Origin of the sequence: Nonomuraea harbinensis, from assembly GCF_019396385.1 — a bacterium.
GTDB classification, from domain to species: domain Bacteria; phylum Actinomycetota; class Actinomycetes; order Streptosporangiales; family Streptosporangiaceae; genus Nonomuraea; species Nonomuraea ferruginea.
Genome location: NZ_JAHKRN010000007.1, coordinates 1 through 57,671 on the forward strand (window position 1 = coordinate 1; position 57,671 = coordinate 57,671).

The following is a 57,671-nucleotide window of genomic DNA, read 5'->3' on the forward strand; positions in this document are numbered from 1 at the left end:
GGGGTGGAGAACGCCGCCGAGACCGTCGACTGGCTCGACGGTCTCGGCTTCCGCTTCGCGCCGGAGACGCCGCGCGTCATCTACGGGCACGAGCCGTACACGACCGCGCGCACCTACTACGGCGTGGACGAGGCGGTGTCGATCCTGGAGGTGTACGAGCGGGTGCTCGCCGACGCCACCGCCACCGGCCGCCTGGAGCTGTGGAAGAACGCCCCCGTGATCGAGCTGCTGACGGGCGGCGACGGCCGCGTCACCGGCGTCACCGTCCTGCGCGACGGCCAGGACGTACGGGTGAGCGCCCGCCACGTCGTGCTGGCCACCGGCGGGTTCGCCGCGGAGCCCGAGCTGTTCCTGGAGCTGGAGGGCGCGCCGCTGGTGTCGGCCGCCCATCCGACCTCCACCGGAGACGGCATCCTGCTGGCCAGGGAGCTCGACGCCGGCATCCAGGGCACCGGCTCGTTCCTGCCGAGCTTCGGCGGCCTGCCGCACCCCACCACCCCGGGCAAGGCCAACTGGTCCGACCGGCAGCTGCTCGTCGCCGCCGAGCGCCCGCCCGTCGAGATCTACGTCGACAGGACCGGGCGCCGCTGGGTGGCCGAGGACGAGCCGTCCATCGACACCAAGGAACGCGCGCTCACCCGCATCCCGGACATGACGTTCTGGACCGTGTTCGACGACGCGATGCTGGAGTCGACCCGGTCGGGCCGCCCGCTCGTGGTCGGCTGGACGCCCGAGGACCTGCACGCCCAGGCCGGCGTGCGCGAGGGCGTGCACCGCGCCGCCACGCTGGAGGAGCTGGCCGCACAGACCGGCATCGACGCCGAAGGGCTGGTCGCCACCGCGGCCCGCTACAACGAGGCGGTGGCCGCCGGGTCCGACCCCGACTTCGGCCGCGTCCACCTGCCGCTGCCGCTGGCCGAGGCGCCCTTCTACGCGATCCGCAACCACGCCATCTCGCTGGTGACGTTCGCCGGGCTGGACATCGACGACGGCTTCAGGGTGCGCCGGGCCGACGGCGAGCCCATCACCGGCCTCTACGCCATCGGCGAGGTCATCGGCGCCGCCGCCACCTGCGGGCAGAGCTTCTGCTCCGGCATGCTCGTCACCCCAGCGATCACCTTCGGCCGGCTGCTCGGCCGCCGCCTGGCTCAGTCGTAGAAGCCGAGCCTGCGCAGCTGCTTGGGGTCGCGCTGCCAGTCCTTGGCCACGCTGATGCGCAGATCGAGGTAGACGCGGGTGCCGAGCAGCGCCTCGATCTGCTTGCGGGCGTTGGTGCCGACCTCACGCAGCCGCTCGCCCTTGCGGCCGATGACGATGGCCTTCTGCGACGGCCGCTCGACGAACATGTGGGCGTAGATGTCGAGCAGGTCGTCGCGGTCGGCCCTGGGCAGCATCTCGTCGACGACGACCGCGATCGAGTGGGGCAGCTCGTCGCGCACGCCCTCCAGCGCCGCCTCCCGGATCAGCTCGCCGACCAGCACCTGCTCCGGCTCGTCGGTCAACCGGCCGTCCTCGTACAGCGGCGGCGACTCGGGCAGGTGGCGCACCAGCACGTCGGCCAGCACGTCGAGCTGCTCGCCCGACTGCGCCGACACCGGCACCACGTCGGCGAACTCCTCGATCTCCGACACCGCCACCAGCTGCTTGGCGATCTGCTCCTTGCTCGCCAGGTCGCACTTGGTGACCACGGCGATCACCGGCGTCTTCTTGACCGCCGCGAGCTTGCCCGCGATGAACCGGTCGCCCTTGCCGATCGGCTCGTTGGCCGGCACGCAGAACCCGATCACGTCGACCTCGGTCAGCGTCGACAGGACCAGGCTGTCGAGCCGCTCGCCGAGGAGGGTGCGCGGGCGGTGGAGCCCCGGCGTGTCGACGATGACGAGCTGCGCGTCGGGGCGGTGTACGATGCCCCTGATCACCCGCCTGGTCGTCTGCGGCTTCGACGAGGTGATCGCCACCTTCGTGCCGACCAGGGCGTTCATGAGCGTGGACTTGCCGACGTTCGGCCTCCCCACGAAGCAGGCGAATCCGGCGCGATGGCTGTCTGGCGAGGTCACATAGTGATTCTCGCCCATCAGGAGGCCTGCGCGCGCCACCAGGCGAACACCTCGGGCATCACCAGCGGCGTCCACGACGTCGTCGGCAGCCCGGCCAGCTCGTCCTCCCGGACCCATCTGGCTTCCCTGATCTCGTCGTCGTCGGGGGTGGGGGTGCCCGACACGAGCGCGCACCCGTACACCGCGATCATGTAAGCGCACTCGTGGCCGTTCGGGTAGCGCACCCGGAACTCCGGCCCGCCGTAGACGCCGATCAGGCCGCGCACCCGCACGTCGATCCCGAGCTCCTCGCGCAGCTCGCGACGCACGGCCTCCTGCGGGCGTTCGTCGGGGTCCACGGCGCCGCCGGGCGCCGCCCACAGTCCTCCGTCGCCATGGAGGGCCAGCAGCAGCCGGCCCTCGTCGTCGAACACGCAGCCGCAGACCGACGGCATCATCAGCAGGTCGGGCCCCAGCTTGGCGCGCACCTTCGCGAGGTAGGGCGACATCGGCATGCTCAGCCCCGCAGCGCGCCGTCGGGGCCGGCCACCAGGATGGCCGTCACGCCCAGCTCCGCCGCCACGGCCCGGTCGTCGTCGGACGGCCCGTCGCCGCCGGTGACCAGCGCCACCGCCTCCAGCGAGCGGGCGCCGCTCGAGACCGCCGTCGCCACCGCCACCTGCACGGCGGACAGCCGCAGCGCCGCCAGCGTCACGTCGGTGGCCGCGTACGTGCGGCCGGTCTCGTCGCGCACGGCCGCGCCCTCGGCGGAGCCGTTGCGGGCCCGCGAGGCCCGCGCCAAAGTAATGATCTTGCTGTCTTCAGGATCGAGTGTCACGAGGACAAGGTTAGGGGCTGGCCATCCGCATCACGGCGTCGAGGAGCTGGCGGGTGCGCTGCGGCTCCACCTCGGCCATGCTCGTGTGCACCAGCGAGACCAGCATGTCCCCCGAACGGGCCAGCACCACGTCCAGCGCGTACGGGTAGCCGTTCAGCCGGCCGCGCAGCTCGCCCGACACCGCCTCGTCCCCCACGTCCGCCACCGGCACCAGCGTGGCGGTCAGGTGGGTGCCGCCTTTGGCACGCACCTCCCGGCACGCCCTCAGCGACCCCGCCAGCGCGGCCATGTGCTCGTCGGCCGCACCGGCGTACCTGGCCAGCCCCACCCCGACCTGCTCGCCCAGCTCGTCGCCCTGGTAGCTGGCCGCGGCCTGCGCGGTCAGCCCCCGCTCCGGCGCCCGGCCACCGGCCGCGTCGAGCACGGCCCGGCAGTTGCGGTCGGCCGGCGTGAACGGCGCCCGCCACGCCTGCTCCGAGCGCGGTGAGAAACCGTCGGGCAGCCGTGGCTCCTTGCTGAGGATCTCCTTCATGTGGGCAAGCGCGCGCACGTCGAGCCCCTCTGTGCCTCCGCAGGCCGCAAGAGCGCCGGCCAGGAGCCCACAGACGATGATCCGGGTTCCGCGTTTCATGATTCCCCCCGGTGCCCAGCCTCCCCGAGCAGCGAAAACGGCAATCCACCGGAGTTACCAATAAACGATCAAACGCTAAAAGGGTGCCCTCGCCCGGTTATCCGGACGAGAGCACCCTTTACGCCGAACAACGTCCGACCGGCTAGCTGGCCAGAACGTTGTCGTCCCCCCAGGAGCGCCCTGCCGCATGAACCCCCCTGCGGCCGGGCGCTTCCCCCTCCGGCACCCACCGCACAGGGTGCCGGGAAACAGACTCGCGGACCCCGCTTGCAACCCGCTTGACGACCGCTTGCCGCGAACCGGGCAGAGGTCACTCCTGCTCGGCCGCGGCCGGCACCGCGTCGTCCTGATCGGCCCGGACCCGCCGCACCACCACCGTGCTGATCCGGTTGCGCCGGCCGGCCAGGCTCTCCGCGGTCAGCTCAAGCCCCGCCACCTCAGCCCTCGACCCCGCGATCGGCACCCGCCCCAGCGCGTGCGCGAGCAGGCCGCCGACCGTCTCCACGTCGTCGACCTCGATCTCGGCGTCGAACAGCTCACCCAGCTCGTCGACCGGCATCCGCGCCGTCACCCGCACCCCGCCGTCGGGCATCGGCTCCACCCGCGGCGCCTCCTGGTCGTACTCGTCGGTGATCTCCCCGACGATCTCCTCCAGCACGTCCTCGATCGTGACCAGACCCGCGGTGCCGCCGTACTCGTCGATCACGATGGCCAGATGCGTCTGCCTCGCCTGCATCTCACGCAGCAACTGGTCGATCGGCTTGCTCTCCGGCACGTACGTCGCCGGCCGCATGATCGACTCGACCGTCTCCTTCTCGCCGTCGCCGCCCGACTCGTGCACCCGGCGGGTGATGTCCTTGAGATAGGCGATGCCGATCACGTCGTCCTCGTTCTCGCCCACCACCGGGACCCGCGAGAAACCGCTCCGCAACGCCAGCGACAACGCCTGCCTGAGCGTCTTGCCCCGCTCGATGTAGACCATGTCGGTACGCGGCACCATCACCTCACGCACCAGCGTGTCGCCCAGCTCGAAGACCGAGTGGATCATCTCCCGCTCGTCGGGCTCGATCACCCGGCGCTCCTCGGCCAGGTCGACCAGATCACGCAGCTCGGCCTCCGAGGTGAACGGACCGTCGCGGAACCCCTTGCCCGGCGTCAGCGCGTTGCCCAGCAGGATGAGCAGCTTCGGCAGCGGCCCGAAGATCTTCGTCAGCCCGTACACGATCGGCGCCCCCGCGAGCGCGATGGGCTCGGCGTGCTGACGGCCCAGCGTGCGCGGCATCACGCCCACGATCACGTAGCTCACCAGGATCATCACCGCGGCCGCGGAGAAGTAGGCCCAGCCCTGATCGTCCATCAGATCGATGAACAGCAACGTCGCGATCACCGTCGCGACCAGCTCACAGCTCAGCCGCAGCAGGAGCAGCAGGTTCAGATAGCGCGGCGCGTCCGTGACGATGGCGTGCAGCCGCTGAGCGCCACGCCTGCCGTCGCGCACGGCCTCCTCGGCGCGGACCCGCGAGATCCGCGTCAGCGCCGTCTCCGTGCTGGCGATCAGGCCACCGACCACAACGAGGACGATGGCCAACGGCAACCAGGCGTTCACCGCGAGCTGCGCACCTCCCGCCACCCTTCGAGCAACCGCGCCTGAAGACCGAACATCTCCTTGTGCTCCTCAGGCTCCGCATGATCGTAACCGAGCAGATGCAGGATGCCATGGGTGCAGAGCAACTCGATCTCGTCCTGAGCGCTGTGCCCGGCCTCCTCCGCCTGCCGCGCCGCCACCTGGGGGCACAGCACCACGTCACCCAGCAGCGCCGGATCGGCCGGCCCCTCGGACTCGCCCCTGGCGCCGCCGCCGGGCCGCAGCTCGTCCATCGGGAAGGCGAGCACGTCCGTCGGGCCGGGCTCGCCCATCCACTTCTCGTGCAGCTCGGCCATCACATTCTCGTCGACGACCACGAGCGACAGCTCGGCCAGCGGGTTGATGCCCATCTCGGACAGCACGTGGGTGGACAGCGCGACGAGCGACTCCTCGTCGACGCCCACCCCGGACTCGTTGTTGATCTCGATGCTCATCGCCGCTTACCCCGCTGCTGAATCGGTTCGGGAGCACGCAGGGCGTCATAGCGGCCGTAGGCGTCGACGATCTCGCTCACCAGCTTGTGACGCACCACGTCGGCGCTCGTCAGCTGCGAGAAGTGGATGTCGTCGATGCCGTCGAGGATCTCCTGCACCACCCGCAGACCGCTCACCGTGCCCGCCGGCAGGTCAACCTGCGTCACGTCACCGGTCACCACGATCTTGCTGTTGAACCCGAGCCTCGTCAGGAACATCTTCATCTGCTCGGCCGACGAGTTCTGCGCCTCGTCGAGAATGATGAACGCGTCGTTGAGGGTGTTGTGCGTCAGCAGGAAATCCTCGGTGACGTAGAGGGAGTCCTCGGCCGCCACCTGGATGCACACGCACTCCGCCGTGCCACGCGGCTCGATGCGGTCCACGAAACGCATCGGCCTGCCGCCCCCGGAGGAACGATAGATCTCCGCCTTCCGGGACAGCCGGAAAGGCTCCACACCTTCCGGAAGCCGGATGTCGAGGACGTACGCGTCATGACGATGACGCACCGGCCGCCCATTCGCCAGCCCTGGCTTACGCCCTCTCGCAGCACGTTCGTTCGAATAGGCGACACCGCCCAGCGACTGCACCAAGAAGACCACATTGTCACGCAGGCGAGCCGAGACGGTCGTGTACTGAATCCTGGCACTCCGCCCGTCCTGCGTCACCGGTCCGCCGTCCGAATCGAGCAGGCCCTGCAGAATCGCGAGCCTGACCTCCGGAGTGTTGTACAGGTAGACGTCAGGCACGAACTTCGTGGCCGAGTTACATCCGGCCAGCCCCGATGCGCGGACCGCGGATGTGATCGGATTCGTGATCGTGCGGCTGTCCCCAGCCTGCCGTGCGCGGTTGAGGACGTAGTCGGGGCCGCCCCGCCATCTCACCTTCACCCCCGGGATGACCTTCTCCAGAGAGTCCACGAGTTCCAGGTCCTTGGTCGCGAAACTCGGGGTGGTCGAACCGGTGATGCTTCCGTCGCCTATGAGCAGACCCAGCGCGTACGGATCCATCGGGACCGGCTGCTCCGGGAAGCGGACCGGAGCGCTCAGCAGCGGCAGCTCCCACTTGCGGTAGTCAGCCGTCCGCAGGTCGCCGATCATGTCCTTGGTCCGCAGCACCCGCCACGGCTTCCCACGGTTGCCGTCGTCGCGGGTACGGACTGCCCACAGGTGGTCTTCCGAGGCGAGCACGGAGGAACCATCCTGGCTGAAGAGCCGGTAGATCTTCTTCTCACCCTGTGGATACACACCCAGCACGGGAGTCGGCTCGCCGTTCGACCCGATGACCAGGTCACCGACCTCCAACTCGCCGATCGAGCGGAATCCGTCCGGCGTCAGCACCCCGGTGCCGAGCGGCATTGCCCTCCCCCTCATGTATGCGAGGGGCGCCACCTCGATCGTGCCCGCCGCCATCAGCTTGGGGATCGAGTCGGGGTCGACCATGTCGTGCAGCGCGTCGTACAGCGGCCGGAGGTAGGGGTCGATCTTCTCGTACAGCGTGCCGGGCAGGAAGCCGAGCCGTTCGCCGGCCTCGACCGCCGGGCGGGTGAGGATGATGCGGTTGACCCGCTTCTCCTGGAGCGCCCGGACCGCCTTGGCCATCGCCAGGTAGGTCTTGCCGGTGCCGGCGGGGCCGATGCCGAACACGACCGTGTGCTTGTCGATGGCGTCGACGTAGCGCTTCTGGTTGGCCGTCTTGGGGCGGATGGTGCGCCCGCGCGAGGACAGGATGTCGAGCGACAGCACTTCGGCCGGGCGCTCGGAGGTCATCCGGAGCATGGCGATGCTCCGCTCGACGGCGTCGGGTGTGAGGTCGCCGCCGCTGCGCAGCACTTCGACCAGCTCCTCGAAGAGCCGGACGACAGTGCCGCTCTCGTCGGGGCTGCCGGTGACGGTGATCTCATTGCCGCGGACGTGGATGTCGGCCTTGAAGGCGCCCTCGATGACGCGTAGCAGCTCGTCGCGGGAGCCCAGGAGGCTGACCATGGGGTACTCGTCCGGAATCAGCACCTTGGCTTGTGTGCGCGTTGGAGGTGCCGTGCGTCGGGATTCGTGTAGTTCGGACATGGGCAGGCCAGCGTGGCCTGATGCCTCCCGGTCTCGAGGGCTTATCTTCTTCACCCATCGTATCCGGGGGCGGAACGTTTCCTCGCGGCAATATCAGCCGGGCGGCCATGTCAGGTTGCGGCCGCCCAGAACGTGCGCGTGCACGTGGAAGACGGTCTGCCCGGCGCCGGGTCCGGTGTTGAACACGACCCGGTAGCCCTCGTCGGCCACGCCTTCCTGGACGGCGACCGCGTGCGCGGCCTTGAGCACCTCGTCGGCCAGCCCCTGGTCGGCGCGGGCCAGCGCGGCGGCGTCTGCGTGGTGCTCCTTGGGGATGACGAGGACGTGGGTGGGGGCCTGCGGGTTGATGTCGCGGAACGCGAGCGCCCCGTCGTTCTCGTAGACGATCTCGGCCGGGATCTCCTTGGCCACGATCTTGCAGAACAGGCAGTCTGTCATCCGATCACCTTACCGATAGGGGTGGCTCTCCTGTCCGTAAGCCTCGACGACCCTGACCTGCTGCTCGGCATGTACGCTGATCAGCGTTGCGAATCGGTGACCGGATCCGTCGTGGCACCCGAAGATCCCCGCGGTTAGGGTGTCAGTGCACCATCGCAGCGAACGATTCAGCCTCGGGCGAGACCACCTGGCGAGGACACAACTGGGTCATGCCCCCAAAGGAACCGGAAGAACGTAAACCGTCAGGGAAGGCCGCGCGTCCCACTGATGTGACCACCGAAACCCTCCTGGTCGACAGATCCATGGGGGCGGTGCCGGTCGGGTGGGACGCCGACATGGCCGTGACCGCGCTTTACAGTGCGCATTTTCGGTCATTAGTTCGTCTCGCCGTGTTGCTGGTGCGCGACATGGCAACCGCGGAGGAAGTCGTGCAGGATGCGTTCGTCGCCATCCACGGCGCCTGGCGCAGGTTGCGTGACCCCGACAAGGCGCTCGCCTACCTACGGCAGTCCGTCGTCAACCGGTCCCGGTCCGTGCTGCGCCATCGGGCGGTCGTGGAGAAGTACGCCCCCAAGGGCCTGCCCGACGCGCCGAGCGCGGAGCACGGCGCCATCGGCGAGTTCGAACGGTCCGCGGTCATCGAGGCGTTGCGGGCGCTACCGTCTCGCCAGAGGGAGGCACTGGTCCTTCGTTACTACGGTGATCTGTCCGAAGCCGAGATCGCCCACGCCATGGGCATCAGCAAGGGGGCGGTGAAGAGCCACACGGCACGTGGCATGGCCGCCCTGCGTTCCGTCCTGGAGAAGATGTCATGACCCAGCCCCCCGACGAGTACGGCGAGGTCCTGCGCCGTGCCCTCCGTGCGGAGGCGGACGCGGTCGTGCCCTCGCCGGACGGGCTCGACGTCATCCGTACGAAGATCGAGCGGCGCGGCGCGCGCAACCTCTTCTGGTGGCGGGCCGGGGCGGCCGCGGCGAGCGCGGTGCTGGTGGCGGGCGCGATCGTGATGGTGGTGCCCGACCTGCGCCAGCGCGTCGTCGAGGCGCCCTACCTCGAGGTGCGCACCACTTCCAGCGCCACCCCGCCGGCGAAGTCCTCGACCAGCCGGCCCGCCTCGCCCAAGTCGACGGTACGGGAGAGCGAGCCTCTGGTCGTGCCGCCGCCCACGTCGTCCGAGCCGTCGCAGAAGCAGGAGCCCCGCCCGTCGGAGACGGCCCGCTCGACCGCCAAGCCGACGCCCACCCTCACGCCGACCCCCTGCCCGTCCACGGCCGACCAGGCGGAGCAGCCGGCCGACTGCCCTGAGGCCGACGATCCGCCGACGCCTTCGCCGTCCGAGCCGGAGGTGTCGCCCACGCCGACGCCGTGCCCGGACGAGGAGTGCTCGACGCTGGACCCGGTGCCGACCATCTCGGACATGCCCAGCCCTCTGATCAGCGCGAACACGTCGTGACTCCCCTTCCCTGACCGCCGCGCACTCCCCCACCTGCCCGCGTCACCGGCCCTCCCGGGTGTCACCAGCGTCCCGTACGGGTGAGCAGGACCGCCGCGGCGGCCACCCCCGCGGTCGAGGTGCGCAGCACCGTCGGCCCCAGCAGCACCGGCGTGGCCCTCGCCGCCAGGAACTCCGCCAGTTCAGGCTCCGACACCCCGCCCTCGGGCCCGACCACGACGACGATGTCACCGTCGTCCGGGAGCGCCACCCGCGACAGCGGCGCCGCGGCCTCCTCGTGCAGCACCAGCCCCAGCGCCGCCCCGGCCAGCAGCTTCACCGCCCCGGCTGTCGAGACCGGCTCGGTCACCTCGGGCAGATGGAAGCGCCGGGCCTGCTTGCCCGCCTCGCGGGCCGTCGACCGCCAGCGCTGCAGCGCCTTGGCCACCTTGTCGCCCTTCCACTGGGTGATGCTCCGCGACGCCTGCCAGGGAACGATCACGTCAACACCGGCCTCGGTCATCATCTCGACCGCCAGCTCGCCCCTGTCACCCTTCGGCAGCCCTTGCACGACGACCAGTCTCGGCCTGGGCGGCGCGACCTCGTACCTGCCCTGGACCTCCACCCGCAGCGAGTCCTTGAGCACCTCGCGCACCACGCATTCGGCCACCGACCCCGCCCCGTCGGTGAGATCCACCCGCTCCCCGGGCCGCAACCGCCTGACGGTGGCCGCGTGACGCCCTTCGGGGCCGCCGAGCACCAGCTCGGGGCCGTCGAGCTCGCCCGTCAGGAACACCGGAACCGTCACCAGCCACCTCGGATTCTCCACGTTACGCAGCCACACGAACACCCTGCGCAATATCGTGTCCCGTGCAGCCTTCCTGAGATCACTCTACGAGGGGGTCGATGGCCGTCTCTCCCGCTCGCCGACGCGCGCCAGAACCGGGCGGTGTCCGAGAGCACGTGTCGCGGCCGATGCGCGTCAGGACGCGTCTCGTGCTCGTGCTGGCCGTGCCCACACTCCTGCTGATCACCGGGATGGCCGCGGAGGCGGCGGCCCGCCTGCACGCCCGCGCCGACGCCGACGCCACGGCCCGGCACGTGACACTGGTGCTCGCCGTCCAGGATCTCGTCCACGCGCTCCAGCGTGAACGTGCCCTCCTCGCGGCGCTGCTCGCCGGCGAGCCGCGCGTCAGGCCCGATCTCGCCCCCGCCCGCCACGCCACCGACCACGCCCGTTCGGCCCTCTCCCACCTGCTCGCCACCGCCCCTCCCACCGCGTACGGACCAGTAGGCGACGCGCTCGCCCGCCTCCCCACCCTCGACCGCCCCCGCACCGGCACCCCGGCCCTCGCCCTGTCCCCCGACGCCCCCGCCACCCCCGGCGGCCCCCTTTTCCGCACCCGGCAGGCGACTCCCGCACCGACCGCACCCCTGGTGGGCCCTTACGGCGCGCTCGTACCCCCAGGAGCCGCCACCCTGGCCACAACCACTGATGGCGTCGCGCCGCCCACCTGGGACATGACCGCTGATGGCGCCGCGAACCCCACCCTCGACAGGACCGCCGAAGGTGCCTCAGACCCCGCCGTGACCCCTACTCAGGACGCCGTGGCCGGTACCGAAGGGGCGGAGGTCGCCGGCGTGACTTCCACCCAGGGTTTGACCGGCGAGACCGAAGGCGTCGGTGCCGAGATCGGTGCGTCCGTTGGTCGGAGGGCGCCGGTGGACAGGGGACCGAAGGTGCGGCAGGACGTCTTCGAGGCGTTCACCGATATGATCATGGAGTTGACGGACGGGTCGTTCGGCACGGAGGTCGGCCGGTCAGACCCGTCGCTGCTGAGACGGTTGCAGGCGCTGGAGGCCATCAGCCGGGCCAAGGAGGCGGCCGCACAGCAGCGGGCGGTGGTCACGGCGGCCTTCGCGACGGGCGCGTTCACCCAGGGCGAGTACATCACCTTCCTGGAGGCCCGCGCCTCCATGACGGACGCCCTGGACCGGTACCGGCGAACCGCCGGCCCTGAAGGCGTGGCCGCGCTGGAGCGGACGCAGCGGGGCGCTCCGGCGGCCAGGACGGCGCGGCTGGAACGCCGGGCCCTCGCCGCCTCGCCCGGCACGCCTCTGACGGTCCGCACGCGTACCTGGCTCGCGGCCAGCGGCGCCTACGCCGACGCCCTGCGCGTCGTGCAGCACGCGGCCGGACGCGAAGCACATGTCCTGGCGACGGCGGCCCGCGAACGCCGCACCCGGCACCTGACCTGGCTGGCCGGTCTGGGTGCCGCGTTCCTGCTGGTCATGGGGGCGCTGGGGGCGCTCATGGCACGCTCGATCACGCGTCCCCTCCGCAGGCTCACCGGCGAGGCCACCGCCCTGGCACGCCACATCGCCACCCTGGAGGCAGCGGACACGCCCCGCCTCGCCGTCCCCGGCACGCCACCGTCCGGCCGCCACGCCCCGGGGACTCGCCCCGCCCACCTGTGGCGCGCCTACGATGCCTCTTTCCCTCTGCCGTCCGCACGCCTTCCAGGCGCCGGAAATGCCTCGTACGGGAGAGAAACCCGCAGAGCCGGGACTCCAGGCCAGCCGGCGAGCCGCCCGACCTCGGACGCGCGCACGGACCACTCGCGCGAAGTCCCAGGCCTCCCATTCCGGGTCAAACAACCACTCAGCGACAGAGCCCACTCACTTTCCAGCAAGCACCCCCTCAGGGTCGAGCCCACGCACGAGAACACAACCCGGGACCAGCACCCTCTGGAGGTCGCGCCACCGTACGAAAGCACATCCCGCGACAAGCACCTCCAGGGAGGCGAGCCTCCGTACGAGAGCAGGTTCCGCCTCGGTGAGGAGCCCGCGCAGGGGACCGTTTTGGGCTTCGGGGGCGCCTCCTCCGGTGGGGAGGGCTCGGACAAGGTCGGCGGGGCGATCCGGAACGGGGGAACCGCTGGGGAGTTCGCGCGGCTGGCAGGGGCGCTGGGTGACATGCATGAGGCGGCGGTGCGGATCGCGGCCGGGCGGGCGGCGATCCGGCGGGACGCGGCCGCGTCGCTGGGCGAGCTGGGGACGCGGCACCGGGATCTGGTGCACCGGCAGCTGACGTTCATCAGCGTGCTGCAGCGCGACGAGTCGGACCCCGCCGTGCTGGCCAGGCTGTGCGAGCTGGACCGTGTGACCAGCCGTCTGCGCAGGAACGCCGAGAGCCTGCTGGTCCTGACCGGCACGCGGGGGCAGCGGCGCTCGTCGGAACCGGTGCCGGTGGACGAGGTGCTCCGGTCGGTGCTGGCCGAGGTCGAGGAGCACCACCGGGTGGCGCTGCGGGTGGTGGGCCGGGCGCACGTGCGGGGTCCGGTGGTGGCGGAGGTGGCGCACATGCTGGCCGAGCTGATGGAGAACGCGCTGGGCTACTCGCCGCCCGAGTCGGAGGTGGACGTGGTGTCACGGGCCGCCGAGGGTGAGTGCCGCGTCACGATCTCCGACTACGGCATGGGCATGACGGCCGGGGAGTTGGCCGCGGCCAACGCCAGGCTGCGGGGCGAGCAGAGCTTCCTGGTGGCGCCGACCCGCTGCCTGGGCCACCACGTGGTGGGCAGGCTGGCCGAGCGGCTGGGCGTGCGGGTGTCGCTGCACCCGTCGCCCGGCCGCGGCGTCACGGCACAGGTGACCCTCCCGGAGGAGCTCCTGGCCGTGCAGCCCGCGGAGGCGGTCAACGGGTCCCGGTGACCGGCCGCCCGCCGCCGCGTCCCGTCGTCAGCGGCCGTTGAAGGCGTCGCGGAGACGGGAGAAGAAACCCTGCTGGCCGGGCGCGAACTTGCCCGGCGGCCGCTCCTCGCCGCGCAGCTTGGCCAGCTCGCGCAGCAGCTCCTCCTGCGGGGGGTCGAGGCGGGACGGGGTCTCCACGTTCACGTGGATGAGCAGGTCGCCGCGGCCGGTCTCGTTGAGGCGCTGCACGCCGCGGCTGTACATGGTGATGACCTGACCCGACTGCGTGCCGGGGCGGACGTCGATCTCCTCGGCGCCGTCGAGGGTCTCGACGGTGAGCACGGTGCCGAGCGCGGCGGCCGTCATCGGGATCTGGACGGTGCAGTGGAGGTCGTCGCCGCGCCGCTCGAAGATCTCGTGGGAGCGCTCGACGATCTCCAGGAAGAGGTCGCCGGGCGGGCCGCCGCCGGGGCCGATCTCGCCCTCGCCGGCGAGCTGGATGTGGGTGCCGTCCTCGACGCCCGCGGGGATGCGGACCTTGATCGTGCGGCGGGTGCGGACCCGGCCGTCGCCCGAGCACTCCTGGCACGGGTGGCGGATGATGCTGCCGAAGCCGCCGCACTGCGGGCACGGCCGCGTGGTCATGACCTGCCCGAGGAAGGACCGGGTGACCTGGGAGATCTCGCCGCGGCCGTTGCACATGTCGCAGGTGTCGGGGTGGGTGCCGGGCGCCGCGCCGACGCCCTGGCACACCTCGCACAGCACGGCCGTGTCGACCTGGAGCTCCCGGGTGGTGCCGAACGCGGTCTCGCGCAGGTCGAGCTCGACCCGGATCGTCGCGTTGCGGCCGCGGCGGGCGCGCGAGCGCGGGCCGCGGGCGCCGCCCGTGGCGGTGCCGAAGAACGCGTCCATGATGTCGCTGAACGGGAAGCCGGCGCCGAAGCCGCCGCCCGGCGCACCCGCCCCGGCGCCGCCGAACGGGTCGCCGCCCAGGTCGTACATCTGGCGCTTGTTCGGATCGGAGAGCACCTCGTAGGCCTGCGTGATCTCCTTGAACCGCTCCTGCGTGGCGGGGTCAGGGTTCACGTCGGGGTGCAGCTCGCGGGCCAGCCGGCGGTAGGCCTTCTTGATCTCGTCCTGACTGGCGTCACGGCGCACCCCGAGGGCGGCGTAATAGTCGCTGTTTGCCACTTATCGACCTCTTAAGATGCAGCCAGAATCTGGCTGACGTAGCGTGCCACCGCGCGCACGGCGCCCATCGTCACGGGGTAGTCCATCCTGGTGGGGCCCAGAACGCCGAGCCGGGCCAGTTGGTTGTCGCCTTGACCGTATCCCGTCGCGACGATGGACGTGCCCCGCAGTCCGGTGTAGGCGTTCTCCGATCCGATGCGCACGGTGAGGGCGGAAGGTGTGTCTGAGGAAGTCTCGCCGAGCAGGCGCATGAGCACCACCTGCTCTTCCAGCGCTTCGAGCACCTCGCGCAGGCCGACGCTGAGGTCGGCGCCGGCGAGGTTGGCCGCCCCGGCGAACACGATCTTCTCGTCGTGCCGTTCGACGAGCGTCTCCAGCAGGACGGACAGGATCGTGGCCATCGCCGGCCGCTCGTCGACCGGCAGCCGCTCGGGCAAATCCGAGACCAGCTCGGGCACGCTGCTCAGGCCGCAGCCGTCGAGGCAGTCGTTGAGCACCCCGCGCATGTGGGCGATGCGGTGCTCCTCCACCACCTCGGGCAGCTCGACCATGCGCTGCTCGACGCGGCCCATGTTGGTGATCAGCACCAGCATGACGCGGCGGTCGTGGAGCGGCACCAGCTCGACGTGGCGCACGGTCGAGCGGTTGAGCGTCGGGTACTGCACGACGGCGACCTGACGGGTGAGCTGCGCGAGCAGCCGCACCGTGCGCATCACTACGTCGTCGAGGTCGACCGCTCCCGCCAGGAACGTCTCGATGGCCCGGCGCTCGGCCCCCGACAGGGGCTTGACCTGGGAGAGCCTGTCGACGAACAGGCGATAGCCCTTGTCCGTCGGCACGCGCCCGGCGCTGGTGTGGGGCTGGGCGATGTAACCCTGCTCCTCCAGCGCCGCCATGTCGTTTCTCACGGTCGCCGGCGACACCTTCAGATTGTGACGCTCGGCGAGCGCCTTGGAGCCCACCGGTTCGTTGGTCGAAACGTAGTCTTCGACAATGGCGCGTAGCACCGCGAGCTTCCGATCGTCGAGCACGTGCGCACCTCCTACCGCCGCTTTCAGGGAAACGCCAGACCTAGCACTCTGTGTTCCCGAGTGCCAAGTGTACGGGTCTCGCTCACAGGGTGCGATAACACCGTTGTCCCCGCTGCTGGCACGCGTGAACGACAAGCATCACAATTGCCGACATGAACGACAATCCACCCCAGCGGCCTGTTGATCCGCCTTCAGGGCAGGATCCTCCTTTTGGTCAGCCTTATCCCCAGGGTGAACCTTCCCCGTACGCGCCGCCACCCCCACATTCCGGCCCGAACCCGTACGGATCTCAACCCCCCGGCCCCTACGGGCCCCCGCCCCAAGCGGGCCCCGGGCCGTACGGCGGGAGTCCGTACGGTCAGCAGCAGCCCGGCTACGGGTACGGGCAGCAGCCGCAGTTCGGCGGGCCGCAGTACGGGCCGCCGGGAGCACCCTACGGACGCCAGGTGGACCCGAAGGAGCTCCGCCCGCGGCTGCGGTGGATCGCGGTCGCGTGGGGCGTGGCCGTCGCGTGCGTCGTGGCGGGCGTGGTCCTGTTCGTCACCGGCATCGTGAACACCGTCGAGGACATCGCCCCGTCCACGACGTTCGCCGCCGGCGAGACGGTCACGGTCTCGCTCGACCCCGACGACCGACCGTCCGTCTACGTCTCCACCGACGCCCGGGTGAACTACCGCTGCGAGATCTCCGGCGGGCCCGGCCAGGCGCGGCTCGTCAACGCGCCGGGCTCGCAGACGGTCACGGCCGGCAGCCGGACGTGGGAGCAGATCCTGCTGGTCAACGCGCCCGCCGCGGGCGAGTACCAGCTCACCTGCGTCATCCAGGAACAGGGTGACGTGCTGTTCGGCGTGGGCAGGGACGCGCTCTCGGCGGCCGGCGGCATCGTGGGAGGACTGGCGGCGCTGCTGCTCATCCCCGGCGTGGGCGTGCTCGGCGCGATCATCGTGACGGTGGTCGTCCTGATGCGGCGGAGCGGCCATCGCAAGCGCCTCGCGACGGCCGGGTGATTTGCTACGGTCCCCGTGTGTACGACGGCGATGTTCTAGCGGGAAACTGGCGGCGTCCCGGCAAAGGGAAGATCCCCCAAGTGGCCGCCGAACCGGACCTGGTCGTGGAGGACGCCGACAGCGGCTTCTGCGGCGCGGTGGTGGCCTGCGACAAGGAGGCGGTGACGCTGGAGGACCGCTTCGGCAAGCGGCGGCTGTTCCCGCTGGCGCCCGCCGCTTTCCTGCTGGAAGGGCGGGTCGTGACGCTGGTGCGGCCGCAGGCCGCCGCGCCCCAGGGTCACAGGCGCAGCGCCTCAGGCTCGATCGCGGTCGAGGGGCTGCGGGCCAGGGTCGCGAGGGAGAGCCGCATCTACGTCGAAGGCGTGCACGACGCGGCGCTGGTGGAGAAGATCTGGGGTCACGACCTGCGGGTCGAGGGCGTGGTCGTGGAGTACCTGGAAGGCGTCGACGACCTGCCCGCGATCGTCGGCGAGTTCGGCCCCGAGCCGGGGCGCAGGCTGGGAGTGCTGGTCGACCACCTGGTGCCGGGCTCCAAGGAGAGCCGCATCGCGGCCCAGGTGACCTCGCCGCACGTCCTCGTGGTGGGCCACCCGTACGTCGACATCTGGCAGGCGGTCAAGCCGTCCGCGCTGGGCATCCGGGCCTGGCCCGAGGTGCCGCGCGGGGTTCCGTGGAAGGAGGGCGTGATCGCCGCCCTGGGCTGGCGGATGGAGCCGGCCGACGCGTGGCGGCGCATTCTGGGCGCCGTCTCGACCTACGCCGACCTGGAACCGGAGCTGCTCGGCCGGGTCGAGGAACTGATCGACTTCGTTACGGAGGCATCGTGAGCCAGGATCCGCACCCACCGCCGTCCGACGAGGACGCGACCCGCCGCATCCCCACCGACAGCCCTCCGCAGGGCTACGGCCCGCAACCCGGTTCCGAGCCGGGGTACAGGTACGGCCAGCAGCCCGGTTCCGAGCCCGGCTACGGGTACGGGTACGGACAGCAACCCGGCCACAGCTACGGACAGCAACCCGGGTACGGACAGCAACCTGGTTACGGCTACGGGCAGCAGCCACAGCCGCCGTACGGTCACCAGCCGCCCCCGTACGGGTACGCCGCCCCCCACCGGCAGCCACCGCACGTCCCCGGCAGGTACGGCCCGCGCCCGGGCACCGACGACACCACCATGGCCATGGTCTCCCACCTGCTGGGCCTGCTGGTCTCCTGGGTCGGCCCGCTGATCGTCTACCTGATGAAGAAGGACGAGTCCCCGTACGTCAGGGACCAGTCGGCGGAGGCGCTGAACTTCCAGATCACCATGTTCATCGGCTTCATCGTCGCCGCCCTCTTCTCGATCATCCTGATCGGCCTCCTGCTGCTGCCGATCGTCTGGATCATCGCGCTGATCTTCCAGATCCAGGCCGCCATCGCGGCGCAGCGGGGCCAGAACTACCGCTACCCGATCAACATCCGCCTCATCACGTGAGCAGGTCGCGGACCAGCGCGTCCGCCAGCAGCCGGCCGCGCAGGGTGAGCACCATGCGCCCGGCCTTGAACGCCTCCGGCTCCAGCAGCCCGCCGGCCAGCGCCGCGGCGACCTTCGGGCGCGCGCCGGGCGCCACGTCGGCCAGCGGGTAGCCGGAGTCGAGCCGCAGCTCCAGCATGAGCCGCTCGGTCTCGCGGTCCTCGGCGGTGAGTTCCTCGCGGGCGTGCGCGGGCGAGTGGCCGGCGGCCAGGCGCTGGGCGTACGGGGCCGGATGCTTGACGTTCCACCACCGGGTGCCGCCGACGTGGCTGTGGGCGCCGGGGCCGACGGCCCACCAGTCGCCGCCGGTCCAATAGAGCAGGTTGTGGCGGCAGCGGGCGGCGTCGCCGGTGGCCCAGTTGGACACCTCGTACCAGCGGAGCCCGGCCTCGCCCAGCATCTGGTCGGCGATGAGGTAGCGGTCGGCGGCCACGTCGTCGTCGGGCATCGGCAGCTCGCCGCGCCGGATCCGGGCGGCGAGACGGGTGCCGTCCTCGACGATGAGGGAGTAGGCCGAGACGTGGTCGGGCCCGGCCTCGACGGCGGCGGCCAGGGAGGCGCGCCAGTCGTCGTCGGTCTCGCCGGGAGTGCTGTAGATCAGGTCGAGGTTGACGTGCTCGAACCCGGCCTTCCTGGCCTCCAGCACGGCCTGGCCGGCCCTGCCTGGGGTGTGTTGCCGGTCGAGCACCCGCAGGACGTGCTCGCGGGCGCTCTGCATCCCGAAGCTGACCCGGGTGAAGCCGCGCTCGCGCAGCTCTTCGAGGTAGCGCGGGTCGACGGACTCGGGGTTGGCCTCGGTCGTCACCTCGGCGCCGGGCGCCAGGCCGAACTCGGCGTCGATGGCCGCGAGGATCCGGCCCAGGTCGCGGGCGGGAAGCAGGGTCGGGGTGCCGCCGCCGAAGAACACCGTCTCGACCGGCAGCCGGGCCTCGCCGAGCACCCGCCGCGCGAGCCGTACCTCCGCTATCGCGGTGTCGGCGTAGTCGCCGTGTGAGGCGCCGGGGCCGAGCTCGGCGGCGGTGTAGGTGTTGAAGTCGCAGTAGCCGCAGCGCGTCACGCAGAACGGGACGTGCACGTAGAAGCCGAACGACCGCTCGCCGAGGCCGCGCAGCGCGCTCTCGGGCAGCTCGCCGGAGGCGGGCGCGGGATCTCCGTCAGGCAGCATGGAAGGCACGTCTCCAGTCTGCCCGGTCCCATTGACTGCCCGATCCAGGAGATCTACGATCCGGGACAACTTATAGGAAAGTTTCCTATAAGTCAGGAGGCGCACCCCGTGAAGAAGAGCATCCTCATCGCCCTCTCCGTCTTACTGTCCCTGACCGTGACCGCGCTGCCCGCCGAGGCCGGGGGCGACCGTTTCAAGCGGGTCGCGTACTTCGTCCAGTGGGGCGTCTACGGGCGCGACTACCACGTCAAGGACGTCGACACCAGCGGCGCCGCCGCCAAGCTCACCCACGTCAACTACGCCTTCGGCTTCGTCGACGCCGCGGGCGACTGCTACTCCCCCGACCCGTGGGCCGACTGGCAGCGGCCGGTGCCGGCCGAGCAGAGCGTGGACGGCGTCGCCGACGCGCCCGGCCAGGCCCTGAACGGCAACCTCAACCAGCTCCGCAAGCTCAAGGCCAAGCACCCCCGGCTGAAGGCGCTCATCTCGCTGGGCGGCTGGACCGGCTCGAAGCACTTCTCCGACGCCGTGCTCACTCCCGAGTCGCGCGCCAGGCTGGCCGCTTCCTGCATCGACCTGTGGCTGCGTGGCAACCTGCCCGGCCTGGAGCCCGGCGCGGGCGCGGGCGTGTTCGACGGCATCGACCTCGACTGGGAGTGGCCGGGCTCGTCCGGCGCCGAGGGCAACGTCATCAGGCCGGAGGACAGGCGGAACTTCACCCTGTTCCTGGAGGAACTGCGCGCCCAGCTCGACGCGTACTCCCGGGACGCCGAGCTGAGCGCCTTCCTCCCCGCCGCCGCCGCGAAGATCGACGCCGGGTTCGAGGTGCGGCGGGTGTTCGACCTGCTCGACTTCGCCACCGTCCAGGGCTACGACCTGCGCGGCAACTGGGAGCTCCGGACGGGCCACCAGGCCAACCTGTTCACCGACCGCCGCGACCCGAACGAGGTCCGCTACAGCGTCGACCAGACCGTCCGTGACTACCTGCGGCGCGGCGCCCCGGCCCGGAAGCTCGTGATCGGCGTCCCCGCGTACGGGCAGGGCTGGACCGGCGTCACCGGCGGCGGTAAGGGCCTCTACAAGGCGGCCACCGGCCCCGCCCCCGGCAAGTGGGCCGCCGGCGTCGAGGACTACAAGGACCTCGTGACCAAGCCGGGCAAGCGCCACCGCGACCTGCTCACGGGCACGCTCTGGATGTACGACGGCAACGAGTTCTGGTCGTACGACGACCCGGCGGTGATGCTGCAGAAGGCCGCGTACATCCGGCTCAAGGGGCTGGGCGGCGCCATGCTGTGGTCCATCGACCAGGACGACTCCCGCGCCTCACTCACCACGGCGCTGCACAAGGTCCTGAGGTGACCTCCCCGCGTTGATCCCCCGCGTGGGCGCGCTCGCGCCCACGCGGGTGGCCCCCGAAGCTACGAGGGCACGCCCAGGACGCGCTCGGCCACCCGGTCCCATCGCTCGTCATATCCGGGGACCTTCAGGATGCGGCGCAGGAGCTCCTCGTCGCCGTGGTAGGCCAGGAAGGACTCGGCCACGGTCACGCTCGCCGCCGGCCGGTGGACCACCTCCACCTCGTCGCCCACGCCCAGCTCGCCCAGCTCCAGCACCCTGAGGTACGCGCCGGGCCGGGCGGCCTCGGTGAAGCGCTTGACCCAGCGGGGCTCGTCCAGCCAGTTGCGGAAGACCACGCACGGCACGCGGGGGGCGGCCACCTCCAGGAGCGTGCTGCCGATCCGCCAGCGCTCCCCGATCAGCGCGCCGTTGACGTCCAGCCCCGAGATCGTGAGGTTCTCGCCGAACCGGCCGTCACGCAGCTCGCGGCCCAGCTCCCGCTCCCACCAGTCGTAGTCTTCCCTGGCGTAGGCGTAGACGGCCTGGCCGGGGGATCCGTGGCTGGGTTTGTCGGCACGCTCGTCACCGGCCAGGCCGTTGGCCAGGACCGCCACGCGGTGGGTCACCGGCCGCTTGTCGATGGCCGTGCGCTTCAGCTTCCCGGCCCAGTCAGCGTCGACAGCTTGCCCGATATTTACCGATATAACACGCATACGGGGGACGGTATCGGAGCCTCCTTGCCTTGAGCGATGAAGTACCAGGCCAGACAGGTGACCATCTCCGCCACGTCAGGCCCGGTCGTCGGCGAGGTCTAACAAGGTCTCCAGAGCGGCCTGGCGCGCCTCCTCCACGGACGCGCCCCGCTCCCCGAAGCACTCGGCCGCCACGTCGAGCAGCGCCGTCACCACGGCGGCGTCGGGATAGGGCACGTCGACCACGACCTTGCCGTCATCGCCCAGCACCGCCGGCCTCATGTGGGCCCGCAGCAACCGCCGCGTCTCCTCGGCCACGGCGACCCCCAGCACAGCGGCACGCTCCATACGCTCAGCAGCCATCATCTCACCCTCCAGTCGCACAGGTGTTCGGATGCCCAAGCTAACGGGACCCACCGACAAAACCCCGGCCTCCCGGCGGATGCCCGAGAAGCGGGTCACTTCTGAACCGCGCGCCGAAGGTGATCGTCTCAGGGGCAGGAGAAGAAGCTGGGCCGCGGCCTCGGCACTGGCGCTCGCCGCGTGCGGCGGCACGGGGGTTGACCAAGCGGGTAGTACCACGCCGACGACCGCGCCTCCAGCGGCCACATCGGCCACAACGACCACCGCGACCAGCCCCGCCACCCGCGACCAGCCCGGCCACAACGACCACCGCGACCAGCCTGGCCATCGCGACCATGCCGGTCACACCGACCACCAACCCCAGCCTGGCCACACCGACCACCACGACCAGCCTGGCCACCGAAACCAGCCCGGCCACACCGACCACCACGACCAGGCCACTGTGACCAGCCCGGCCACACCGGCCCCGGCCACGGCCTCGGCCGACCGAACCGCCGCTGAACCGGCCGCTCCCGGCCGTCCTGTCGCGCAGTGGCTGCGGGTGGGCGGGCTGGCCGCACCCGGCCTCGGCGCCGTCCGCCCTCCGACGCTGGTGGTCTACGCCGACGGCCGGGCCATCGCCGGCGCGGCCCACGAACTCCGCCTGCCGCCCGCCGAGGTGGAAGCCCTGGTCAAGGCCCTGGATCAGGATCTGGCCGGGCAACCCGCCACCGCCTCGCCCCGGCCCGGCTCGCCGACGTTCCATGACGCGCCCACGACGATCCTCGGCGTGGACGGCGGCGACGGGATGCGGGAGGTGCACGTGCCGTACCTGGAGCACGCCGCGACCCGCTACGACGCCGCGCTCGTCACCGCCCGCGACCGTCTCTCCCATCTCGCGGGCCGCGTCACCGCGCGGGGCCGGACCTACTCCACCGATCGCGTACGTCTGTCCGCCGAGCGGCTCGCCTCCCCCGGGACGACCGCGGAACCCCTGCCGCAGGGTGTACCCCTGCCACCCGATACGACCTCGGCCCGGAAGGACCACAAGGGCCACAAGGCGACCGCCATCACCCGGCTGATACCGGGCGACGGATCATGGCACGTCTACCGCCTGCCGACCGGCGGGCATCTCGCGCTCTCGTGGCGCTACCTGCTCCCCCACGAGTGAGAGAACCCGTCGACTTCGAAAGCGTCGCCCGATTCGCCAGGCAATCGCTACCAATCGATGGAGAGCATGGACACACAACGGCTGCAGTCCGGGCTGCGCCTGGTCGCACGCGGCCAGGAAGAGGTCGCGGCGGCGCTCGGCGAGCACGACCCGGCGAGCGAGGACGAGCGGACGGCCCGGGTGATCCAGGAGTGGGGGTTGCCGCGGGCTCACCCAGAAGGAGTCCTCGGAGCTTCCCAGCGTCACGGGTTCGCCCTCCAGATCACCGAGGGCTGGACACGCGGCGACTGGGTCGAGATCGGCGACGACGGCCTGCGCTACCTCACCGGCAAGTCGCACCGCTGGCTGGAGGCACGGCGACGAGCTTCTCCGTACGCGGCTACGAGATCGACGCGCAGGGCCACCTCGACAACGCAGTACGGCGACCACGCCCGCTGGGAGCTGCTGCGCGCGGCCGGGATCGGGACGGACGACCTGCGGAGCGGCGTCGGCCCCGTCACGCTGGAGAACACCATCCGCTACCTCCGCGCGGGTGACGAGGTGGACGTGACGTGCGCGTTCGAGTGGAGTGAAGGCAGGACCTTCCGGGTGCGGCAGGAGTTCCCGCGCCCCGCCGGAGAGCTGGCCGCCGAGCTGACGGGCGTCGGCGGGCTGCTCGACCTGCGCGCGCGACGGCTGGTCGACGATCCGAAGGCCCGCCGGCGGCCTCACCCGAGCTGCTGGGTCTCTGACCGCCGGCCCCGGACACGCGCGACGATGGCTAGGCTCGGAATGTGGACGACAAGATCATCGAGGTTCGCGGCGTCACGGTCGAGCTCGAAGGCGTTCCCGTGCTGCGAGACCTGAGCCTGGCGGTCGCGCGCGGCGAGGTGGTGGCCGTCGTCGGCCCCAACGGGTCGGGGAAGTCGACCCTGCTGCGCTGCCTGGCCGGGCTGGTGCCGGTGTCCGCCGGATCGGTCGAGGTGTTCGGCGCGCCTCCGGTCGACGGGCCCGTCTTCTGGCGCCGGGTGGCGTGGGCGGCCGACGAACCGGCGTGGTACCCGGGGTTGACCACGCGCGAGCACCTGGAGCTGATGCGGGCCGTCCACGGCGAACCCCGGCTGGAGGTCGAGGCGGCGCTGGAGCTGTTCGGGCTGTCCGCGCGGGCCGACGCGCCTCCGCTCAACCTGTCCACCGGCCAGCGCCAGCGCCTCGCCCTGGCCGCCGCCCTGATCAGGCCCAGCGAGCTCCTCCTGCTCGACGAGCCCGAGCGCGGCCTCGACGCCGCCTTCCGCGAGCGGCTCGGCGCCCTCCTCGCCGGCTACGCCGCCGCCGGCGGCACCGTCGTGGCGGCCACCCACGACGCCGCCCTCGCCACCGGCGCCCGCCAGGTCTTCCCGGGCAACCAGCTCACCTCCTGACCGCCGTCCGATCACCGAGAAGGAACCATGAACGACGCCACCGACGCCCGCCTCGCACGCGCGTTCGTCCGGTCACGGCAGCGCCGGCCGGTCAGCCTGCTCGACCGCTACGTCTCCGTCTTCATGCTGGCCATCGCCGTGGCCGTCTTCGGCAACCCGGTGACCACGGCCGTGACGGGGCTCGCCGGGCAGGTGGACGCGGCCCGGATGGGGCCGGGGGTGGCGCTGGTGATGCTGGCGCTGGCCGGATTCCTGGCCCTGGGACGGGCGGCGGGCCCGGTGGTGCTGCCGGCCGCCGACGCCTCGTGGCTGCTGCTGTCGGGCGTCGGCCGCCGGGGGCTGCTCGGGCGGCCCGTCCGGATCCTGGCGGTGATCACGCTCGCGGCCGGGGCGCTGCTCGGGCTGGCGTTGCTCACCGCGCTGGGGGCTCCCGACCAGCTCGTCTGGCGGCTGCTCGCGGCGGTGGTGCTGGGGATGTCGGCGAGCGCCGGCGGGATGGCCCTGGCCGTACTCGGCCAGGGATCGCAGGCGTGGCAGACCTGGTCGACGGTCGCGCTGGTGGCGGTGCTGGCGGTGGCGGTGGCCGCGGCCATCGGACCGGCGCGCGAACCGCTCGCCGCCGTCGCCGCCGCGCCGGCGCAGGCCCTCGGAGCCGCCGCGGCGGGCGCGCTGGCGGCGGCCGCCCTTCTGGTACGTCATGCGTGGACGGCGCTCGACCGGATACCGGCGGGCACGTTGATGGGCGCGGCGACGAGGGCGCGCCACCTGACCACGGCGGCGACGCAGCTGGATCCCGGCGCGCTCACCTGGGCGGCCGAGGACGACCACTGGCGGGGCAGGCGGCTGCGTTCCCGGCGCTGGCCGTCGCTGCCGGCCCCGCTCGCGCTGGCCTGGCAGGACTGGCGCCGGGTGGCGCGCCGCCCCGGCCGCCTGGCCCTGATGGCGGCCACCACTACCCTCCCAGCCCTCCTCACCCAAGCCACCGGCACCGCCCCCACCAACCTTGGCCGCGGATCAGCCACAGAAAGCCTCACGGGGATGCCGGACGCAGGAAGTCTCGCAAGCGCCGGAGGCGGGCAGAGCGCAGAAAACCTCGCGGGGATCGCAGGCGGGCCAACCGCGGAAAACCTCACGGGCATCGCAAGCGGGGCCGTTGCCGGTGGTGGGGGGCCGATGGAGGGAGTCGGTGCGCTGGTGGGCGGGCTGGCGCCGGCCGCGTTGCTCATCGGCGGGGCGCTGGCCGTGGCGGCGAGCGCGGTGGCCGGGGCGCGGCGGGACGCCGACAATCCGGCGCTCGCCCGGCTGGCCGCCGTCGGCACGCGCGCGGCCCTGCTGGCCCGCGCGCTGCTGCCGGCGCTGCTCGCCGCCGCCTGGATGGCCGCCGCGCTCGGCTGGCTGGCGGCGGCCGGGGCCGTCGCGGGCCCGTGGTGGGCGTTCGGACCGCTGGCCGCGCCCGCCCTGGCGGCGGGCGCGCTCCGGATGGCCCGCAGGCCGCCCGTGGACCACTCGCTGCCGCTGATCGACACCCCGGCGGGCGCCATCCCGACGGGCCCGGTGTTCTGGGCGGCCACCGGCCCGGACCTGGCCCTGCTGGGCTGCCTCCCGACGCTCGCCGCACTGGTCGCGCAGCCCGCGGACCCGTCAGGCCACCTGGCCGCCCAAGCCGTCACCGGCCTGGGCGCGCTCGCCGCGTACGCGTACCGGCAGAAGGCTCGATAAGCGCCGACCCGCTGCCGGCCGCGCGCTCGCGTACCGGCAGAAGCGGTAGAGCCCTTACTTCTTGGGCTTGTCGGAGCCGGAGTCGGTCGACAGCGCGGCCACGAACGCCTCCTGCGGCACCTCGACCCGGCCGACCATCTTCATCCGCTTCTTGCCTTCCTTCTGCTTCTCCAGCAGCTTGCGCTTACGGGAGATGTCGCCGCCGTAGCACTTGGCCAGGACGTCCTTGCGGATGGCGCGGATGTTCTCGCGGGCGATGACCCGGGCCCCGATCGCGGCCTGGATCGGCACCTCGAACTGCTGCCTGGGGATCAGCTCGCGCAGCTTCTTGGCCATCTCGGTGCCGTACGCGTAGGCCTTCTCGCGGTGCACGATGGCGCTGAAGGCGTCGACCGGCTCGCCCTGCAGCAGGATGTCGACCTTGACCAGGTCGGCCTCCTGCTCCCCGGCCGGCTCGTAGTCGAGCGAGGCGTAGCCGCGGGTGCGCGACTTGAGCTGGTCGAAGAAGTCGAAGATGATCTCGCCGAGCGGCAGCGTGTAGCGGATCTCGACGCGGTCCTCCGAGAGGTAGTCCATGCCGAGGAGGTTGCCGCGCCGCCCCTGGCAGATCTCCATGATCGCGCCGATGAACTCGGACGGGGCCAAGATCGTCGACTTGGTCACCGGCTCGAAGACCTGCGCGATCTTGCCGCCGGTGGGGAACTCCGACGGGTTGGTGACGGTCAGCTCGCTGCCGTCTTCCATGATCACGCGGTAGATGACGTTGGGCGCGGTCGAGATCAGCGACAGCCCGAACTCGCGCTCCAGCCGCTCGCGCACGATCTCCATGTGGAGCAGCCCGAGGAACCCGACGCGGAAGCCGAACCCGAGCGCCGCCGACGTCTCCGGCTCGTAGACCAGCGCCGCGTCGTTGAGCTGCAGCTTGTCGAGCGCCTCGCGCAGCTCTGGGTACTCGTCGCCGTCGATCGGGTAGAGGCCGGAGAACACCATGGGCTTGGGGTGCTCGTAGCCGGCCAGCATCTCGCCGGCGGACTTGACGGCGGAGGTGACGGTGTCGCCGACGCGCGACTGCCGCACGTCCTTGACCCCGGTGATCAGGTAGCCCACCTCGCCGACGCCCAGCCCCAGCTCGGCCGGGCGCGGCTCGGGCGAGATGACGCCGATCTCCAGCGTCTCGTGGGTGGCGGCGGTCGACATCATGAGGATGCGCTCGCGCTTGCCCAGGTGGCCGTCGACCACGCGCACGTACGTGACGACGCCGCGGTAGGTGTCGTAGACCGAGTCGAAGATGAGCGCCCGCGCGGCCGCGTCGGCCCGGCCGACCGGGGCCGGCACCTCCCGCACCACGTGGTCGAGCAGTTCGCGCACGCCCTCGCCGGTCTTGCCCGACACGCGCAGCACGTCGGACGGGTCGCAGCCGATCAGGCCCGCCAGCTCCTCGGCGAACTTCTCCGGCTGCGCCGCCGGCAGGTCGATCTTGTTGAGCACCGGGATGATGTGCAGGTCGGCGTTCATGGCCAGGTAGAGGTTGGCCAGGGTCTGCGCCTCGATGCCCTGGGCGGCGTCGACGAGCAGGATCGCGCCCTCGCACGCCTGCAGCGACCGGGACACCTCGTAGGTGAAGTCGACGTGACCCGGTGTGTCGATCATGTTGAGGACGTGGCCGTCATACGGCAGCCGGACGGCCTGGGACTTGATCGTGATGCCACGCTCTCGCTCGATGTCCATCCTGTCGAGGTATTGAGCGCGCATGGAGCGGTCGTCGACCACCCCCGTGATCTGCAGCATCCGGTCGGCAAGCGTGGACTTGCCATGGTCGATATGCGCGATGATGCAGAAGTTGCGGATCAACGCGGGGTCTGTCTGGCCAGGCTGAGTGCGCACCGAAGTCCGTTCCGACAGGTTTGAGGTCAAGCGTCTTTCATGGTGACATGCCCGGGTGATGTCCCGAACCGTCATCCGCCGCGGCCTGCGCCTGATCGCGCTCGCCTCGGTCGTCATGGTCGCGCTGATCGGCGTCTTAGCCGCCGCGTTCCGGCTCCAGTTTACCGGGGCTCCGGCCGGGTGGGCGATGAGCACCGGCAACGACGCCCTCTGGCTGGGCCACATGTGGGTCGACGGCCGCCGCGACGAGCAGGACGTGCGCGTCCTCGCCGAGCGCCTGCGCACCACCGGCGTCAAGGATCTGTACGTGCACTCCGGTCCCTTCGAGCTGGACGGGAGGCTCGATCCGGCCAAGTATCCGAACGCCTCACAGTTCGTCCAGTGGGCGAAACGGCATATGCCGGGCGTGCGCGTCTCCGCGTGGCTCGGACAGAAGGTCAAGAACGGCCTGGACCTGGACGATCCCGCCGCCCGCCGGAACGTGCTCGACGGCGTCGCGGCCGTCATGAAGGCCGGGTACGACGGCGTCCACTACAACTTCGAGCCGCTCGGCGACGGCGACACCGACTTCCTCGTCCTGCTGGACGAGACCAGGCGGCACGCGTCCCTGGTGTCCACCTCGACCCCGCAGATCGAGCCGTACCCGCTCATGCGGATCGGCACGAGGGCCGTCATGGGCCACGACAAGTACTGGTCGCCCGGATACTTCCAGGAGGTCGTGTCCCGGGTCGACCAGGTCGCGGTCATGACGTACGACTCCGGCCTGCCGCTGGAGTCGCTGTACGGCGGACACGTGGTGCGGCAGGCGGAGCTGGCCCTGGACCTGGTGCCCGAGTCGAAGTCCCTGTTCGTCGGCGCCCCCGCCTACCACGACCACGGCGTCCCGTGGAGCGACGCGGCGGAGAGCGTCGCCGTGGCCGGCCAGGGCGCCAAGCTGGCGCTGTCGGAGCACGGCCCGCGCGAGCGGTTCGGGCTGGCGCTGTACGTGGACTTCGCGGCGACCGAGGAGGACTGGCGGGAGTACGAGGAAAACTGGTTATCCTGAAACCGGGCGTTGATTTGAGCGGCCACCTGAGTTATTGGTAGCCTGAGCAACTGCGTGTGGCGCGCCCTCTCTCGAGCCCGCGCGCTTCATCCACCACCTTTAGACTTCACCGAGGCTTCTTCGTGGCGAACATCAAGTCCCAGATCAAGCGCAACAAGCAGAACGAGAAGGCTCGCCTGCGCAACAAGGCTGTCAAGTCCTCTCTCAAGACCGCGGTCCGCAAGTTCCGCGAGGCTGCCGAGCAGGGCGACGTCGAGCAGGCCGCGGCGCTGCAGCAGGTGGCCGCCCGTCAGCTCGACAAGGCCGCCAGCAAGGGCGTCATCCACAAGAACCAGGCCGCCAACCGCAAGTCGGCGATCGCCAAGCAGGCCGCCGCGCTCGCCGCGGCCAAGTAGGCGCCGGTCCGGCCATAGGAGCGCCGCACTCCCTCACGGGGTGCGGCGTTTTCTGCTGCTCGGGCACAGTCCCAAGAGCAATGTCACAGTTTCAATATCACATACGCGTCGCCGGGCCGTATCTTCTCCGTCACCGTTGACATCGCGCTCTTGCCCTCGGTGACGCCCTCCCCAATCCTCCTGAGGAGCGGATGTTGGGGGGGTCGGATGCGGGGGCCGTTGGTCGTCAAGCGCGCGTTCAGCGAGCCGCTCCTGCTGTTGGTCGCCTTCGGGTCCATCCTGCTGGCCACCACCACGCTCGTCGCGCTGACCATGTACGCCTCCTCCATCGCCGAGGCGGGCGTGCGCCGGACGATGGAGACCGCGCCGCTGCGCCAGGTGGCGGTGACGGTGAGCGCCCCGGTGACGGGCGAGACGTTCCCGCGGCTCGACGCGGCGGTGCGCGGCCGGGTGACCGAGTCGCTCGGCGGCACGCCCGCCGCGTTCTCGACGAGCTTCCACTCCGACTCGTACACGATGCCGGGCCAGGAGCGCCGCGAGGTGCCGGAGCTGCTGCGGTTCGGCAGCTACGACGGCCTCGACGGGCATGCCCGGCTGGTGTCCGGCACGTGGCCGGAGCCCGCGGAGGACGGCGCCGTCGAGGCGGCGATCCCGCTGTCCGCGGCGTCGGCCTCCGGGCTGGAGAGCGGGCAGGAGATCACCGTGCGCGGCCGGCTCGACGGCAGGCCGGTGACGGTCCGGGTCACCGGCGTCTTCCAGCTCGCCGACCCGTACGGAGACCGCTGGGCCGGCGAGCAACTGCTCAGCCGCGGGGTCGAGCACGGCGAGTTCACCACGTACGGGCCGTTGATGGTGCCGCGCGAGACGTTCCTGGCCCGCTTCGCCACCAACGTCGGCACGACCTGGACCGCCGTCCCCGACCTGAGCGCGATCACCCCGGAACGCCTGCGTCCGCTGGCCGCGGGCGTGAGCGGCCTGGCCGAGTCGCTCAAGGCGGACGGCTGCCCGAGTTGCACGGCCGTCACCCGCCTTCCCGGCATGCTGACCCAGCTCGACACCGCCTCGCTGGTGGCCCGCTCCACGATGCTGATCCCGGTGCTGCAGTTGCTGCTGCTCGCCGCGTACGCGCTGATGCTGACCGCCCGGCTGCTGGCCGACCACCGGCGGATGGAGGTGGCGCTGCTGCGCTCGCGAGGCGCCGGCACGCTGCGACTGGCGGCGCTGGCGGGCGGCGAGGCGCTGCTGGTGGCGGTGCCGTGCGCGGTGGCGGCGCCGCTGCTCGGGCCGCCGCTGCTGGCCGCGGTCAACGCGCTGCCGTGGATCGCGGCCAGCGGGGTGCGCCTGGCGCCGGCGGCGGACGCGGGCACGTTCCTGGTCTCGTCCGGCGTGGCCCTGGCCGCCGCCGTGCTGCTCACGCTGCCCGCCCTGGCGGGCGCGCGCCGCACCTACGTCGAGGAGCAGACCGCGCGCGGGCGCGGCGCGGGACGCGGCCTGATCGAGCGGGCGGGCGCGGACCTGGCGCTGCTCGCGGTGGCGGCGCTGGCGATCTGGCAGCTCCGGCACTACGGCTCGCCCGTCACCGGCACCTCCGGCGGAGGGCTGGGCATCGATCCGCTCATCGTCTCCGGGCCCGCGCTGGCGCTGCTCACCGGCGGCATGCTCGGCCTGCGGCTGGTGCCGCGCGTGTCCCGGCTGGCCGAGCGGATAACCGCCCGGCGGCCGGGGCTGGCGCCCGCGCTCGGCGCCTGGCAAGTGAGCCGGCGTCCGCTCCGCTACGCGGGTCCCGCGCTGCTGCTCACGATGGCGATCGCGATCGGCATCGTGTCCATGGCCACCGCCGCCACCTGGCGGGGCTCCCAGCTCGACCAGGCGCGCCACCAGGCCGGCGCGGACCTGCGGCTGTCCGGCCCGCCGGACTCGCCCGAGCTGGGGTCGTCCGGGCGGGGCAGCGCGTTCGCGGCGCTGCCTGGCGTGACCGCCGCCTCGCCCGCCTTCCGCGGCCAGGTGGAGGTGGGCGGCGAAGGGGCCGTCCTGCTCGCCCTGGACGCCGCCGAGCTGGAGGCGCTCTTCCGGCTCCGCCCCGACCTGTCGGCGCGGCCCGTCGCCGGCATGAGCCGCGCGCTGGCCGCGAACCGGCCCGCGGACGGGGGACTCGAACTGCCCGGCCGGCCCTCTGCTCTCGCCGTCGAGGCGCGGATGGACCGCATCCTGCCACTGCGTGTCCGCGTCTCCGACTCTCTCGGCGTGTGGCGCGACCTGCCGCTGACCGCCGCCGGGAACGGCCGGCTGAGCGCTGATCTCAAGGGGCTGGCCGGGCGTAGTGGTGAGATCGCCTACCCGCTGGCGGTGCGCGGTTTCACCGCCGGCGCCCCGGCGGAGGGCACGACGGTCGTCACGCTGTCCGGCCTGAGCGCCGACGGGCGGCCGGTCGGCGCGCCCGAGGTGCGGCTGGAGGTGACGGGCGAGCGGCCGGTCGCGGCCGGGTTCGCCCCGGTACGGGAGCGGCGCCCGCTGCCGGTCGTGCTCACCGCCGACCTCGCCGCCGCGAACAAGCTGGCGGCGGGACAGACCGGCCGGATCAACCTGGACCGCGAGGTCGTCGACGTCAGCGTGGCCGGGGTCGTCGAGCGGATGCCCACCACGGAGCCCGACCAGCCGGCCCTGCTCGCCGACTGGGGGACCCTGCAGGCGCACGGCCTGGCCACCGGGCAGCAGCCCAGGCCCGCCACCGAGTGGTGGCTGGCCGTCGAGGGCGGCGACACCGCGCCGGCCGCGCGGGAGCTGCGCGGCCATCCCGAGTGGGACGTCACCGTGACCGACCAGCGCGAGCTGGCCGCCGGGCTGCGCGACGACCCGCTGGCCAGCGGGCTGCAGGGGGCGCTCATCCTGGGCTTCCTGTCCGCGCTGGTGTTCGCCGCGCTCGGCTTCCTGGTGAACGCGGCCGTGGCCGCCCGCGAGCGGATGGCCGAGTTCACGATCCTGCGCGCGCTCGGCGTCAGCTCCCGGCAGGTGTTCGGGCTGCTGGCGGTCGAGCAGGCGTTCGTCATCGTGCTCTCGCTGGTGGCCGGCACGGCGCTGGCCGTCGTGGTGGGCGGCCTGGTGGTGCCGCACATCGTGCTGACCGGGCAGGCGTCGGCGGTCACGCCCGAGGTGCTGCTCGACATCCCGTGGGGAGCGACCGCGGCCCTGCTGGCCGGGGTGGCGGCCGTGCTGTTCGCGATCGTGGCCGTCCTGGCGCGCAACCTGCGCCGCCAGGGCCTCGGCCGGGTGCTGCGCATCGGGGAGGACCAGTGAGGGTGCTGCGGCTCGCCCGGGCGCACCGGGGCGCGGTGGCCGTGCTCGCGCTGCTCGTGCTGAGCGCGTGCGTGCTCGTGGCGGGGCTGCCGCGTACCATGCAGGCCGCTTTCGACGGCGCGCTGCGCCAGTCGCTGGCCGCCGCGCCCGCCTACCAGCGGGACGTGGCCGTGGAGCTGCGCTCGTCGGGTCCGGAGAGCGACCTGCGCGAGCCGGCGCAGTTCGCCTCGTACGGGGAGCAGTACCGGGATCTGGTGCCGGAGCCGCTGAGCGGCCTGCTGGGCGGCGCCGGGCACGCCAGCGCCAAGACGTACGACACGCCGGTGAACGGTTCCGGCGGTCGCACGTACCTCAATCTCGGCTGGCTGTCCGACGGCGAGCGGCGGGTGGAGTGGGCCGAGGGCCGGGCTCCCGGGAGCGTCGGCACGACGCGGTGGCAAGGGCAGACGGTGCCGCTGTACGAGGTGGGGGTGTCGGCGGAGGCCCGCGACATGATGGGGCTGAAGGTCGGCGACCTGAAGATCCTCGGCGAGAGCGACTTCGCCGCCGTGAAGGTCGTCGGCGTCTTCCGCGCCCGTGACGCGGGTGACGACTACTGGTCGCACAACGGTGAGATCCTGCACGTCACGCGGCTGCAACCGCCGGGCTCGCTCGACTACGAGCACTACACCACCGCGCTGATCGCCGACGCCGGGCTGGCCCGGCTGAGCGGCGCGGACCGGAATCTGTCCTACCGCTGGGTCCTGCCGGTGGACGCCGCCCGGACCGCGGCGCGTCAGGTGGACGAGCTGGACGCGGCCGTCACGGAGTTCGAGCGGGTGCTGAAGGTGCGGCCCGGCCTGGTGTCCGGCACCGTCGTCTCCACGGGGCTGCCCGGGCTGCTGGACGGGTTCCGCGCCGCGCTGGCGACCGCGCAGACCGTGATGTTCCTGGTGCTCGGCGGGTTGCTGGTGGTTGCGGTCGGCGTGATCCTGCTGGCCGTGCGGCTCCTCGTCGACCGGATGGACCGGGCGCTGTCGCTGACGCGGGCGCGCGGCGGTTCGCTGCGGCAGGTGGCGGGGACCGGCGCCGTGCTGGTCGCCGCCGTGGTCGGGCCGGCCGCCGCCGCCGGGTACGCGCTCTCGTACCTCTTCCCCGGGCCGGTGCCGCCGGTCGTGCACGCAGGGCCCGTCGCGGTGGCGGTGGCGGCGGTGGCGTTCGCCGCCGCGCGGATCGCCGTCGCCCACCGGGCGCCGCTGCACGAGCGGCGTGAGGACGTGGTGGCGGCCCGGCCGTCCGCCCGGCGGATCACGCTGGAACTGCTGGTCGTCGGGCTCGCCCTGGCGGGCGCCTATCTGCTGCGCACCCGGGGCACGGCCGCCGGAGGGCTGGACCCGTTCCTGCTGGTGGTGCCGCTCGCGCTCACGCTGGCCGCCGCGCTGATCACCATACGCTGCTACCCGTACCCGCTGCGCCTGCTGGTCAGGGCCGCCGCCGGGGGCCGGACCGCGGTGGCCTTCCTGGGGCTGACGCGGGCGGCCAGGACGGGCTCGTCCGGGATGCTGCCGGTGCTGATCCTGCTGCCCGCGCTGGGCGTGTCGGTGTTCGCCTCGGTGATCTCCGGCAGCGTGGCGAGCACGCAGCGGCTGGCCTCGTGGCAGGCCGTCGGGGCGCCGGTCAAGATCACCTCCGATCGGGAGCTCACCGCCGGGGAGGTCGAGCGGGTGCGTCAGGTGCCCGGCGTGGCCCGGGTCGTGCCGGTACAGCTCGCCGACGTGCAGGTCGGCCACACGGCGGAGCGGGCCGAGGTGATCGCCGTCGACCTGGCCGGGTGGCGGGAGCTGGTGGCGGGCGCTCCGGTCAGCCTGCCCGCGCCGCCCGCGGCCGGTTCCGGCATCCCCGCGCTGGTGTCGCACGAGCTGCGCGGGCGCGGTACGTTCGAGATCGGCTGGCAGTCACGGCTGACGATCACCACCAGGGACGTGGTCACCGCGATGCCGGGCTTCTTCACCGAGGGCAAGTTCATCGTGCTGCCGTTCGACGTGAACCCTCGGCCGGTGGTCAACGCGCTGCTCGTCTCCGGCGCCGCCGACCGGGCCGCGCTGGCACGGGCCGTGCCGGACGCCCGGGTGGAGACGCAGGCGGCGACGCTGGCCGCCATCCAGGCCGACCCGATGACCGGCACCGTCAGCGCCACGCTGCTCGTGGTGACGGTGGCGCTCGCCGGGTACGCGCTGGTCGCGGTCCTCATCACGCTCGTGATCGGCGCCGCCGACCGGGCCAGGGCGCTGTCGCTGCTGCGCACCCTGGGCCTGTCCGACCGCCAGGCGCGGCGGCTCACCGTGCTGGAGATCCTGCCGATGGTCCTGATCACCGCGCTGGTCGGGCTCGGCCTCGGGCTGGGCCTGCCGGCCGCGCTCGGCCCCGGCATCGACCTGTCCGCCTACGCCGGCGGGCTGGCCGTCGGCGGCTACGATCTCGACCTGACCACCCCGGCCGCGCTGGCCGCCGGGCTCGCCGTCGTCGCCGTGCTCGGCGCGTACGCGCACGCCGCCATCAGCCGACGCCGCGACGTGAGCGCCGTCCTGAGAGTGGGAGACCTGTCTTGAACCCGACGTTGTCCGAGCTGGAGGCGGAGGCCGGCCGGGAGAAGGCCGCGTTCGGAGGTGACGCGCACATCGTCTGCGACAACCTCGTACGCATCTACAAGACCGAGGGCGTCGAGGTGGTCGCGCTCCAGGGCCTCGACCTGGTCGTGGAGAAGGGTGAGCTGCTCGCCATCGTGGGCGCGTCCGGGTCCGGCAAGTCGACGCTGCTCAACGTGCTGTCCGGGCTGGACGTGCCGACCGCCGGGGTGGCGCGGGTCGCCGGGATGGACCTGCTGGCGATGACCGCCAAGGACCGGCTGCGCTACCGGCGCGAGGTCGTCGGGTTCATCTGGCAGCAGACCGCGCGCAACCTGCTGCCCTACCTGACGGGGCGGGAGAACGTCGAGCTGCCCATGGTGCTCGCGGGCCGGCGGCGCGGCGAACGCTCGGCCGAGCTGCTCGACCTGATGGGCGTGAGCCACTGCGCCGGCCGCAAGCCGCCGGAGATGTCCGGCGGCGAGCAGCAGCGGGTCGCCATCGCCGTCGCGCTCGCCAACGCGCCGCAGCTCATCCTCGCCGACGAGCCGACCGGCGAGCTCGACAGCGAGACGTCCGAGGAGGTGTTCGGCGCGCTGCGCAGGGCCAACCGCGAACTGGGCGTCACCGTGGTCGTCGTCACCCACGACCCGCTCGTGTCCGAGCAGGTCGACCGCACGATCGGCATCCGCGACGGGCGCACCAGCAGCGAGACCCTGCGCCGCGAGGGCGCCGAGGGGCAGATCGTCGCCGAGGAGTACGCGGTGCTCGACCGGGTGGGACGGCTCCAGCTGCCCCGCGACTTCACGAACGCGCTCGACATGGAACGCCGTGTCCGCCTGGAACTGGAGAGCGACCACATCGGGGTGTGGCCGGTACGGGAGGAGCCCGCCGATGAGCGGTGAGCCGTTGGTCGTGGTCGAAGGGCTGCGCAAGGTCTACCGGACGGGGCCGGAGGAGGTCGTGGCCCTGCGGGAGGTGTCGTTCGAGGCCTACCCGGGCGAGCTGATCGCCGTCCGGGGGCGGTCGGGGTCCGGCAAGACGACGCTGCTCAACCAGGTGGGCGGGCTGGACCGGCCCGACGCCGGGCGGGTGGTGGTGGCCGGGCAGGAGGTCACGGCGCTGCCCGAGGACGCGCTGCTGGCGCTGCGCCGGGACGTGATCGGGTTCGTGTTCCAGTCGTTCGGGCTGATCCCCGTGCTGTCGGCGGCCGAGAACGTGGGCGTGCCGATGCGGCTGGCCCGCACCCCGGTCGAGGAGCGGGAGAAGCGGGTCCGCACCCTCCTCGCCCTCGTCGGGCTGGACAAGCACGCCAACCAGCGCCCGTACGAGCTGTCGGGCGGTCAGCGGCAGCGGGTGGCCATCGCCCGGTCGCTGGCCAACCGGCCGCGCCTGCTGGTGGCCGACGAGCCGACCGGACAGCTCGACTCGCAGACGGGACGGCAGATCATGGAACTGCTGCGCGCCCTGGTCCGCAGCGAGGGCGTCACCGCCCTGGTCGCCACGCACGACCCGAACCTGATCACGCTGGCCGACCGGGTGCTGGAGATCAGCGACGGCACGCTGCGGGAGGCCGCGCTCCAGGAATCCTGACCCGGCGGCGGGCCCCCGTGGTTCGCCGGTGGGATCCTGGCCGGGTCGCCGTGTGCGGAGTTCAATGGGAGCGTGGTTGACGACCGCGATCCCACCGGACGACCGCTGGCGGCCCTGCCCGTCCCCCCACATGAGGAGCCGCCCCCGCCGCCCCCGTGGAAGCCCGCCGAGGAACAGGTCGTCGAGGCGTTCTCAGAGGTGCGCCGCCATCCGCGTGCCGTTCTGTGGCGCGCCGCGGTGGTGGCCGTCCCGGCTCTCCTCGCACAGTCGCTGCTGGCGCGCGTCATCGAGCGGCCGGCGATCTGGCACGAGTACACGTTCCTGTGGACACGGTTCGCCGACGCGCTGAGCGCGATCGCGATCCTCGCGGTGAACAGTGCCGCGATCGTCGTGCTCAGCGGTCTGCTGGCGCCCACGGTCATCGGCGCGAACTCCCCGCCGGGCACGTGGCGCGGCCTGGCCCGGCTGTGCGGGCTGACCTTCCTGCTGACTTCCCTGGGGCTGGCGATGTACGCGCTCTTCCCGGTCGCCGCCGAGCGGGACATACCGGTGTCCGGCTTCCCCGGAGCCGGGCCGCTGTTCTTCCTGGCCGCCCTCTTCGTGGTCGCCGCCGTGGAGATCCGGTTCGCCTTCGCCGCGCCCGGCGTCACGGTGAAAGGGCTGGGCGGCCGGCAGGCCGTCAAACTGTCCCGGCGGCTGACCCGCGGCCAGTTCTTCAAGATTCTCTCCGCCCGCTGCGTGCTGCGGGCGCTTCTCGAAGGCTTCGGCGGGATCCTCGGCGCGGCCGTGCTGTTGCGCGCCACGGGCGACGACCCGGCCAGCGGTCTCGGGCCGGCCGGGTGGACCGTGCTCATCGCCGTCAAGTGGGCCATGCTCACCTGCGTCCTCGCGACCGCGTCGATGCTCGCCGTGGTGCAGTTCGCCGACCAGGACAAGCGGCTGAGCCGCGAGGACGCCACCGGGGAGCCGTCGTGACGGCCGCCGCCCACCCGCCACCGCCGCTCGCGCCCCGGAACATCCTGGAGATCTGGGCGACCGCCGTCCTGCTGCTGCGCCGCCATCCGCTCCCGTTCGTCGGGTCCGCGCTCGTCCTCACCCTCGCGGGCGACCTGGTCCTGTGGGCGTGGAGCGCGCTGGTCACCCCGCTGACGACCTCCGGCGCCACGGGGGAACAACTCGTCCAGTTGTCGGTGCTGTCGCTCCTGCTCGGCCAGGCCGTCGTCCTGGCGGTCTTCGCACTGACCGGGGCTCTGCAGGCGGTCCTCGTGGTGCAGGCGCTCACCGGGGAACCGGTGACCATCCGCACGGCGCTCCGCCTGCTGGCCCGCAGGATACGGCCGGTGCTCGGGGTGACCGCGCTGCTGACCGTGGTGCCGCAACTGGTGGTCCTCGGGCTGATCGCGGCGCTCGGAGCCTTTTTCTGGTACGGGCTTCGCCCTCTGGCCGACGGGGACGCTCCCGCGGACCCGGCGATGGTTTCCGAGGTCCTGTCCCTGCTGCCGTACACCTGGCAGGTCACCACGCTGCCGCTGCTGGTCTGGCTGATGATGGCGCTGGCTCTGCTGTTCGCGCCGGTCACGGCCGCGCTGGAGCCGCTCCGCCTCGGTGGCGCGCTGCGTCGCTCCGCCCTCCTGGTGGGCAACAACCTGCCGCGGGTCCTGGGGATGCTCCTGCTCGAACTCCTCGCCACGGTGGCGATCGTGGTGACCTTCCTCCTGCCGATCTGGCTCACCGCCGTGCTCGCACTGGCGCTGCTTCTCGGCCAGGTCCCGGCGACACCCGAGTGGGTGGACGTGGTGACGTACGTGCCGACGACTGTGGCCACCGCCGCCTACTACGCCTGGCTGGTGGCCGTCCTCGTCCTGCTCTACGTCGACGTACGGGTACGCAAGGAAGGGCTCGCGGCGGACCTGCGGGAACGTAGCACGGCGGGACGTGACCAGGCCGAGGACCTGCGGGAACATCGCCCGGCCGGACGTGACCAGGCCGAGGACCTGCGGGAACATCGCCCGGCCGGACGTGACCAGGCCGAGGACCTGCGGAAACATCGCCCGGCCGGACGTGACCAGGCCGAGGACCGCCCGGAGGTTCCCTAACGGCCGGTGCGGCTGGCCACGATGACCTGGACGGTGTGCTCCAAGGCGTAGGCGGGGTCGGCGCCCGCACCCTTGACCTGCTCGTCGGCGTCGGCCACGGCCTGCATGGCGCGTGAGAGCCCTTCCGGCCCCCACCCCTTGACCTGTTTCCTGACCCGTTCGATCTTCCACGGCGGCATGCCCAGGTGGCTCGCCAGCTGCCCGCCCCGCAGGTTGCGCGGCGCCCCGGCGACCTTGGCGATGGACCGCAGCCCGCCCGCCAGCGCGCTCACCAGCAGCACGGGCGCGACACCCGTGCTCAAAGCCCACCGCAACTGCTCCAAGGCCTCGCCGAGCCGCCCCTCGACGGCCGAGTCCGCGACGTTGAACCCGGTCACCTCGGCGCGCCCCCTGTGGTAGCGCGCCACCGCCGCCGGAGTGATCGTCTTGTCTTCCGTGTCGAACATCAGCTGGTTGCACGCGGCGGCCAGCTCCCGCAGGTCGTTGCCCACCGCCTCCAGCAGCGCCTGGGCGGCCTCCCCCGAGATGCCCCGCCCGGCCCGTCTGAACTCCCCCTTGACGAACTCCAGCCGCTCCCCCGCCTTGGTCACCTTGGTGACGGTGACCACCTCGGCCCCGGCCTTCTTCACCCCGTCGACCAGCGCCTTGCCCTTGACCCCGCCGGGATGCGCCAGCACGAGCACCACGTCGTCGGACGGCCGCTTGGCGTAGGCGACGACCTCCGCGATCACGTCCTTGCCCAGATCGTGCGCGGACCTGATGACCACGACGGTCCGGTCTCCGAACAGCGAAGGCGACGTCAACTGCGTCAGCTCCCCCGCCGTCACCTTCGACCCGACGAGATCGTGCACCTCGGCCCCGGCATCCATGGCCCGCGCCGCAGCGACCACCTGGCTTACGGCCCGCTCCGCCAGCAACTCCTCATCCCCGACGACCAAGGTCACAGGTGCCGGATCGCTTCCCGCCATGTCGAGCAGCATCCCACGCCCTCCCCCCATCCCAAAACGCAGAGACACCAACCCACCCCGGCCACACCCGTGGGAGCGGTCGGTGGTCGGTTCAGTCCGGCCATACCCGTGGGAGCGACCGGTGGCCGGTTCCGCTCTGGGGCGGTCAGCGTCCGCGCGACACCACCGCGAGGGCTCCTTCCTGGTCGACGATCGCGACATCGCCCGACTTGTCCGTACGGTAGACGCGGGCGCCCATACGGTTCAGCAGGCTGAGGGTGGACGGGGCCGGGTGGCCGTAGCCGTTGCCGGCTCCCACGCTGACCAGTGCCGCACGGGCCTGAACCGCCGCGAAGAAGGCCGGGACCTGCCGAGGCGATCCGTGATGCGGGACCTTGAAGATGTCGGCCCTCGGCAGGGAGTCACGCAGGAGCCGGTGCTGGGCCTCCGACTCGATGTCGCCGCTCAGCAACGCCGACCCCGCCCGCCAGCGGACGTGCAGGACGATGCTCGCGTTGTTGGCGGCACTGCCCTCCCCCGGCCCGTCGGCCGCCGCTGACTCGGGCGCGAGCACGGTCAACTCGGACGGGCCGAGCCGCCACCGGGTGCCCGGCTGCGCGGTGTGCTCGGGGATACGTCGGCGGGCCAGGCCGGCGCTGAGACGGGCGCTCTGCGGCGCGGACGCGCGGTGCGGGCTGGTGATGACCGCTCCCACCCGCCGATCACGCTGCACGCCCGCCAGGCCGTTGACGTGGTCGCCGTGCGGGTGCGTGAGGATCACCAGGGGCACGTCCCGAACGCCGAGCCTGCGCAGGCACCGGTCCATGACGGCCGGGTCGGGGCCGGCGTCGACGACCACACCTTGGCCGGGACCGGCCGCGATGACCAGCCCGTCGCCCTGGCCGACGTCGCACATCACCATCAGCCATCCTCTGGGCGGCCAGGGCGCGGCGATCGGCCTGATCACGAGCACCGCGATCAGCACCCCGGCCGCGACGGCCAGGATGACGGCCCGTCCCGCCCGCCGTCTCAGCAGCACCACCGCCACGGCGGCGGCGACCGCCAGCAACCCGAGCCCCGCGATCCCCTGCGGCCAGGGCACGCTGGCCAGCGGGATCCCGACCGCCCACCGGGAGACCACGATGATCCAGCCGACCGCGTACCCTGCCGGAACCACCAGCGCCTGCGCCGCCTCCGGCCAGAACGGCGCGATCAGCGCCGCCACGAACCCCAGCAGGGTCGCGGGCGCCACAGCCGGCCCCGCCAGCAGGTTGGCCGGCACCGCCACCAGGCTGATCTGACCCGACATGAGCACCAGCACCGGGGTGACGGCAGCCTGCGCCGCAGCGGTCACCACCACCGCCTCCGCCGCCCACCGAGGCCACCGCACCCGGCGCCGCCCCACCGCCCGTCGTTCCACCACAGACCGCGGACAGGAGTCACCGGGACGCGCCAACCCCACCGCCCCCGTTGCCCCACCCACCCCAAAACCAGAACCCGCCCCAGGCTCGAACCCCCTCAACCCAGGACCCCGACTCGCCGCAGCAGAGAACTCCCCCGCCTCCCCGCCCACTCCAGAACCGGGACGCGCCCCAGACGCGAAGCCCTCCAGTCTCACGCGGGCACTTTCACCCCCGCCCACCCCAGAACCCGAACTCGCCGTAGCCAGGAAGTCCCACGACCTCGCCTCCCTGCCCAGCCCTGCACCGGGATGCGCCAGGCGCGTGGAGTCTTCCGGCTCGGAGGCTGGGCACGCTTTCCTGCCCGAGCCGGAGACGGGACGGGCCACAGGCGCGTGGGCCGCTGAGCCTGGCGCGGTGGGAGGGGGATGTGCGGTGGGGTCGCCGGTGAGGCGGGTGCGCCAGCGGGGGGCCAGGAGGAGGATGCCGGCTGTGGCCGTCACCGAGAGGGCGAAGCCGTAGGAGCGGGCCAGGTCGGGGACGAACAGGATGAGCAGCAGGACGGCGGCGGACAGTGCGGCGACGCCGTCCTTGGCCCGGCCGGTGCCCAGGGCCAGGGCGGCCACCAGACCCATCAGGAGGGCGCGCAGGACGCTGGGGGACGGCCGGGCCACGATGGCGAAGGCGATCATGGCAAGGGCGGCGAAGGCGGCTCTGGGGGCGAGGGGTAGCCCGGCCAGCCGGCAGAGGGCGAGGGCGGCACTCGCGACGATCGCCAGGTTGGCGCCGCTCACAGCGTTGAGGTGACTCAGGCCCGCTTCCCTGAGATCCTCGTCGACCTGGGGGTCCAGCCGCGAGACGTCGCCGACCACCAGGGCTGGGAGGAGGCCACGCTGGTCAGGCGGGAGGACGCCGGCCGCCTCGCGCAGGCCGCTGCGGAACTCGCCTGCCACCGTGTGGACGGGCGAAGGGGGCGTGAGGATCTCGGGCGGGTCTCGTACCAGGAGGATGGCGGCGACGAGGCCGGGTGAGGTGGGCTCGGCGAGTCGGCCCCTGACGTGGAGACGCTGGCTCGGGAGGAGCGGTCGCCATTCCGCGCCGTTGGCGAAGACCACGATCGGGCTGTGGACGGAGATGCGGCGGGTGCCGGTGCGGAGGATCTCCAGGTTGGCCTCGACGACGATGCTGTCCCGCTGGAACAGGCCAGGCTTGGGGCGCCTGACCTTGGGATCGTCGGTGAGGGTGATCTCGGCGGTGATGGACGCGCCCTCGGCGGCCAGCTCGGCGACGGGGCCGGTGGTGACGGCGTGCAGGCGGAGCGCGATCGAACCGCTGGTGGCGGCGACGCTGATCAGCACCGCGACCATGGTGTTGCGGCGGGCCGTGCCTCGCGCGAACCGCCAGGCCACCGGCGAGCCGGCCGCCGCGAGAAGGCACGTGAGGATGGCGACCTGGACGGGGCAGCCGAGGAGAACGAGAGCGGTGGTCCACGCGGCGGCCGCCGGGATCACGAGCGGCCAGAAGTGGCCCCCGCCCCTCTCACCACGGCTCGACGCCCCGCCGCAGCCCGCTGCCCCGCCACCTTCGCTGCCACCGAACCAATCCCCACCGATCTTCCCGACCCTGAACCTCGCCCCACCAAACTTCCTGACCCTGAACCTCGCCGCACCAGGCTTCTCGAGGCCGGATCTTCCACCATCGAACTCCCCCAGAGTGGACTTCCTGCGGCCGAACGTCCGGCCACCGAACTTTCCGACGGCGGGCTTCTTTCGGTCGAACTTCGCGCCACCGAACGCCCCGCCACTGAACCTCCCGACGCTGGACTTCCCGCCGCTGAATGCGGGCCTGCTGCGTTCGCAACCCCCCGCCCTGCCGCTGCCGGGTGCGGCGTCGACACGATCGTTGGGGGTCGGGGTGGTGATGGCTGAGGGACGGATCGGGATCGGCATCAGATGCGGACCTTCGGCTTGATCTCCTCGAACCGCCGGGTACCGATGCCGCTGACCTCGCGGAGCTGATCGACGCTGGTGAAGCCGCCGTGGCTGGTGCGGAAGTCGACGATGCGGGAGGCCAGGACCTCGCCCACGCCGGGGAGTTGTTCGAGCTGGTCCAGGGTGGCGGCGTTGAGGTCGATGACGGCGGCTTCGGGTGCGGCGGCGGAGCCAGGCCCAGCGGCTGGGGCGCCGACCATGATCTGCTCACCGTCGACGAGGCGTCTGGCCAGGTTGAGAGTGCCCAGAGGGGCGCCCCGGCGGACGCCTCCGGCGGCGGTGATCGCGTCCTGCACGCGGGAGCCGGTGGGCAGGGGGTAGACGCCCGGCTCACGGACCTTGCCGGCGACGTGGACGGTCACCTTGGTCGTCGGGGTGGTGGCGGGCGTCGCGCTGGCAAGTGGAGCCGGGTCAGGCAAGGGCTCGGGGACGGGCTGGGCGCGCCAGAGGAGGAAACCCGCCACCAGGACCGCCGCGGCGCCGAGGGCCAGCAGGACACGCAGGCCGGGCCGACCGGGGTCCAGGGCGGGAGCGGCGGCCCGGAAGGCCTGGAAGGACTCGGGCACCCCGGCGGAGAACGGGGCGCCCTCGGAACCGGTGAGAGAACGGAGCCGGGACTCGGCGATGGTCCGCTCGGACGTCGAATCTTGGGCGCGCACGGCCGGAAAGGTACGGGGCAGCCCGGTGCCCGACACGTCCCGAGCGAGGTTCTGTGGACAACGACGCCTTGTTCACAGGCCCTACGGCGAGCCCAGCGAACGAAGACACCCGGTACGGCAGCCGACCGAGGGGTTCCCGAGAGGCCGCGTCCGGGACGTCGAGCTAGGCACGGCACCGGAGCCCCGGGGTCACGAAAAGCCGCACCCAAGACGACAGGCTGGGCGCGGTACCAGCGCCCCAGTTTCCCAAAAGGCCGCACCCGAGACGTCAAGCTAGGCACAGTGCCAACCTCCCGGGTTCCCGAAAAGCTTTGGACCCCCCGGTCCCGCGCGGACCTCCCCGTCGCGACAGGCCCTCCCCAGCCACCGCCGCGACCACCAGCGACTACGACGTCGGAGAGATCGTGATGCCCAGCATGCCCGGCCCCACGTGGACCCCGATCACCGCGCCCACCTCCACCACCCGGATCCCCACCGGCCCGCGCACCCGCTTGGCCAGGTTGGCGGCGAGGGACTCGGCGCGGTCCGGGGCGGCCAGGTGCTGGACGGCGATCTCGACCGGCTCGTCGCCCGCCTCCTCCACCGCCAGGTCCTCCAGGCGCGTGAGGGCGCGGGCCGAGGTGCGGACCTTCTCCAGCAAGGCGATGCGCCCGTCCGTCAGGTGCAGCAGAGGCTTGATCATGAGGGCCGAGCCCAGCAGCGAGGCCGCCGCGCCGATCCGGCCGCCACGGCGCATGTGGTCCAGCGTGTCGACGTAGAAGAAGGTCCGCGTGCGGGCGGCGCACCGGCTGGCCGCAGCCGCCACCGACTCCAGGGACTCCCCCGCCTCGGCGGCGCGGGCCGCCGCCAGGACGGGGAAGCCGACGCCCATCCCGATCGAGCGGCTGTCCACGACCGTGACCGGCAGCGGCGCCTCGCGTGCCGCCTTCCTGGCCGCCTCCACCGTGCCGGACAGGTCTCCCGACAGGTGGATGGACACGGCGCTCGCCGCGCCCCGCGCGGCGAGCGCGGCGTAGCAGGACGCGAAGCGCTCCGGCGCGGGCCGCGAAGTGGTTGCTGTGGCGAAAGTTCCGGCGAACTCGGGCTCATCCCAGGACCGATCACCGGAAATCACCTGTACGGGGACAACAGCGACGCCCGGCACCTCAGGCAAGTAAGCGGTGGAATCCGTGACTACGGCGACAGCGGGCGGCATACCCCGACTTTAACTACTGAACCGGCGTCCCACCCCGCCAGACGCGGCGCGGCTTGAGGCCGAAGGACCAGGCGAAGGCGCCCTCGTGGTCGGCGTCCCACTGGACGATGTCGGCGAGCCGTCCCGGCTGCAGCACCCCTCGGTCGGGAGCGCCGAGAACGGTCGCGCCGCCCAGCGTCGCCGCGCGCAGCGCGTCGTTGACGCTCATCCCGAACGCCGACACCGCCATCGCGATGACCAGCGACATCGAGGTGATGCCGCAGTAGCCGGGGTTGTGGTCGCTGCCGAGCGCGATCTGCACGCCGTGCTTGATCATCTGGCGGACCGGCGGCAGGTGGCCGCGCTGGAGGGCGGTGGCGGGGCAGACGACGGCGGGCACCCCGTAGCGGGACATGATCGCGATGTCCTCTTCGGACATGTGGTGCAGGCCGTCGGCGGAGGCGCAGCCGAGCTCGGCGGCGAGCTGCACGGCGCCGCGGCGGCTGAAGAGGCCGGCGTGGATGCGCGGCAGCAGGCCGACGTTGCGGCCCGAGGCGAGCACCCAGCGGGACTCCTCGGTGGTGAAGTGGCCCTCGTCGCAGTAGACGTCGACGCTGTCGGCGCCGGCCGCGGCCGCGTCGGCGCACCAGGCGCCCACGGCCTCGACGTATTCGCGCTGGCGGCCGAAGTATTCGGGAGGCACGACGTGCGCCGCGAGGAAGGTGACGTGCACCCGCGGCATCATCGGCTCCTTCTCCAGCTCGCGCAGGAGCCGCACGTCGGCCAGCTCGCCGTCGCGGGTGAGGTGGTAGCCGGTCTTGGCCTCGACGGTGGTGGTGCCGTTGAGCAGCCAGCCGCGCAGCCGCTCGCGCACGCCGTTGCAGAGCGTCCACGGGTCGGTGCCGCGCGTCACGGTGACGGTCGAGCCCACGCCGCCGCCCGCGGCGGTGATCGACGCGGAGGTCGAACCGCCGGTGCGGATGGCCAGCTCGGCGTAGCGGTTGCCGGCGTAGACGGGATGGGTGTGGGCGTCGATGAGGCCTGGGGTGACGAGCGCGCCGCTCAGGTTTTCGACGTGGTCGACGTCGACGATGTCGTCGACGACGCCGGGGACGCTCTGCGGCAGGTCAGGCGCCCGGCCGACCCACGCGATGCGGTCGTTGTGCACGAGGATGGCGGCGTTGCTGAGGACCTCGTTGCCGGTCCACAGGCGGCCGATGTTGGTCAGCAACCGAACGGTCACCGCATCACCGCCCCACGCGGGAGCAGCACGCAGCGCACGGCCTCCGCCGCGCCCACTGAGTCCGCTCCGGGTCCGGACGACATGGGGTCTCCTGCTCTCATCCGCAATGCTGTAGCGGTGACCGTATCGCCGGACTCATGATCCGGCGATTTCAGTTCAGTTACGTTATTTCACAAGCGGGCTTGCTGTACAGGGTTATCCGGAAGAAAGCCCACTCATCCCAGACGCCACACCCTCAACCACAGGCCCCCGCGTGCTCCATCGTGCGCAGCAGCCGTCATCCCTTAACCCGTGTCATTAAGCCGAAAGGCTCGGCTAATCCTAGCAATCCCAGCGTTGCGGGACCACTGCCGCGTTTGGGCAGCCCTGGCCACTTTGTGACCAGAGCTGCCCTCGCGTGCCGTTAAGAGACTCGTTCGACCGGCTTGCCTACGCGCATCAGCTCCTGGTAGAGGCTCGGCAGCACGCGGGCGTGCAGGATGGTGCCCTCCTCGACGTGGTCCACCGAGAGCACCTCGCCCTCCTTGTGGGCCCGCGAGATCAGGTCGCCCCGGTCGTACGGGACGAGCAGCGCGACCTCGTGGTCGAGCCGCGGCAGGCTGCGCTCGATGAGGGCCAGCAGTTCGGGGATGCCGGCGCCGGTGCGGGCGGACACCACGACGCTGTCGCGCTCGCGTCGCGCCAGGCGGTCGAGCACCTCCTGGTCGGCCGCGTCGGCCTTGTTGATCACCACGATCTCCGGCAGGTCGGACGCGCCCTCGATGGTCCCGAAGACCTCGCGCACGGCGGCGAGCTGGCCCTCGGGGTCGGGGTGCGAGCCGTCGACCACGTGGAGGATCAGGTCGGCGTCGCCGACCTCCTCCAGCGTCGACCGGAACGCCTCGACGAGCTGGGTCGGCAGGTGACGGACGAACCCGACGGTGTCGGCGATCGTGAACAGCCTGCCCTCGGGCGTGCGCGAGCGGCGCACGGTCGGGTCGAGGGTGGCGAACAGCGCGTCCTCCACCAGCACGCCCGCCCCGGTGATCCGGTTGAGCAGCGAGGACTTGCCCGCGTTGGTGTAGCCGGCGATGGCGACCGCGGGCACCTCGCGCTGCTGGCGGCGCTGGCGCATGGTGTCGCGGGAGGTGGACATGCCCTTGATCTGGCGGCGCAGCTTCGACATCCGCTCGCGGATGCGGCGGCGGTCCAGCTCGATCTTGGTCTCACCGGGGCCGCGTCCGCCGATGCCGACGCCGCCGGCCGCCCGGCCGCCGACCTGGCGGGACAGGTTGCCGCCCCAGCCGCGCAGGCGCGGCAGGAGGTACTGGAGCTGGGCGAGCTCGACCTGGGCCTTGCCCTCCCGGCTCTTCGCGTGCTGGGCGAAGATGTCGAGGATCAGCGCCGTACGGTCGATCACCTTCACCTTGACGATGTCTTCGAGCTGGCGGAGCTGGCCAGGGCTCAGTTCGCCGTCGCAGATCACCGTGTCGGCGCCGGTCGACTCGACCACGTCACGCAGCTCCAGCGCCTTGCCGGAGCCGATGTAGGTGGAGGGGTCGGCGAACTTGCGGCGCTGGATCAGGCCTTCGAGGACCTGGGAACCCGCGGTCTCGGCCAGGAGCTTCAGCTCCTGGAGCGAGTTCTCCGCGTCCTCGACCGTGCCCGAGGTCCAGACCCCGACCAGGACGACCCGCTCGAGTCGCAGCTGCCGGTACTCGACCTCGGAAATGTCTTGAAGTTCAGTGGAGAGGCCTGCGACGCGCCGTAGCGCCTGGCGCTCCTCGAGGTCCATCTCGCCGGTCTCGTACTCTTCGATCGCGGGGTTTTCGTGCATTCGTGTCATCTCTAATAGGAAACGTCTGGACACCTCGGTGTCTTCCCCGATCGTGGCACGACATCCTCACCGCCAACACCTGATTATTGCGGCAACACGCTGACGTCGCCCGATCCGGCGCTGACCTTGATCTTGCGAGGCGCGTTCCGCTCGTCGCGGACCGAGACCGTGGTGTCGCCGCTGCCGACGTCGGCGCTCACGTCGTAGCCCTCGTCGGGGACGCGCAGGATGACGCTGCCCGAGCCCGTCTCCACCTCGGCGCTGTCCGGCGCGGCCGCGTACTCGAGCTCGATGTCGCCCGAGCCCAGCTCGGCGACGACCGTCTTGCCCGTCAGGCCGGAGGCGTCGACCGTGCCGGAGCCGGAGCTCACGGTGAGCGGCCCCGACAGCGCCCTGAGCGTGATGTCGCCGGAGCCGGCCTCGGTGGTGACCTGGAGGCCCTTCGGCACCTCGATCTTGTAGTTGACGCCGCAGTTGCCGGCGACCAGCCTCGGGCAGTCGTACTTGATCACAAGCGTGTCGCCGTTGACCGTGTGCTCGGTCGTCGGCTTCTCGCCGCGCCACTGGATGGTCTCGTCGACCTTCACCGTGCCGCGATCCGTCTCGGTGATCTCGGTGTCGCCGGAGCCGTTGCGCACCTCCAGCTTGGTGACCTTCTCCGCGACCTCGTACGAGACGGAGTCCTGCTCGGTGGGCCCGGCGATGCCCGTCAGGCCGCATCCCGTCAGGCCGCCGGTCAGCAACGCGGCCGAGGCCAGCAGGCCGCCCGCGATCACAAGTCTCTTCATGCCCCCGATCCTTCCGCGCGTGGCACCCCCACGCATCGGGGATGCCCCCGAAGGCGTCCCCGGCTTTGACCCTCGGAACCCGGATGGCGTAGCTTCCCTTCCATAATCCAGAAGCAGTTTTCCACGAAGCGGAAAGAGATCGCACCATGGAGATCACCGGCCCGATGCTCGACCGGTTCGACGAGGTCCTCACGCCCGAGGCGCTCTCGTTCCTGACGACACTGCAGCGGGAGTTCGGCGGCAGGCGGCTGGAGCTGCTGGAGGCCCGCCAGGCCAGGCAGCGGGAGCTGGCGGCGGGCGGCACGCTCGACTTCCTGCCGGAGACCAAGGGGGTCAGGGAGGGCGACTGGCGGGTCGCGCCGCCCGCGCCCGGCCTGGAGGACCGGCGGGTCGAGATCACCGGGCCGGTCGACCGCAAGATGACCATCAACGCCCTCAACTCGGGCGCCAAGGTGTGGCTGGCCGACTTCGAGGACGCCAACTCCCCGCTCTGGGAGAACTGCGTGCTCGGCCAGCTCAACCTGCGCGAGGCGCTCGACCGTACGATCGACTTCGAGTCCGGCGGCAAGGCCTACGCGCTCCGTCCCGACGAGGAGCTGGCCACGATCGTGGTGCGGCCGCGCGCCTGGCACCTGGACGAGAAGCACGCGCTGGTCGACGGCGACCCGGTGTCGGCGTCGCTGTTCGACTTCGGCCTCTACTTCTTCCACTGCGCGAAGCGGCAGCTCGACAGGGGCAGCGGCCCTTACTTCTACCTGCCGAAGATGGAGTCCCACCTGGAGGCGCGGCTGTGGAACGACGTGTTCACCCGCGCCCAGGATCTGCTGGGCGTCCCGCACGGCACGATCAGGGCGACCGTGCTCATCGAGACCTACCCTGCCGCGTTCGAGATGGAGGAGATCCTCTACGAGCTGCGCGACCACTCGGCGGGGCTCAACGCGGGCCGCTGGGACTACCTGTTCAGCGTGATCAAGAGCTTCCGCACCCGGGGCCGCGAGTTCCTGCTGCCCGAGCGGAACGCGGTGACGATGACCGCCCCGTTCATGCGCGCGTACACCGAGCTGCTGGTGCGCACCTGCCACAAGCGGGGCGCGCACGCGATCGGCGGCATGGCGGCGTTCATCCCGTCGCGGCGTGACCCGGAGGTCAACGCGGTCGCGCTGGAGAAGGTCCGCGCCGACAAGACGCGCGAGTCGGGCGACGGCTTCGACGGCTCCTGGGTGGCGCACCCCGACCTGGTGCCGATCTGCCGCGAGGTCTTCGACGGCGTGCTCGGCGACCGCCCCAACCAGCTCGACCGGCTGCGTGAGGACGTCACCGTCACGGCCGCCGACCTGCTGGCCGTCTCCGAGACGCCGGGCGACATCACCGAGGCGGGGCTGCGCAACAACGTGGACGTGGCGCTGCGCTACCTGGCCGCGTGGATGGGCGGGCTGGGCGCGGTGGCGATCCACAACCTGATGGAGGACGCGGCCACGGCCGAGATCTCCCGCTCCCAGATCTGGCAGTGGATCCACAACGACATCACCCTCGCCGACACCGGGACCCAGGTCACCAAGGAGCTGGTCGAGCGGATCATCGGCGAGGAGCTGGAGAAGATCGCGGCCGAACCGGGCTACGACGAGAAGCTGTTCGGGCAGGCGACGGAGCTGTTCAAGGAGGTCGCCCTGGACGACGACTTCGCCGATTTCCTGACGCTTCCGGCATACGCCCGAATGCCGTAGATGCCGCCATATATTTGCACTATAGGGAGGCCGAGTTCGCTGGAGGCGCCATGCTGGACACGCTGACGGCGGCGCTGCGCGAGGTGCTGCCCGCCGACGCGGTGATAACAGACCCCGTCCGGCTGCGTACCTACGAGTGTGACGGTCTCACCTATCACCGGGCCACGCCGGGCGTGGCCGTGCTCCCCGACACCGCCGAGCAGGTGGCGGCCGTGGTCAGGCTGTGCAACGAGTTCGCGGTGCCCTTCGTGGCCCGCGGCTCGGGCACTGGCCTGTCGGGCGGCGCGCTGCCCCGCGAGGACGGGGTGCTCGTCGTCACCTCCAGGATGCGCCGCGTCCTGGAGGTCGACCTGCCGAACCGCCGGGCGGTCGTCGAGCCGGGGGTCACCAACCTGGCGATCACCGAGGCGGTGCGCGACCAGGGCTACTACTACGCGCCCGACCCGTCCAGCCAGCAGATCTGCTCGATCGGCGGCAACGTGGCGGAGAACTCCGGCGGCGCCCACTGCCTCAAGTACGGCTTCACCGTCAACCACGTCGAGGCCTGCGAGATCGTCACCCCCGACGGTGACCTGGTGACGCTGGACCGGATGGACCCCGGCTACGACCTGCTGGGCGCGTTCATCGGCTCGGAGGGCACCCTCGGCATCGCCACGAAGATCACGGTACGGCTGAGCCGCGCGCCCGAGTCGGTCACCACCGTGCTGGCCGCCTTCGAGAACATCGAGCAGGGCGGCAGGGCGGTGTCGGCCATCATCGGGGCCGGCATCGTGCCCGCGGCGATCGAGATGATGGACGCGCTGGCCATCGAGGCCGCCGAGGCGGCGGTGGCCTGCGACTACCCGCGTGGCGCGGGCGCCGTGCTGATCGTCGAGCTGGACGGCCCGTCGGCCGAGGTCGAGCTCCAGTTCGCGCGGCTCAAGGAGATCTGCGCGGGCGCGTTCGAGCTGCGGGTGGCGGCGGGCCAGGAGGAGCGGGCGGCGATCTGGAAGGGCCGCAAGTCGGCGTTCGCCGCCGTCGGCCGGATCAGCCCGGCCTACATCGTGCAGGACGGCGTGGTGCCGCGCACCGCGCTGCCGCGCGTGCTGGCCGAGATCGACCGGCTGTCGGCCGAGCACCGCATCAGGGTGGCGAACGTGTTCCACGCCGGCGACGGCAACCTGCACCCGCTGGTGCTGTTCGACGACGCCGAGCCGGGCGCCGGCGAGCGCGCGGAGACGGTGTCGGGCGCGATCCTGGACCTGTGCATCGAACACGGCGGCTCCATCACCGGCGAGCACGGGGTGGGCGTCGACAAGGCGAGATACATGCCGCGCATGTTCACCGACGACGACCTCGACACCATGCAGCTCGTACGGTGCGCGTTCGACCCCCGGGGCCTGTCGAACCCCGGCAAGGTGTTCCCCACGCCGCGGCTGTGCGGTGAGGTGCCCGGGGTGCGCAAGGGCGCGCACCCGCTGGTGGAGTCCGGGAAGGCGGAGCAGTTCTGATGCTCTCAGAGGATCTGACCGGGGTGACGGTCAGGGAGGCCGGGCCGGAAGACGCCGTGTGCGGGGTGACGCCGCGCTGGGTGGCGCTGCCCGAGACGGTCGAGGAGGTGTCGGCCCTGATGCGCGCGTGCGCGGACCGCGACCTCGCGGTCGTGCCCGCGGGCGGCGGCACCAAGCTGCACTGGGGCCCGCCGCCGGAGCGGCTGGACGTGCTGCTCGACCTGTGCTGCATGAACGAGATCGTCGAGCACGCGGCCGGCGATCTGGTGGTGCGCGCCCAGGCCGGGGTGACCATGGACGCGCTCGCGGCGGCGCTCGCCGGCAGCGGCCAGGAGCTCGCTCTCGACGTTCCGTTCACCGAAGGCACCACGATCGGTGGTACGCTCGCCGCCGCGGTCGCGGGGCCGCGCGCCTTCCGCTATGGCACGGCCCGCGACCTGCTTATCGGCATCACCGTCGTGCTGCCCGACGGCACCGTCGCGCGCTCGGGCGGCAAGGTCGTCAAGAACGTCGCCGGTTATGACCTGGGCAAACTGTTCACCGGCTCGTTCGGCACGCTCGGCGTGATCGCCGAGGCCACCTTCCGGCTCCACCCGCTGCCCGCCGACCGGCGCTGGATCGTGGCGGTGATCGAACCTCCCCAGGTGTCGGAGCGCGGGCCGTGCCAGGTGAGCGAGCTGGCCGCGATGCTGGCCGCCGCCCAGGAGGAGCCGAGCGCCGTCGAGCTCGACTGGCCGCACGGGCAGGGGCCGATCTGGATGACCGTGCTCGTCGAGGGCGCGGCGGCGGAGGAGCGGGCCCGGGCGCTGGCGGAGCGGATGGGCGAGCCGGTGACCGGGGTGCGCGACGAGCCGCCGCCGCAGTGGGGGCTGATCGCCGACGACGACCTGCTGGCCGAGGTGCGCTTCCCGCCGGCCGCGCTGACCGAGGTGCTCGACGCGGTGCACTACAGCGGCTTCTCGCTGCGCGGGTCCGCGGTGACCGGCCGGATCTGGCTGGAGCTGTGGGGCGAGGAGGACGAGGAGAAGGTCTCCGGCGCGGTGGACGCGCTGCGCGACCGGCTGGAGCCCTGCGGGGCCCGGCTCGTCGTGCACGCGACCCCGTACGAGAGCGTCCAGCGGTGGGGGCGCGTCGGCGCGCTACCGCTGATGCGGCGGGTGAAGGAACGGTTCGACCCGGGGCGAAGGATGTCTCCCGGCCGGTTCGTGGGAGGCATCTGATGGACCCCGACCTGATCGGCGACTGCGTGCACTGCGGGTTCTGCCTGCCGACGTGCCCCACGTACGTGCTGTGGGGCGAGGAGATGGACTCCCCGCGCGGCCGCATCCACCTGATGAAGCAGCACGTGGAGGGCACTCCTGTGACGCCGGAGATGGCCGGCCACTTCGACGCCTGCCTGGGCTGCATGGCGTGTGTGACCGCCTGCCCTTCCGGTGTCCGCTACGACCGGCTGATCGAGCAGACCAGGGCCGAGGTCGAGCGGGCGCACGAGCGCGACCCCCAGGAGCGGGCGGTGCGCGGCCTGGTGTTCGGGCTGTTCCCGTATCCGCGCAGGCTGCGGCTGACGCGGCCCGGCACGGGGCTGGTCCGGCGGCTGGCGCCGTTCCTGGAACGGGCGCATCCGAGCCTGGGCGCGATGGCGGCGCTGGCGCCCGAGGTGCGGCGGCGGCAGCGGCTGCCCCGGCTGGTGCGGGCCAGAGGTCCGCGCCGGGCCGTGGTCGGCATGCTGACCGGGTGCGTGCAGGGCGAGTTCTTCCCGCAGGTCAACGCGGCCACCGCGCGGGTGCTCGCGCTGGAGGGCTGCGACGTGCTGATCCCCGCGGGGCAGGGCTGCTGCGGCGCGCTGAGCGTGCACGCCGGACGCGAGGACCAGGCCAGGCGGCTGGCCCGCCGCACGGTCCGTGCCTTCCGCAGGGCGGGCGTCGAGGTCGTGGTGGTCAACGCCGCCGGGTGCGGCTCGTCCATGAAGGAGTACGGGGAGCTGCTCGGCGAGGAGCCGGGCTTCCGGGTGATGGACCTGTCGGAGTTCCTGGTCGAGCTGGGCCCGGTGGCCGAGCGGCGCCCGCTGCCGCTGACCGTGGCCTACCACGACGCGTGCCATCTGGCGCACGCCCAGGGCGTCCGGTCGCAGCCGCGCGAGCTGCTGCGCGGCATCCCCGGGCTGGAGCTGCGCGAGGTGCCCGACTCGGCGATCTGCTGCGGCTCGGCCGGCACCTACAACATCTTCCAGCCCGAGGCGGCCCGCGACCTCGGCGACCTCAAGGCCAAGGCCGTCGGCTCCACCGGGGCCGGGCTGCTGGTGTCGGCCAACCCCGGCTGCACCATGCAGATCGCCGCCGCGATGCGCCGCCAGGGAGCGGAGATCAAGGTGGCGCACACCGCCGAGGTGCTGGACGCGTCGCTGCGCGGGGTCACCCTGTGAGCGTGCAGTCGGTCGAGCGGGCGCTCGACGTGCTGGAGGCGCTGGCCGAGCAGGGCGGTGAGGCGAGCCTGTCGGAGATCGCCGCCCGCACCGGCCTGCCGTACGGGACCATCCACCGGCTGCTGCAGACCCTGCTGTCGCGCGGCTACGTGCGCCAGGAGTCCGACCGCCGCTACGCGCTGGGCGGCGGGCTGGTGCGGCTCGGCGGCGTGGCCGAGGGCATGGTCGGCGTGTGGGCGCAGCCGCACCTGACGCGGATGGTGGAGCTGTCGGGCGAGACGGCCAACCTGGCGGTGCTCGAAGGCGACTTCATCGTCTACGTGGCGCAGGTGCCGTCGCCGCGCAGGCTGCGGATGTTCGCCGAGGTCGGCAGGAGGGTGCTGCCGCACAGCACGGCGGTGGGCAAGGTGCTGCTGGCGTGGCGGGCCGCCCACGACGCGGTCACGCTGCTGGAGCGCACCGGCATGCCGCGGCGGACGCCCAACACGATCACCGCCACCGGCCCCATGCTCGCCGAGTTCGACGTGGTGCGCGACCGCGGCTATGCGCTCGACCTGGGTGAGGAGGAGCTGGGCGTGCACTGCCTTGCCGTGCCGGTGCGCGACGGCGACCGGGTGGTGGCGGCCATGTCGGTGTCGGGCCCGGCCGAGCGGATCGACGCCCTGGACCGCGACGAGCTGGCCCGCGGCATGCTGAAGATCGCCGACGCCTTCGGCGCGGAGCTGAGCCCGGCCGCCGGATAGCGCCATGGAAGCCCTGTTTTCGTCAGGGTGACGACGACTCTCGGCGCTCGGACGGACTAAGCTGTTGCGCTATGAGCAACAGCTCCGTGCAATCCGTCGACCGCGCCATCGCCATCCTGGAGATCCTGGCCCGCGAGGGCGCCACCCGCGTGACGGACCTCGCCTCGGAGCTGGAGGTGCACAAATCCACCGCGTCCCGGCTGCTCGGCGCCCTGGAGCAGGGCGGGCTGGTGGAGCAGACCGGCGACCGGGGCCGCTACCGGCTCGGCGTCGGCGTGGTCCGGCTCGCCGGCGCCGCCACCGCCCAGCTCGACCTGGCCAGGGAGAGCAGGCCGGTCTGCATGCGGCTGGCCGAGGAGGTCGGCGAGACCGTCAACATCGCGGTGGCCCGCGACGGCGACGTGGTCAACATCAGCCAGGTGCGCGGCCCGTCCGCGATCAGCGGGCAGAGCTGGGCCGGCGCCCGCACTCCCCCGCACGCCACCTCCAGCGGCAAGGTGCTGCTGGCGTTCGGCGCGCTGGCCGTGCCCGACGAGCTGCACCGGTTCACCCCGCTGACCATCACCGACCGGCGGCAGCTCGGGCTGGAGGAGATCGTCCGGCGCGGCTGGGCGGCCGCGGTGGAGGAGCTGGAACCGGGGCTCAACGCGGTCGCGGCGCCGGTCAGGAACATCGACGGCGCGGTCGTGGCCGCCGTGAGCGCGTCCGGGCCGTCCTTCCGCCTGACCCCGCAGCGGCTGCCTGAGGTGGGCGAGTCCGTGGCCGAGGGCGCGCGGGAGATAAGCCGGCGGCTCGGCTATTACGGTTGAAGCATGTGCCGAAGCATCAAGACCCTGCGCCCCCCGTACACCGAGGACGTCACCGAGGACGACGTGCGGGCGGCGGCGCTGCAGTACGTCAGGAAGATCTCCGGCTTCCGCGCCCCGGCCCCGCACAACGCCGAGGCGTTCGACCGCGCGGTCGAGACGATCACCCGGGCCTCCGAGGAGCTGCTGAGCTCGCTGCGAGTTCGCGGATCCCGTTGACACGCCCGCCCGTCGGGAGAAGTGTCCGCGTTGTAACCCCACCGACTCCAGGGGGCGATCATGATCAGCGGGCTTTACCAGGGGCAGGACGGTGACTCGACGCTGGTGCTCCGCGTCGACGTCGACGGGCCCCGGCCGACGGGCCGGGTGAGCGGCGACCTGTTCGCCGCCTCGGGCGCGACCGTCACCTACGACGGGTCCTTCGTGGTGCACGCCCCCGTCGTCACGGCGGAGGCTGACGAGACGCGGGCCGAGGGGCGGGGGGAGTTCACCTTCGCCACACCGGACCGTGACGTGCGCGTCACGATCATCGGCGACGGCGGCACCGCGCGCGTCGCCGGGCGCGACTACCCCGTCCGGTTCACCTCGCGCCACTTCCGTGAGGTCGTGCTGGAGCAGGATTCGGTGGCCGGAGCCGTGCCGTTCGTCTCGTACCACACCGGCAGGCTGCGGGGGCCCGACGGGTCGCCGGCGCGCGAGCTGAACGTGGTGGAGGCCTGGGCGGAGGCGGGCGTCGGGATGACCGTGACCGAGCCGGGCGTGATCCCGGTCGACGGCTCCGGCGCCGACCTGGCCTGGGACGACGCCGAGCTGCACCACGCGATGACCCAGCAGTTCAGTCAGTTCGGCGACGCTCCGGCCTGGCGGGTATGGCTGCTGGTGGCCAGCCGGCACGTGGGCGGCTACCGGGGCATCATGTTCGACTACGACGACGCCCACCAGCGGCAGGGCGCCGCCGTGTTCCACGACGCGATCAAGGGCGACTCGCCGGAGGCGCAGCGGGCCCAGTTACGGACGTACGTGCACGAGCTCGGGCACGCCTTCAACCTGCTGCACTCCTGGCAGAAGAACCTCGCCACGCCGCCCCAGCCGCTCGGCCCGCACGGCGGCTTCGGCGATCTGTCCTGGATGAACTACGTGCAGAACTACCGGCCGGGCGGCGAGGAGGGCTACTGGGCGGCGTTCCCGTTCCAGTTCACCGACGCGGAGCTGGTGCACGTGCGCCACGGCTTCTTCCGCGACGTCGCCATGGGCGCCAACGCGTTCGGCGCCGGCGCCGCCGAGGTGGCCCCGTTCGAGCAGCCGATCGAGGACCACTCGGGGCTGGCGCTGGAGCTGCGGGCCAAGGACCCGTTCGGGTTCGGCGAGCCGGTGGTGGTCGAGCTCAAGCTCTCCTGTACGGGCGAGCCGCGCGTCACCCACGGCCACCTCCACCCCGACACCGAGTTCACCCAGGTCACGATCACCCAGCCGAGCGGCAGGACCGTGCTCTACCGGCCCATGATGCGCCACTGCGTCGACCGCTCGCCCGAGATCAGGCTCGACGCCGGCAACCCGGCCATGTACCGCAGCGCCTACATCGGCCACGGCCGCGACGGCCACTACTTCCAGCAGCCCGGCGAGTACCGGGTGCGCGCCCAGTACATCGCCGCCGACGGCTCGCACGTGGTCTCCCCGCCCTGCCTGGTACGGGTGCGCTACCCGGCCACCGACGACGACCACCGGGTGGCCGAGCTGATGCTG

49 protein-coding genes and 3 pseudogenes (1 of these 52 running past the window's edge) are annotated in these 57,671 nt (G+C 72.1%); 28 read left to right on the forward strand and 24 right to left on the reverse strand.

The features are described from left to right. Window positions 1–1,158, forward strand: a 1,158-nt coding sequence (locus tag KME79_RS09430) for an FAD-binding protein (protein WP_219544110.1), incomplete at its 5' end; no start/stop codon positions are given. Here KME79_RS09430 and era read toward each other — a convergent pair. From era to KME79_RS09470, 10 genes and pseudogenes are all read right to left on the reverse strand, one after another. Then, window positions 1,149–2,057 carry a GTPase Era gene (gene era, locus KME79_RS09435; RefSeq protein WP_308248850.1) on the reverse strand — a complete coding sequence of 303 codons (909 nt, stop codon included), beginning with the start codon at window positions 2,055–2,057 and terminating at the stop codon, window positions 1,149–1,151. The two genes, KME79_RS09430 and era, sit on opposite strands and share 10 nt — an antisense overlap. A gap of 17 nt (window positions 2,058–2,074) precedes the next feature. Next, window positions 2,075–2,551, reverse strand: a complete 477-nt coding sequence (locus KME79_RS09440; RefSeq protein WP_219544111.1) for an NUDIX domain-containing protein — start codon at window positions 2,549–2,551, stop codon at window positions 2,075–2,077. A 2-nt stretch (window positions 2,552–2,553) separates the two neighbouring features. Continuing rightward, on the reverse strand, window positions 2,554–2,874 hold the full coding sequence (locus KME79_RS09445; RefSeq protein WP_148033482.1) for a cytidine deaminase-like protein: 321 nt from the start codon (window positions 2,872–2,874) through the stop codon (window positions 2,554–2,556). Window positions 2,875–2,884: 10 nt separating this feature from the next. Next, a complete protein-coding gene (locus tag KME79_RS09450; protein WP_148033483.1) occupies window positions 2,885–3,424 on the reverse strand; it encodes a hypothetical protein in 540 nt (179 codons plus the stop codon). A 391-nt stretch (window positions 3,425–3,815) separates the two neighbouring features. After that, entirely contained in the window at window positions 3,816–5,111 is a 1,296-nt protein-coding gene (locus KME79_RS09455) for a hemolysin family protein (protein WP_219544112.1), read from the reverse strand. Beyond that, the gene (gene ybeY / locus KME79_RS09460) at window positions 5,108–5,584 is read right to left on the reverse strand and encodes an rRNA maturation RNase YbeY (RefSeq protein WP_148033485.1); all 477 of its coding nucleotides are present in this window, start codon (window positions 5,582–5,584) and stop codon (window positions 5,108–5,110) included. The genes KME79_RS09455 and ybeY overlap by 4 nt, the downstream gene beginning before the upstream one ends. Next, window positions 5,581–5,904 (reverse strand): annotated as a pseudogene (locus KME79_RS44635) (PhoH family protein); the annotation flags it as partial. The pseudogene KME79_RS44635 and the gene ybeY, both read right to left, overlap by 4 nt. A gap of 312 nt (window positions 5,905–6,216) precedes the next feature. Continuing rightward, window positions 6,217–6,993, reverse strand: a pseudogene (locus KME79_RS46865) (PhoH family protein); the annotation flags it as partial. Beyond that, window positions 6,976–7,605 (reverse strand): annotated as a pseudogene (locus tag KME79_RS44645) (PhoH family protein); the annotation flags it as partial. The pseudogenes KME79_RS46865 and KME79_RS44645, both read right to left, overlap by 18 nt. A gap of 174 nt (window positions 7,606–7,779) precedes the next feature. After that, on the reverse strand, window positions 7,780–8,124 hold the full coding sequence (locus KME79_RS09470; protein ID WP_148033486.1) for a histidine triad nucleotide-binding protein: 345 nt from the start codon (window positions 8,122–8,124) through the stop codon (window positions 7,780–7,782). Between the two features lie 302 nt (window positions 8,125–8,426). Between KME79_RS09470 and KME79_RS09475 the strand changes: the two genes are divergently transcribed. Both KME79_RS09475 and KME79_RS09480 read left to right on the forward strand, forming a co-directional pair. Next, window positions 8,427–8,939, forward strand: a complete 513-nt coding sequence (locus KME79_RS09475) for a SigE family RNA polymerase sigma factor (protein WP_148034834.1) — start codon at window positions 8,427–8,429, stop codon at window positions 8,937–8,939. Beyond that, window positions 8,936–9,577, forward strand: a complete 642-nt coding sequence (locus tag KME79_RS09480; protein WP_219544113.1) for a hypothetical protein — start codon at window positions 8,936–8,938, stop codon at window positions 9,575–9,577. Before KME79_RS09475 ends, KME79_RS09480 begins: the two co-directional genes overlap by 4 nt. A gap of 61 nt (window positions 9,578–9,638) precedes the next feature. Here the strand turns inward: KME79_RS09480 and KME79_RS09485 are convergent, their stop codons facing one another. Next, complete coding sequence (locus tag KME79_RS09485; protein ID WP_219544114.1) at window positions 9,639–10,364, reverse strand: 16S rRNA (uracil(1498)-N(3))-methyltransferase; 726 nt, start codon at window positions 10,362–10,364, stop codon at window positions 9,639–9,641. A gap of 167 nt (window positions 10,365–10,531) precedes the next feature. Between KME79_RS09485 and KME79_RS09490 the strand changes: the two genes are divergently transcribed. Next, on the forward strand, window positions 10,532–13,270 hold the full coding sequence (locus KME79_RS09490; protein ID WP_219544115.1) for a sensor histidine kinase: 2,739 nt from the start codon (window positions 10,532–10,534) through the stop codon (window positions 13,268–13,270). A 27-nt stretch (window positions 13,271–13,297) separates the two neighbouring features. Here KME79_RS09490 and dnaJ read toward each other — a convergent pair whose 3' ends face one another. Next, complete coding sequence (dnaJ, locus tag KME79_RS09495; RefSeq protein ID WP_219544116.1) at window positions 13,298–14,440, reverse strand: molecular chaperone DnaJ; 1,143 nt, start codon at window positions 14,438–14,440, stop codon at window positions 13,298–13,300. 11 nt (window positions 14,441–14,451) lie between these two features. After that, window positions 14,452–15,471: a heat-inducible transcriptional repressor HrcA gene (hrcA, locus tag KME79_RS09500; RefSeq protein WP_148033491.1), complete on the reverse strand. Its 1,020-nt coding sequence runs from the start codon at window positions 15,469–15,471 to the stop codon at window positions 14,452–14,454. A 446-nt stretch (window positions 15,472–15,917) separates the two neighbouring features. Here hrcA and KME79_RS09505 point away from each other — a divergent pair, with 446 nt between their 5' ends. From KME79_RS09505 to KME79_RS46870, 3 genes are read left to right on the forward strand one after another with little or no spacing between them, the layout of a single operon-like run. Continuing rightward, window positions 15,918–16,478, forward strand: a complete 561-nt coding sequence (locus KME79_RS09505; protein WP_261808756.1) for a hypothetical protein — start codon at window positions 15,918–15,920, stop codon at window positions 16,476–16,478. 17 nt (window positions 16,479–16,495) lie between these two features. Continuing rightward, the gene (locus KME79_RS09510) at window positions 16,496–17,305 is read left to right on the forward strand and encodes a DUF3097 domain-containing protein (protein ID WP_219544117.1); all 810 of its coding nucleotides are present in this window, start codon (window positions 16,496–16,498) and stop codon (window positions 17,303–17,305) included. After that, window positions 17,302–17,949: a DUF4870 domain-containing protein gene (locus KME79_RS46870; RefSeq protein ID WP_219544118.1), complete on the forward strand. Its 648-nt coding sequence runs from the start codon at window positions 17,302–17,304 to the stop codon at window positions 17,947–17,949. The genes KME79_RS09510 and KME79_RS46870 overlap by 4 nt, the downstream gene beginning before the upstream one ends. Here KME79_RS46870 and hemW read toward each other — a convergent pair. Continuing rightward, window positions 17,942–19,162, reverse strand: coding sequence for a radical SAM family heme chaperone HemW (gene hemW / locus KME79_RS09520; RefSeq protein ID WP_219544119.1), 1,221 nt, complete (start codon window positions 19,160–19,162; stop codon window positions 17,942–17,944). The two genes, KME79_RS46870 and hemW, sit on opposite strands and share 8 nt — an antisense overlap. Before the next feature lie 99 nt (window positions 19,163–19,261). Between hemW and KME79_RS09525 the strand changes: the two genes are divergently transcribed. Further along, window positions 19,262–20,512: a glycoside hydrolase family 18 protein gene (locus KME79_RS09525; RefSeq protein WP_219544120.1), complete on the forward strand. Its 1,251-nt coding sequence runs from the start codon at window positions 19,262–19,264 to the stop codon at window positions 20,510–20,512. A gap of 59 nt (window positions 20,513–20,571) precedes the next feature. Here the strand turns inward: KME79_RS09525 and KME79_RS09530 are convergent, their stop codons facing one another. Beyond that, a complete protein-coding gene (locus tag KME79_RS09530; protein ID WP_219544121.1) occupies window positions 20,572–21,204 on the reverse strand; it encodes an MOSC domain-containing protein in 633 nt (210 codons plus the stop codon). Window positions 21,205–21,279: 75 nt separating this feature from the next. Further along, window positions 21,280–21,531 carry a hypothetical protein gene (locus KME79_RS09535; RefSeq protein WP_219544122.1) on the reverse strand — a complete coding sequence of 84 codons (252 nt, stop codon included), beginning with the start codon at window positions 21,529–21,531 and terminating at the stop codon, window positions 21,280–21,282. A 457-nt stretch (window positions 21,532–21,988) separates the two neighbouring features. Here KME79_RS09535 and KME79_RS09540 point away from each other — a divergent pair, with 457 nt between their 5' ends. The 4 genes from KME79_RS09540 to KME79_RS09555 all read left to right on the forward strand — a co-directional run bounded on the left by KME79_RS09540 (window position 21,989) and on the right by KME79_RS09555 (window position 25,815). Further along, window positions 21,989–22,696 (forward strand): hypothetical protein, encoded by a 708-nt coding sequence (locus KME79_RS09540; protein ID WP_219544123.1) that lies wholly within the window; start codon window positions 21,989–21,991, stop codon window positions 22,694–22,696. A 66-nt stretch (window positions 22,697–22,762) separates the two neighbouring features. Then, entirely contained in the window at window positions 22,763–23,542 is a 780-nt protein-coding gene (locus KME79_RS09545) for an acyl-CoA thioesterase (protein WP_246639582.1), read from the forward strand. Further along, a complete protein-coding gene (gene ccmA, locus KME79_RS09550; protein ID WP_219544124.1) occupies window positions 23,470–24,096 on the forward strand; it encodes a heme ABC exporter ATP-binding protein CcmA in 627 nt (208 codons plus the stop codon). The genes KME79_RS09545 and ccmA overlap by 73 nt, the downstream gene beginning before the upstream one ends. Window positions 24,097–24,123: 27 nt before the next feature. Next, on the forward strand, window positions 24,124–25,815 hold the full coding sequence (locus KME79_RS09555; RefSeq protein WP_219544125.1) for a DUF6297 family protein: 1,692 nt from the start codon (window positions 24,124–24,126) through the stop codon (window positions 25,813–25,815). A gap of 54 nt (window positions 25,816–25,869) precedes the next feature. On the opposite strand, the gene lepA is transcribed toward KME79_RS09555, so the two are convergent. Continuing rightward, window positions 25,870–27,699, reverse strand: a complete 1,830-nt coding sequence (lepA, locus tag KME79_RS09560) for a translation elongation factor 4 (RefSeq protein ID WP_271279644.1) — start codon at window positions 27,697–27,699, stop codon at window positions 25,870–25,872. A 58-nt stretch (window positions 27,700–27,757) separates the two neighbouring features. Between lepA and KME79_RS09565 the strand changes: the two genes are divergently transcribed. From KME79_RS09565 to KME79_RS09600, 8 genes are all read left to right on the forward strand, one after another. Next, window positions 27,758–28,744 carry a glycoside hydrolase family 18 protein gene (locus tag KME79_RS09565; RefSeq protein WP_246639583.1) on the forward strand — a complete coding sequence of 329 codons (987 nt, stop codon included), beginning with the start codon at window positions 27,758–27,760 and terminating at the stop codon, window positions 28,742–28,744. 122 nt (window positions 28,745–28,866) lie between these two features. Beyond that, the gene (gene rpsT, locus KME79_RS09570) at window positions 28,867–29,139 is read left to right on the forward strand and encodes a 30S ribosomal protein S20 (protein ID WP_148033503.1); all 273 of its coding nucleotides are present in this window, start codon (window positions 28,867–28,869) and stop codon (window positions 29,137–29,139) included. A gap of 207 nt (window positions 29,140–29,346) precedes the next feature. Continuing rightward, window positions 29,347–32,433, forward strand: a complete 3,087-nt coding sequence (locus KME79_RS09575; RefSeq protein WP_219544128.1) for an FtsX-like permease family protein — start codon at window positions 29,347–29,349, stop codon at window positions 32,431–32,433. After that, entirely contained in the window at window positions 32,430–35,021 is a 2,592-nt protein-coding gene (locus tag KME79_RS09580; protein WP_219544129.1) for an FtsX-like permease family protein, read from the forward strand. The genes KME79_RS09575 and KME79_RS09580 overlap by 4 nt, the downstream gene beginning before the upstream one ends. After that, complete coding sequence (locus KME79_RS09585) at window positions 35,018–35,941, forward strand: ABC transporter ATP-binding protein (RefSeq protein ID WP_219544130.1); 924 nt, start codon at window positions 35,018–35,020, stop codon at window positions 35,939–35,941. Before KME79_RS09580 ends, KME79_RS09585 begins: the two co-directional genes overlap by 4 nt. After that, the gene (locus KME79_RS09590; RefSeq protein WP_148033507.1) at window positions 35,931–36,629 is read left to right on the forward strand and encodes an ABC transporter ATP-binding protein; all 699 of its coding nucleotides are present in this window, start codon (window positions 35,931–35,933) and stop codon (window positions 36,627–36,629) included. The genes KME79_RS09585 and KME79_RS09590 overlap by 11 nt, the downstream gene beginning before the upstream one ends. A gap of 72 nt (window positions 36,630–36,701) precedes the next feature. Continuing rightward, the gene (locus KME79_RS09595; protein ID WP_219544131.1) at window positions 36,702–37,604 is read left to right on the forward strand and encodes a hypothetical protein; all 903 of its coding nucleotides are present in this window, start codon (window positions 36,702–36,704) and stop codon (window positions 37,602–37,604) included. After that, on the forward strand, window positions 37,601–38,725 hold the full coding sequence (locus tag KME79_RS09600) for a hypothetical protein (RefSeq protein WP_219544132.1): 1,125 nt from the start codon (window positions 37,601–37,603) through the stop codon (window positions 38,723–38,725). Before KME79_RS09595 ends, KME79_RS09600 begins: the two co-directional genes overlap by 4 nt. Here KME79_RS09600 and holA read toward each other — a convergent pair. The 7 genes from holA to KME79_RS09640 all read right to left on the reverse strand — a co-directional run bounded on the left by holA (window position 38,722) and on the right by KME79_RS09640 (window position 48,743). Next, window positions 38,722–39,705 carry a DNA polymerase III subunit delta gene (gene holA / locus KME79_RS09605; RefSeq protein WP_246639584.1) on the reverse strand — a complete coding sequence of 328 codons (984 nt, stop codon included), beginning with the start codon at window positions 39,703–39,705 and terminating at the stop codon, window positions 38,722–38,724. The two genes, KME79_RS09600 and holA, sit on opposite strands and share 4 nt — an antisense overlap. Window positions 39,706–39,838: 133 nt before the next feature. Then, window positions 39,839–42,583, reverse strand: coding sequence for a ComEC/Rec2 family competence protein (locus tag KME79_RS44660; RefSeq protein ID WP_308248851.1), 2,745 nt, complete (start codon window positions 42,581–42,583; stop codon window positions 39,839–39,841). A gap of 437 nt (window positions 42,584–43,020) precedes the next feature. After that, window positions 43,021–43,722, reverse strand: coding sequence for a ComEA family DNA-binding protein (locus tag KME79_RS09620; RefSeq protein WP_308248852.1), 702 nt, complete (start codon window positions 43,720–43,722; stop codon window positions 43,021–43,023). Between the two features lie 385 nt (window positions 43,723–44,107). Continuing rightward, complete coding sequence (locus KME79_RS09625; protein WP_219544133.1) at window positions 44,108–44,917, reverse strand: DegV family protein; 810 nt, start codon at window positions 44,915–44,917, stop codon at window positions 44,108–44,110. Between the two features lie 13 nt (window positions 44,918–44,930). After that, the gene (gene hutI, locus KME79_RS09630; protein ID WP_148033512.1) at window positions 44,931–46,139 is read right to left on the reverse strand and encodes an imidazolonepropionase; all 1,209 of its coding nucleotides are present in this window, start codon (window positions 46,137–46,139) and stop codon (window positions 44,931–44,933) included. A gap of 403 nt (window positions 46,140–46,542) precedes the next feature. Then, window positions 46,543–47,955 carry a GTPase HflX gene (hflX, locus tag KME79_RS09635; RefSeq protein ID WP_219544134.1) on the reverse strand — a complete coding sequence of 471 codons (1,413 nt, stop codon included), beginning with the start codon at window positions 47,953–47,955 and terminating at the stop codon, window positions 46,543–46,545. A gap of 83 nt (window positions 47,956–48,038) precedes the next feature. Next, entirely contained in the window at window positions 48,039–48,743 is a 705-nt protein-coding gene (locus KME79_RS09640; protein WP_219544135.1) for a DUF4097 family beta strand repeat-containing protein, read from the reverse strand. Window positions 48,744–48,889: 146 nt separating this feature from the next. On the opposite strand from KME79_RS09640, the gene aceB reads away from it, so the two are divergent. The 8 genes from aceB to KME79_RS09680 form a co-directional block, all read left to right on the forward strand. Beyond that, window positions 48,890–50,467, forward strand: coding sequence for a malate synthase A (gene aceB, locus KME79_RS09645; RefSeq protein ID WP_219544136.1), 1,578 nt, complete (start codon window positions 48,890–48,892; stop codon window positions 50,465–50,467). A 50-nt stretch (window positions 50,468–50,517) separates the two neighbouring features. Continuing rightward, window positions 50,518–51,957: an FAD-linked oxidase C-terminal domain-containing protein gene (locus KME79_RS09650; protein ID WP_219544137.1), complete on the forward strand. Its 1,440-nt coding sequence runs from the start codon at window positions 50,518–50,520 to the stop codon at window positions 51,955–51,957. Continuing rightward, window positions 51,957–53,177 (forward strand): FAD-binding oxidoreductase, encoded by a 1,221-nt coding sequence (locus tag KME79_RS09655; RefSeq protein WP_219544138.1) that lies wholly within the window; start codon window positions 51,957–51,959, stop codon window positions 53,175–53,177. Before KME79_RS09650 ends, KME79_RS09655 begins: the two co-directional genes overlap by 1 nt. Further along, window positions 53,177–54,379, forward strand: a complete 1,203-nt coding sequence (locus KME79_RS09660; RefSeq protein WP_219544139.1) for a (Fe-S)-binding protein — start codon at window positions 53,177–53,179, stop codon at window positions 54,377–54,379. The genes KME79_RS09655 and KME79_RS09660 overlap by 1 nt, the downstream gene beginning before the upstream one ends. Before the next feature lie 2 nt (window positions 54,380–54,381). Continuing rightward, a complete protein-coding gene (locus KME79_RS09665) occupies window positions 54,382–55,122 on the forward strand; it encodes an IclR family transcriptional regulator (RefSeq protein WP_148034838.1) in 741 nt (246 codons plus the stop codon). A gap of 71 nt (window positions 55,123–55,193) precedes the next feature. Beyond that, window positions 55,194–55,931 carry an IclR family transcriptional regulator gene (locus tag KME79_RS09670; RefSeq protein ID WP_219544140.1) on the forward strand — a complete coding sequence of 246 codons (738 nt, stop codon included), beginning with the start codon at window positions 55,194–55,196 and terminating at the stop codon, window positions 55,929–55,931. Window positions 55,932–55,934: 3 nt separating this feature from the next. Beyond that, on the forward strand, window positions 55,935–56,147 hold the full coding sequence (locus KME79_RS09675) for a DUF2277 domain-containing protein (protein ID WP_219544141.1): 213 nt from the start codon (window positions 55,935–55,937) through the stop codon (window positions 56,145–56,147). Between the two features lie 60 nt (window positions 56,148–56,207). Next, window positions 56,208–57,671 carry the 5' portion of a zinc metalloprotease gene (locus KME79_RS09680; protein ID WP_219544142.1) on the forward strand. Its footprint extends 450 nt past the window's final position, so only the first 1,464 of its 1,914 coding nucleotides appear in the window; it begins with the start codon at window positions 56,208–56,210; the stop codon falls past the right edge of the window.

What these genes read in the sequence shown, in the direction of transcription:
- KME79_RS09640 (WP_219544135.1), bottom strand. Translation starts at nt 48,743, where the DNA reads ATGAAGAGACTTGTGATCGCGGGCGGCCTGCTGGCCTCGGCCGCGTTG.
- KME79_RS09670 (WP_219544140.1), top strand. Translation starts at nt 55,194, where the DNA reads ATGAGCAACAGCTCCGTGCAATCCGTCGACCGCGCCATCGCCATCCTG.
- KME79_RS09565 (WP_246639583.1), top strand. Translation starts at nt 27,758, where the DNA reads ATGTCCCGAACCGTCATCCGCCGCGGCCTGCGCCTGATCGCGCTCGCC.
- holA (WP_246639584.1), bottom strand. Translation starts at nt 39,705, where the DNA reads ATGCTGCTCGACATGGCGGGAAGCGATCCGGCACCTGTGACCTTGGTC.
- KME79_RS09575 (WP_219544128.1), top strand. Translation starts at nt 29,347, where the DNA reads ATGCGGGGGCCGTTGGTCGTCAAGCGCGCGTTCAGCGAGCCGCTCCTG.
- KME79_RS09655 (WP_219544138.1), top strand. Translation starts at nt 51,957, where the DNA reads ATGCTCTCAGAGGATCTGACCGGGGTGACGGTCAGGGAGGCCGGGCCG.
- hflX (WP_219544134.1), bottom strand. Translation starts at nt 47,955, where the DNA reads ATGCACGAAAACCCCGCGATCGAAGAGTACGAGACCGGCGAGATGGAC.
- KME79_RS09675 (WP_219544141.1), top strand. Translation starts at nt 55,935, where the DNA reads ATGTGCCGAAGCATCAAGACCCTGCGCCCCCCGTACACCGAGGACGTC.
- KME79_RS09530 (WP_219544121.1), bottom strand. Translation starts at nt 21,204, where the DNA reads ATGCGTGTTATATCGGTAAATATCGGGCAAGCTGTCGACGCTGACTGG.
- KME79_RS09590 (WP_148033507.1), top strand. Translation starts at nt 35,931, where the DNA reads ATGAGCGGTGAGCCGTTGGTCGTGGTCGAAGGGCTGCGCAAGGTCTAC.
- KME79_RS09470 (WP_148033486.1), bottom strand. Translation starts at nt 8,124, where the DNA reads ATGACAGACTGCCTGTTCTGCAAGATCGTGGCCAAGGAGATCCCGGCC.
- aceB (WP_219544136.1), top strand. Translation starts at nt 48,890, where the DNA reads ATGGAGATCACCGGCCCGATGCTCGACCGGTTCGACGAGGTCCTCACG.
- KME79_RS09480 (WP_219544113.1), top strand. Translation starts at nt 8,936, where the DNA reads ATGACCCAGCCCCCCGACGAGTACGGCGAGGTCCTGCGCCGTGCCCTC.
- KME79_RS09625 (WP_219544133.1), bottom strand. Translation starts at nt 44,917, where the DNA reads ATGCCGCCCGCTGTCGCCGTAGTCACGGATTCCACCGCTTACTTGCCT.
- KME79_RS09490 (WP_219544115.1), top strand. Translation starts at nt 10,532, where the DNA reads ATGCGCGTCAGGACGCGTCTCGTGCTCGTGCTGGCCGTGCCCACACTC.
- KME79_RS09475 (WP_148034834.1), top strand. Translation starts at nt 8,427, where the DNA reads ATGGGGGCGGTGCCGGTCGGGTGGGACGCCGACATGGCCGTGACCGCG.
- KME79_RS09660 (WP_219544139.1), top strand. Translation starts at nt 53,177, where the DNA reads ATGGACCCCGACCTGATCGGCGACTGCGTGCACTGCGGGTTCTGCCTG.
- KME79_RS09650 (WP_219544137.1), top strand. Translation starts at nt 50,518, where the DNA reads ATGCTGGACACGCTGACGGCGGCGCTGCGCGAGGTGCTGCCCGCCGAC.
- KME79_RS09440 (WP_219544111.1), bottom strand. Translation starts at nt 2,551, where the DNA reads ATGCCGATGTCGCCCTACCTCGCGAAGGTGCGCGCCAAGCTGGGGCCC.
- KME79_RS09555 (WP_219544125.1), top strand. Translation starts at nt 24,124, where the DNA reads ATGAACGACGCCACCGACGCCCGCCTCGCACGCGCGTTCGTCCGGTCA.
- KME79_RS09535 (WP_219544122.1), bottom strand. Translation starts at nt 21,531, where the DNA reads ATGGAGCGTGCCGCTGTGCTGGGGGTCGCCGTGGCCGAGGAGACGCGG.
- ybeY (WP_148033485.1), bottom strand. Translation starts at nt 5,584, where the DNA reads ATGAGCATCGAGATCAACAACGAGTCCGGGGTGGGCGTCGACGAGGAG.
- KME79_RS09545 (WP_246639582.1), top strand. Translation starts at nt 22,763, where the DNA reads ATGGACACACAACGGCTGCAGTCCGGGCTGCGCCTGGTCGCACGCGGC.